Raw genomic sequence first — 46,857 nt, 5'->3', positions numbered from 1 at the left:
GTCTCACGCCCGACAAGCGCATCGACGCCCCAGCCGCCATCAAGGTATACGCCAATGCCCGCACCTGCGGAAAGGCCGATTATCCAACACGCATCATCCTTGGTGACCATAGGAGCTCCCTCGCTTTCGCCTGCTATCTAAGCAAGAAAGATTATATAGGAAAAGTCCCAGTATCCAAAGCGGTCTAACACAACGAAGGTTGAGGACAGTGGCGGCGTGAAAGGCCATGTGAGGCGCTGTTTTGGTACCTGGCTCGCCTGACGGGCGGTCAACTGTGACAATTTGTCACAGTGCCTTCCGAAGAAGCGCGCGGCGGTGATGGGCGCATCTCGTGCATGCGCGAGATCGCTTATCGCCTCGTCGTCGTGTGCGATGGCGGCTGGCTTTCCACGGATCCTGCGCCTGCTGCCTTGCGCCGAATCGGTTCGCTATCTGTTCGGTCCGCCTTGCATCGCCTTCCGGCGAAAGACGGCGTCATCCAGATCGGCCACCCTCTGCTTGCATCGACGCTTCCCGCCGTCCCATGGCCTTCATCCGCGTTCGGAGGGCCCTTGTGCGCCTTGCCTTTCCTAGGTTCGTTGGGAGACTCCTTGACTGCGATGCCCCTTATGCCGTCTGCCTTGAGCGCGCATTGCCGCACTGAACCCGCCGCAGGAGCAAGGGCACGCGATGTTTCCCGAAAACTTTTACCTGATGGGATTTCGTTCGATGCAGGCAAAACTTTCCGACAAACACCGGAGGATGAGGGATCTACGTAAGGCCTCCTTCGCTTTCCTCCCTTGCGCCCACGGCGGGACCCGCGCGCCTTTCGCGCCACAAGGCGGAAGGCCAAAGGGGCGAACCGCCTGCAACCCAAGGAGGTCATCATGTACGAACTCAAGGAGAAGGCCATCAAGGCGGCGGCAAGATTCCTCATCCAGCGCGGCTACGAGGTCCTGGAGACCGGGTGGGAATCCGAGGGCGGCAGCGCCATCGACGTGGTGGCGAGAGAGGACGACGCGATCGTGTTCGTGGATGTCTTCGCAAGGCGCGGCACCGACAAGGGCATGCCCGACGACGGAGGCGTGGCATCCCGCGAAAGGCGCGAGATCGCAGCGGCGACCTGGCTCTCCGAGCATGCGGACGACGAGGGGTTCGCCAATCTCCCGATCCGCTTCGACAGCATCGCGATGATGGTCATCGGCGAGAACCGCGCCCTCCTGAGGCACCACATCAACTGCCTCGGCTGCGACATCACCGCCGGCCAGACCGACTAGGACCTCCCGGTCCAGCCGGACACGATAAGCCGCCCCGGGCACGCGCCCGAGGCGGCATTCTTCCAACCATCCCACCGAAAGGAGGCCCGGCATGGGCACCTGGGTATACGACATCGACTGCTGCGTCCGGGACCTGCGCGTCTCGGAAGAGAAGCTCGCCCGCCTCAAGCGCGAGTGGCGCGACGTCGCCGACTGGCAGGAGCGGGCGCTCGAGGACGGAACCGTCTCCATCGACCCCGTGTACGGCGACGGATGCCGCCTGTTCACCGACGACCAGCCCTGGTCGTTCGCGGAGGATACGGCAAGTCTCGTTGCCGAGTGCGAACCCGGCAGCGTCGTCGACCTGTACGCCTCGGATGACTTCGCGTTCGTGCGCATCCGCAAGACGGAAGAGGGCGACGTTGACACCGAATGGCGCTGCGCCGTGAACCCGTTCGAGGTGCGGCCCGCCTGACAAGCGATGTGCGCGCCCGTGGCATCCGACGCTGCGGGCGCGCCGCCATCCCCGAACCAGCATTCACGAAGGCGATACGGTGGCGCATCCGCCACGGCTGGCGCAGTCCGTTCCGCCCGCCGGCACGATGTGCGGAACCCGGCGACCTCCGATGCGCCCGTCCCAGGGCATGCCTCGGCCACCGATGATCGCCGCGAACCTCGCACGAGTCAACGGCGCGGAAAACCTTTCGCGGAGACGATGGACGCTGCACGCCCGCGAAAGCTCAGGGCCCCTTGCAGGGGTTTCCGCTTCCTTCCGTTGACACGCGCAAGGACCGCGGCATCCCCGCGGCCAAGAGGCCGGCCAAAGGGGCGGGTCGCAAGATCTAGGAGGTCATCATGGGAAACCGAGCAGTCATCACCACGCCGGAGCGCAAGATCGGGCTGTACCTGCACTGGAACGGCGGACGCGACACCGTCGAGCCGCTTCTGAAGTACTGCGAGCTCAAGGGCTACCGCCCGCCGAGCGCCGACACCTACGGATGGGCGCGCCTGGCCCAGGTCGTCGGCAACTTCTTCGGAGGCACGTGCTCGGTGGGCATCGGCACCTACACCACCGACTCGCAGATGAACCCCGGCGACAACGGCATCTACGTCGTCGACGGCTGGAGCATCGTCGAGCGCATCCTGCCCTACGAGGGGTTCCAGGAGCAGGCCGCGTACGGTTTCGACGAGATGCTGCGCGCCTTCGACGAGTCCATGCCCGAAGGCGAGCGCCTGGGGGCGCTCCTGGACGCCGATGAGGTTTCGGCTGGCGAGCTCTCGCTGGGAGACGAGGTCTGGATGCGCGAGGTCGACGACAGCTACAAGCCCTACCCGGTTATCGCCTTCATGGAGGACGGCACCCCGCTCGTCGCGAGATACGACCACGACGGCGACTGGTCGTGGAACCCCAACAACCGCGTTACTGCGAAAACGGCCCGCATCGTGGCGCGCGGGTAGCGCTCAGGGAACTGGGACAAATTGTCCCAGTTCCCATTAGCCGGGCTTGAACCGCTCGTCGCGGTACGCCCGATACGTTCGCATGGCGTCTCCCATGCGCTCGAAGCCGCCTTTCGCGTCCCACGCCATCGCCCAGAGCCTCTGCGCCTCGGCGTCGGCCTCGCGCCAGCTTTTTTCGAGCTCGCGCATACGCATCTCTTCCTGCTCGCGCTCCCGCTCGGCCTGCCTTTTGGCCCTCGTTCGCGCTGCGCGGTCCTTCCGCTCGCGGCGCTCTTCAAGCGCCGTTTCGAGGCTGAGCCCCGCGATCGGCCTGTTGGGCTTGAGCCAGGTCGACAGGGTCGCGATGAACCTGCCTTCCGTGCCGGCGTCCTCCTGTTGGGAGACGTAGCGCCGGTAGCTCTTGGCGAGAAACGCCTCGTCAACTTCGTCGGACAGAAGGGACTCGCGCCAGACGCGCCAGGCTTTCTCCTTGGCGCACTGCGACGCCTTGGCGCGCGGGACCTTCTCCCATGCGCTCTCGAAGTCCTCGCTCGTTTCCGCCGTCCCGCCTTCCTCGCCGCAAGGGAAGCCGGCTGGCTGGTTGGATGGTCTTTCAGTAGTCTCTGAGTAGTCTTTGTATACGTCTGGCGATTTTTCGCCATACCTATGACGGATTTTCGCCATAGGGGCGTCGGCTTTCGCGACGGCACCGTCATAGCTATGGCGTTTTTCCGTCATAGGGTCTGGCGCGGCATCGGACTCGGGATAGGTGAGCTCGTAGACGCGCTTAGGGCTGATGGCTATGAACATCACGTTGCCCATGGTGCCGGCGCTGCTCTCGATGTTTCTGAATACGCGCCGTATGGCGCCGAGCTCTTCCAGGCGCACGACGGCGTCTTTGGCCTGCCGCTTGCTGATGCCGAAGTGATCGGCGAGCTGCTCATAGCTTCTCTGCAGGAGGTCTGCGGAGAAACGCTTCTGGTAGGCCACGACATCTCCGGTGAACTCGTCGCGGACCTCGCGAGGTCTGTACCAGTAGAGGATGTCGGAGAGGATGTTTATGGCCACCAGGTCGGCTTTGCCCGTTGGGCCCGTTATGGTCTTGTACCAGGTCGCCGGAATCACGTTGCCGGTCACCGCCATCGTGGCGATTGCGTCGACCGCAGCGTTTCCTGTGAGCTTGCGTGGACCCATCAGCTGTCCTTCTTGAATAGTCCTTTGGCCTTGACTCCCTTACGGGCCTTCTTCTGCGGCATGGGGCGCTCGCTGACGACGACGGGCTTCACCTCGTCGGGCTTCAGAGGAACCAACCTCTCGTCGGGGGCCATGGTGGCCTTCAGATCCGCAAGCTCCATCTCCTCGAAGCTCGCCTCGTCGTGCTCGTCTCCGAGCTTCATCCCGCCTGCCGCCATCTGGTTTAGGATGTCGAGGATCGCCTCGGAGATCTCGAGCTGTCTTGCGTTCGGCTGCTCGCCGGCAGAAAGGCGCTCGAGCTCGTCGGCGACGCGCCTGGCCTGCACCGCGAACGCCTTCTGCACCCGGATCGTGGCGAGCACGTTGATCTGCCTGTCCTCGAGCTTGCTCAGGATGAACGCCTGCTTGGTCATCCCGCTCAGGCCGACCAGCTGGTTGACGCGCTCGTTCTCCTCCTCCGACACCCTGAACCCGATGGTGACGTTCCTCCACCTGCCTTCCTTGTCGACGTTTTTAACGCTCATCGCCGCCGCCTTTCGCGTTCATGAGGGCGTCCAGGACGTCCGCCATGTTTCTCTGCTGGTTCGGGAACAGGTGAGCGTAGCGGTAGGTGATGTGCACGCTCTCGTGGCCCATCCGGTCGGCGATGGCGACTGCGGTGAAGCCGAGGTTTATCAGGAGCGACACGTGGCTGTGGCGCAGGTCGTGGACCCTGATCTCCTTGACCCCCGCGAGCCTCGATGCGGTCTTGAGCGTGTTGTTGAGCGCGTACTTGGTGAACGGGAAGACCCTGCCGTCCTCTCCTGGATCCCATTCCATCTCGATGTACTCCTGGAGCTCTTGGGAGAGAAATCTGGGCATGGCTATGACCCGCTCGGACTTCTTGGTCTTCGGCTTCCCGATGATGTCGCGCCCGTCCAGGCGGCTGTACGACTTCGTCACGCTGATGGTCCTGTTGGCGAAATCGAAATCATCCGGCTCCAGCGCCAGCAGCTCGCCCTCCCTCAGCCCGCACCAGTAGAGGGTTTCGAAAGCGTAGAACATCTCGGGCCTGTCGATGAGCTGCTCCGAAAACCTCAGGTACTCCTCGGTCGTCCAGAACTTCATCTCCTTGCCCTGCTTCTCGCCGACCCTGCCGGCCTTCTGGAGCGGGTTGGAGGGCAAGCCGTAGTGCCTGACGGCATGGTTGAGAATCGCCGAGAGCTGGTTCTCGACCGTCCGGATGTAGGTCTCGGAGAACTTCTTGCCGTTTTCGTCTCTTTCCTTGAGGAGCTTGTTCTGCCAGTCGATGACGTCTCTGGATGTGATGTCCACGACCCTCATTCCGCCGAAAAACGGAACAAGCTTGTCGTTGATCACGTACTCCTTGCCGCGCCAGGTGGTCTCCCTGAGCCTCGGCCGCACGTCTTCGGCGTAGACCTTGACGAACTGCTCGAAGGTCATGCTGGTCGACCTCGCCTCGTTCGCGAGGAAGTTCCGCTCCCATTCCAGGGCTTCGGATTTGCTCTTGAACCCTCGCTTCGTCGAGTCGATTGTCTTGCCGTCGCGGTTGGTGTAGTAGAGCCTGACGAGCCAAGTGCCGCGCTTGCTGTCTTTTCTGACGGTCATGGCTAGCGCCCCGCATCCGTCTCGTCCAAGTCGATCGCGTCTGCGCGACCGAAGAGCCTCTCCTCGTAGTAGGAGCGGTTCGTTTTTCCTCGGATGGTCAGGCAACCCATGTCCTCCAGCTCGGCGTTGAGTATGCGGACGATCTTGTATGCATGCTGCACGCTGCATTCCAGGTCCTCGGCCACCTCTTTGGCCGTTATGAGTCTCTTTCGCATAACCCCTTCCTTTCCATGTGATACAAAAACGTATCAGTTATGGAAATAGAATAACTGATACAATTACGTATCAAAAGAGGATGTTTTTCGGAATCGTCGAAAAACACATTCGGTATTACAAGCAAGGAGGCGCAGATGGGCATCGGAGAGAAGATCCAGCGCATCAGGAAGGAGCGCGGCTATACCGCCGAGAAGCTTGCCGGCATGCTCGGCATCTCCGTCGTTTCGCTGCGCAAGTACGAGTACGGGGAGCGTATGCCCAAGGAGCAGATGATCGACGAGATCGCGCGCTGCCTGGGGGTGAGCCCCTCGACGCTCAAGGCGGACTGGGGGAGTAACGTCGATGACGCCATCCATGTGCTTTTCGACCTGGAGGAGGAGTTCTGCCTCGAGCCTGTCAAGATCGGCCAGACGATAGTTCTCTCCCTCCCCGAGGAGCTGGACACCGAGGAGCAGGAGGCCCTTGCCAAGGCGATGCACCACTGGTACAGGAACAAGCGCGACTTCAGAGACGACGAGCTCACGCACGCCGAATACGTCGCCTGGAAAGACTCGTTCAGAGCGTAGGTGCGATGGGAGCGGGGAGAAAAGGCCTCCTCAGAGGCTTTTTACGCCGCAGCCCAGCTTTGACCCGAAAGCCGATTTTCCCTTTCGAGAGACCGATACGAAAACGTGCCAATTCTGAAGTTGTAGGCGGCTTACGGATCGATGGTCCCGCATGTGTTGTTAAAGTGTGGGAAACGGCACGAAGCCGTATCGCCATTTTCCCACTCAATAGCAACGAATCTAAAATACGTGCTGTCCTATGCCGTCTCGTTGCTTCTCTTTCAAGGAGCTCTCTGCAGGGCGAATCATTCTGCGATCAGGCGAGGAGATTGCAAAACGCGCTTTCGGCCTCTGTTCTGCCCGATTCGCGACTAATTCCCTGGCGACTAATCCCATGTTTACGAGGGGGAGTGGCTGTAGGTGGTGCTCAACGGGCGCGCACGCCGTCTCTGATACGGCAATCGGGGGATGCAAACCATGCGCCCTCGGAGGCTTTCTCCCTGACTTTTGTCAAGAGCGGAAGGCGGAAAACATTCTTTTTATGGGATAATTGAATAATGGATTATTCATAAGGCGAGGAGACCCGTCATGATGAAAAAACGATTTTTAAGCCTGCTCTGCGTGCTGACCCTCTGCCTGGGCCTGCTGCCCGCCACGGCGCTGGCGGTGGGAGAAGATGCGCCCGCTACGCTTTATGTGGGAAATACGCAGGTTATTAGTAGTACTGAAACCACCTACTGGAAAACAAATGCCAGTGGGGAGCTAGAACGGGTTGTGGGAGCCAGCGACACTTCTAATAATTGGAATGTCAAATACGATCCAAACTCCAACACTCTGACCTTAAGAGGGGCGTCCATCCAGGGAGGGTCTAATGCCGTATCAGCGCCTTATGGCTCCGGGATCTATGCTCTGAGCCATAGCGGGCAGCCGGTTTCCCTGACCATAAAGCTGATTGGTGAGAATACCATCACAGGCAGCTATGGAATTTATGTGAATTCAGAGTTGAGCGCGAACAGCTATGGTACAGACGCCTCCCTGACTATTACGGGTGAAAGCAATGGAAGCTTGAAAGTTTCTGGTTCTTCTCTCGGAATATGTGTCAAAAGCGGAACAGGCGACGCCTCCCTGACCATTAAAAACGCTTCCGTCGATGCAAAGACTACTCAAACCAATTCTGGCTACGCCGGCGTCTATGTGCAGTCCAGCCCGTACGCTACCAGCTCCCCGCAGCTCTCCCTTGCCGTCAATGGCGGCAGCCTGACCGCCAGCGGCGGCACGAGGAGCGATGGGATTCTGTTCAATGTGCAATCGTCTCAAGCCACCGGTGCCACTACTAGGCTGACAATCAGTGACAATGCCATCGTGCGGGCGGAAAACGGGATCAAAGCTTCTCGTGTCGATGAACCTACACCATCAGGCACTGGTATCGTATTCAACGACAAGAAAGGCACCGTGTACGGCGATGTGACCCTGGACGAGAGCCTCACCATTGCCCAGGGCGAGACCCTGACCATCCCGGAGGGGTCTACCCTCAACACCAATAACAAACTGACTAACAACGGTACCATTGTGAATACAGGCGGTACCCTGAATGGCGAACCGGGCGGCATCATTGTCACCGCCCCCGCCATCACCACCGAAAGCCTGCCTGACGGCACGGTGGGGCAATCTTACACTGCGACGCTGGAAGCAACTGGAAACAACATTACATGGAGTGCCAGCGATTTGCCTGCAGGGTTGACGCTGGACGCCGACACCGGCGCAATCACCGGCATCCCAACCACGGATGGGCAATTCCAGGTTACCGTTACCGCCACCAACAGCGTCGGCAGTATCGACCGAACATATACACTGAATATTAAACCGGCTACAGTTTCTGTCACCGGCTTGAAGCTGGATAAAGACAGCCTAATCTTACAGGAAAACGGCAGCTATACTCTGACTGCCACGGTAGAGCCTGCCGATGCTACTAATAAAGCTGTAACTTGGGCAAGCAGTGACACCAATATTGCTACGGTAAGCGCAGATGGAACAGTGACTGCCATAAGCGCAGGCAACGCCACGATTACCGCTACCGCTGCGGACGGCAGTGGAATTAGCGCCTCCTGCAACTTGACAGTAACGCATGGCAATATGATACAAACGCCAAAGAAAGATGCCACCTGCACAGTGGATGGAACCGAGGAATATTGGACATGCGAAATCTGCGGTAAGCATTACAAAGATGAAAGCGGCACAATTCCAACGACTCCTGAAGAAAATAAAATTCAGGCCACCGGTCACAACTACGAGAACGGCAAATGCACCGTTTGCAGTGAGGTCGACCCCGCCTTCAAGGCGATGATTATTAAAGGTGCGAATGGGGAGTGGCGGAAGGGTAGCGAGGACGGACTGTTCTTTACTTCCAATGCCGCCTTCGCTGACTTCTTAAAGGTTCAGGTAGACGGAAAAGACGTGGACTCCTCCAAATACACGGTAGAGGAGGGCAGCACCATCGTCACCCTGAATGCCTCCTATCTTGAAACCCTGTCTGCAGGCAAGCACACGCTGGCGATCGTCTCCGATACTGGCACTGCCGAGACCGAGTTCACCGTTGTCGCGGCAGAGAAGCAGGTGGTCGATGATGAATCTGCGAACGATAAGGCCGACAACGACGGTGACAAGGAATCGCTCGCCAAGACCGGCGACGACTCCATGCTGCCAATAACAGCGCTTTCTATCCTTGCCGTCGTCTCTATCGCAACAGGGGTGTTCGCTCTGAGAAGGTCTCGCATCTAGGTTTCGCAAAAGCGCTTTATGAGTCTTATTCCGCCCCGCAGGCAATCCTGCGGGCGGTTCTTTTATATGGGCGTCGAACAGGCGAGGATTCGAGAGGGCGCTCTCGATACGTCGCTTGGAGGGACTCGTCCAGGGCGCAGTCGAGCCGGACATGGAGAAAAAGGCCTCGTCAGAGGTCTTTTTTACGCCGTGACCCAGTTTTGACCCAAAAGCAATATTTTCCCTTTCGAAAAACAGATACGTAAACGTATCAATTCTGAAATTGCAGGCGGCTTGCAGGTCGATGGTCCCGCATAGGTTGGGAAAGCGCAGGAAATGATACAAAACTGTATCAAGTGATATTCTTTTGGCATCGTCATTAATTTGTAGAAAACACCTGGTAGAAAGACAAATAACAACTCGTAAACCGCCCGCAAGACGCTATCGCAGACGTTGTCATCTTGTGGGTCACGATAATACGTGACCGCATTATCAAAACATAAAAAAATACCCTCTGAGCAGGCAATACTCAGAGGGCATGATGGGTCACAAACTGATACGAAAACGTATCACCATTTATTCCCACTCAATCGTCGCTGGCGGCTTGCTCGTGATGTCGTAGGCCACCCGGTTCACGCCCGGCACCTCGGCCACGATCCTGCCGCTCACGCGCGCCAGCACCTCGTAGGGCAGCTTCGCCCAGTCGGCGGTCATCGCGTCGCTCGACTCCACGGCACGTAGGATCACGGGGTAGCCGTACGTGCGCTCGTCGCCCATCACGCCGACGCTCTTGATGTCGGGCAGCACCGCGAAGTACTGCCACACGCTGCCTTCGCCGTTGCGCTCGCCGGTCTGCTCGAACACAGCCACGTTGTACGCGTCCAGCTCCTCGCGCACGATGGCGTCCGCCTCCTTCAGGATGGCCAGCTTCTCGCGCGTCACCGTGCCGATGATGCGGATGGCCAGACCCGGCCCCGGGAATGGCTGGCGATGCACGATGTGATCGGGCAGTCCCAGCGCCGTGCCCAGCGCGCGCACTTCGTCCTTGAAGAAGTGGTCCAAAGGCTCGATCAGATCAAAATGCACGCCCTCGGGGAAGGGGATCAGGTTGTGGTGGCTCTTGATGGTGCTCGCCTTGCCGCCGGTTTTGCGCGCGCCGCTCTCGATGATGTCAGGGTAGATGGTGCCCTGCGCCAAAAACCTCACGCCGTCCAGCTTCTGCGCCTCGTCGAAGAACACCTTCCAGAACTCGGTGCCGATGATCGTGCGCTTTTCCTCGGGATCAACCACGTCGGCCAGCAGCGCCGCGTAGCGATCCTCGGCGTGCACGTGCACGAAGTCCACGTCGAACTGCTTCGTGAACACGGCCTCCACCTCTTCGGGCTCGTCCTTGCGAAGCAAGCCGTGGTTCACGAACACGCAGGTCAGCTGCTTGCCGATAGCCCGTGCGCACAGCGCGGCCACTACGGAGGAGTCCACGCCGCCCGAAAGGCCCAGGATCACGCGGGCATCGCCCACCTGCGCGCGGATGGCCTCCACCGCGTCGTCGATGATGGAGTCCATGGTCCAGTTCCGCTCCAGTTCGCAAATGCCGAACAGGAAGTTCCTCAGCAGCTCGTCGCCGTGCGGCGTGTGGCGCACCTCGGGATGGAACTGCGTCGCGTACAGCCTGCGCTCGGCGCATTCCATCGAGGCCACGGGGCACGTCTCGGTCCTCGCCGTCACCGCGAACCCTGCGGGCACGTGCGAAACCGCGTCGCGGTGGCTCATCCACACCGTTTGCTCTGCCGGGGTCTCGCCGTACAGCCGCGATGCGCCCGCGTCGCAGCGCGCAAGCTCGGCCGCGCCGTACTCGCCCTTTTCCGTATGGCCCACGGTGCCGCCCAGCGTCACGGCCATGATCTGCTGCCCGTAGCAAAAGCCCAGCACCGGAATTCCCAGCTCGAAGATCTCAGGGTCGATGGACGGTGCGTCCTCGGCGTACACGCTGGCCGGGCCGCCCGACAAAATGATGGCCGCCGGCTTCATTTCGCGCACTTCGGCGGCGGCGATGTCGCACGGGACGATTTCCGAGTACACGCCCAGATCGCGCACGCGGCGGGCGATCAGCTGCCCGTATTGCGCGCCGAAATCGACGACGATAACCTTCTGGTCGGATGATGCTGTGGTCATGTTCGCTCCTTTTTGCACGGGCGGCGCGGGACCGGGCGCGCCCGCCTTGCCTTCGTTCGCCGCCAATCTTACACGAAACCCCTCCCGCGCTGCGTTTCCAGTATGTTTCCGCCGGGGATTCCCCACGTAGTTTGCACGAAGCCCGCTCCCTCCCAGGTTTGGACCGTGCGTCGGCGGGGCGGTCGCCGATCGTGTCCTCCCTCTGTTTTCTTCGACCCCGACGCTCATCCTCGGGTACAATCCCTGCCATGGAGAACGTGCGAGACGACATATCGACGCTCGACGAGCCAGCGTCCGCGTCTGCGTCCGCGTCCGCGCTTGCGCCTGCGTCCGCATCTGCGGAAGCGGAGGCCGCGTCGAGCGCGACGGGAGCGCCCGAACCCCTGGCGGCCTCGCCGCAAGCAGGGGAGCGTCCCGACGCCGACCGGCATCGTCGCGATCTGCATGCCTCGTTCAACGATCGCATCTCCTACCTGTGCAAGCTCGCCGCGCTCGTCATAGCGCTCGTCGCGCTTGCCACCATGGCGCTCGGTCAGGAGCTTCCCCAGTTCGTTCTCATGGGGTTGTGCCTGTCGGTCGCGCTGCTGGCCATCGCGGCGTTGCAGGATCACCACCAACGCCGGCGCTAGCAACCAGGCGCGGCCAACGCCCGCGCGCATCTATTCGACCCGAAAGCAATCAGAGGTACTGCACGCATGATCATCGAAGCATTGAAATCCCTGCTCATCGGCATTGTCGAGGGCATCACCGAATGGCTGCCCATCTCGTCTACCGGCCACATGATCCTGGTGGACGAATTCGTGAAGCTGCAAGTGTCCGATGCGTTCCTGGCGCTGTTTCTGGTGGTCATCCAGCTGGGCGCCATCCTGGCGGTGCTCATCCTGTACTTCCACAAGCTGAACCCCTTCTCGCCGAAGAAAACCTCGGTCGAGAAGAAAAGCACGTGGCGCCTGTGGGGCATGGTCGCCATCGGCTGCATCCCCGCGGCCATCATCGGCATCCTGTTCGACGACTGGGTGAACGAGCACTTCTACAACAAAGTGACCGTCGCCGCCATGCTCATCCTGTACGGCATCGTGTTCATCGTGCTCGAGCGCCGCAACCGCCGCCGCTTGCGCGAGGCCGAAGCCGCGCTGGAGGCGCCGCGCGGCCGCCATGCGCGCGCTTCGCAGACCGACCTCGCCGAAGAGGCCGAGGCTTCTGTGTTCAAGATCACCAACGTCGACGACATTGACTGGAAGACCGCGCTCAAGATCGGCTGCTTCCAGGTTCTGGCCATCATCCCGGGCACCAGCCGCTCCGGCGCCACCATCATCGGCGGCATGCTGTCGGGCTGCTCGCGCACCGCGGCTGCCGAGTTCACGTTCTTCCTGGCCATTCCCATCATGTTCGGATGGGGCTTGGTGAAAGCCCTCAAGTTCTTCGTGGCCGGCTTGGTTATGACGCAGGTGGAAATCGTGGTCCTGATCGTGGGCATCGTGTCCGCGTTCGTGATGTCGGTCGTTTCCATCAAGTTCCTCATGGGCTACATCAAGAAAAACGACTTCACGGTGTTCGGCTGGTACCGCATCGTCGTGGGCGTGCTGGTGCTGGGCTACTTCGCCTTCGAGTCCATGGGGATGCTGCCGTAAGGCGACGTCCGTCGGCCGCGCTGGCCATTCACCCAGGAACTTCCTAGCAAATATTGACGCGGCGGGCCGTTCTGGCCCGTCGCTTTTGCTATCATACTGAACCACACGAGGGCCGGCCGCCCGCCGGGCGCCAAGGGCCATGCTCGTTACCGCATAAGAGTTATGAGAGGAAAGCCGATGTCTGAAGAGAACAGCTCCTTCGCGGAGATCCAAGAACATCGTGCCAAGATCGACGAGATTGATCGTCAGATCGTCGCGCTGCTCAACAAGCGCGCCGGTCATTCGCTGGTCATTCGCGGTCTCAAGCCCGGTGCTCATCTGGGCCTGTACGATCCGCGGCGCGAAGAGGAGATCTTTGCGAAACTGAACAGCTATAACGAGGGTCCCCTGTACAACGAGAACCTGCGTGAGATCTATGCCAGCATTCTTAAGGTGATGAAGGAGACCCCGTCGGTATGAGCGAACAGATAGCAACCAAACTGCCGGATTACGGCACTCGATCCGACGAGATCACCATCTTTGCCGGACCGTGCTCCGTCGAGAGCAAAGAACAGTTCGAAGAAGTGGCTGAATGCATCGCCGATCTGGGCCTCACCTGGATTCGCGGCGGCGCGTTCAAGCCGCGCACGAACCCGCATTCGTTTCAGGGCCTGGGCGAGGAAGCCCTCAAGATCATGCAGGATGCCGGGCAAAAGTACGGCCTGAAAACCCTGACCGAGGTCATGGACTCCGCGCACTGCGAGATGGTTCACTCCTACGTGGACGGCCTGCAGGTGGGCGCGCGCAACTTCCAGAACTTCAGCCTGCTGAAGAACATCGGCCAGGTGACGAAGGACTCTCACAAGATGGTGCTGTTCAAGCGCGGCTTCGCGGGCACCATTTCCGAGTGGCTGTCGGCAACCGACTACATCACCATGGAAGGCAACGACAACGTGGTGCTGTGCGAGCGCGGCCTGCGCACGTTCGAGACGGCCACGCGCTTCACGCTGGACATCTCGGCCGTGCCGGTCGTGCACAAGCAGAGCCTGTATCCGGTGTGCGTGGACGTTTCGCATCCGGCGGGCGTGCGCGACCTGGTGCCGCCGCTGGCGAAGGCCGCCGTGGCCGTGGGCTGCGACTCCATCATGATAGAGGTGCACCCCAATCCGCCGGCGGCTCTGTCCGACGGCCCGCAGCAGCTGACCCCGTCCCAGTTCAGGGACCTTATCGCCGAACTGCGCGAGATCGCGGCCGTGTTCGGGAAGAAGATCGTGTAGCGCTTCGCCGTCAGAAAACGGCAAAGCGCCTTGACGCCGGACCCGGGCCCTTCGACGCTCCTGCCGAAGGGCCCGTTCGCTTCCGCCGAAGGGGCCGCTCGCTTCCGCGCTGTTCGGGCGAATGGGCAGGGGGTCGAGTGGGTGCGTTACCCTCTTCGTGCACAGTTTTGTCCCCAATGTTGCGCTCGAGGGGCAAACCGAGAAGCTGACCTCAATATGACCGTGCGTTTTGCCTGGTCGCGAATGCCCGTTGCCGGCGAACGGGTCTCGCCATGCGCTCGAGCGCAACATTGCGGCAAGAATTGTGCACCAAGCAAGCCGCCCTCTGCCGCCCCGCCGCCCCGCCGCCGACCCGTCCTGCCGTCGGCGCGCCCCTTGCTCGCCGAGCCATGCTCCTTGCGGCATGGCACCCGCCCCCTTCGCCCGCCCAATTGTAAAAACTTTACCTGAACTTTACATTCCCTTGACAATGGCCTTACCGTTCGCCCGGTATCCTTTCGCTTCGCGTGCATTGACGCTTGTAACCGATGATGCGAAGGGGAGTCCCGCGTGAACGCTCCGATGGAAACCGTGTTCGGCCTGCTGGGCGGACTGGCCGTGTTCCTGTTCGGCATGAACATGATGTCCGAGGGCCTGCAAAAAGCCGCAGGCGCCAAAATGAAGTCCATCCTTTCCCTGCTCACCTCGAATCCCGTGCTCGGCGTGCTGGCCGGCGCGGTAGCCACCGCCGTGCTGCAAAGCTCCAGCGCCACCACGGTCATGGCCATCGGATTCGTGAGCGCCCGCCTTATGACCATGCGCCAAGCCATCGCCGTCATCTTCGGCGCCAACATCGGCACCACGATGACCGCGCAGCTCATGGCCTTCAAGCTGAGCGACTACATTTGGCTCATCGTGTTCGTGGGCTTCATCGTGTGGTTCATCGCGAAAGACGAGCGCATCAAGAACATCGGCCAGACCGTGTTCGCGTTCGGCTTGCTGTTCGTGGGCATCGACACCATGGGCGCCGTCATGAAGCCGCTTGCGCAAAGCGAAGTGTTTCTGGCCATGATCGAGCAGGTGAAGGACATCCCCGCGCTCGGCGTGGTGGTTGGCACGGTGATGACGCTTGTGGTGCAAAGCTCCAGCGCCACCATCGCCGTGCTGCAAAGCTTCGCCTCGCAGGCCGGTCCCGACGGCGTGACCAGCGTGTTGGGCCTTGCGGGCTCCATTCCCATCCTGCTGGGCGACAACATCGGCACCACCATTACCGCGTTGTTGGCTTCGATCGGGCAATCGCGCGACGCGAAGCGCACGGCGGTGGCGCACAGCGTGTTCAATATTTCAGGCGCGCTGGTGTTCATCTGGTTCGTTCCCGTGATCGTGCAGTTCGTGCAGTTCCTGACGCCCGGTCCCGAGCTGGACGTCATCGCGCGCCAAATCGCGAACGCGCACACCACGTTCAACGTCGTGTGCACGCTGCTGTGGTTGCCGTTCATCGGGGTGATGGTGAAGATCGTCACGTTTTTGGTGCCCGGCAAGGCCGGTGCCCACGACCAGGGCGCCCTCGTGAACCTGGACGACAAGATCGTCGGTCAGCCGGTGTTCGCCATCAGGATGTTCGGTGAAGAGCTGCAGAAGTATTGTGAGAAAGTGCGCGACATGCTGACGGCGTTGCCCGAGGCCATCGCGAACAAGGATGCAGCCGCGCTCAAGGCGCTCAAGGCCGATTGCGCAACGGTGGAGGCTGCGGAAACCGAGCTTGCGAACTACGCGGTGGAGCTTTTGTCGGCTGGCGCGACCAGTGAAAAGCAAGCGGCCGAGATTTCCGACCTCATGTTCATCGTGGACGCGGTGGGGCGCATCGGTGCGCGCTGCGGGGAAGTGTCCGCGCTTTACAGCGAGCGCTTGTCGTCCAAGAAGCAATTCTCGGACGAGGCGCGCCAAGAGCTGGGCGAGAGCGCGGCCATGGTGGCCGAGATGTACGGCGCGGTCCTGCAGTTCCTGAGCGATCAGGACGTGGCGTCGGAGCGCGTGCTCGACGAACGTCGTCGCCAGATCATCAAGCGCCAGAGCAAAGCGCGCAAGGACCACTTCCGCCGGGTCAGCAGCCAGCAGTGCGCCCCTGAGAACAAGGCGGTGTACAACCAGCTGCTGCTGTGCCTTGAGCGCGCGGGCAACGAATGCTCCAACCTGGTAGAGCATGGGGCCGAGCTGTCCATGTGGGGTGACTCGCTGGGAGCCGATCGCACGGATTCGCGCGGCGGCGGATCCGGCGAGCTCGTGGAGGCGCTCGCCTAGAGCGCGCGCCTGCGGCGAGGCGGCCGAGGCATCGACGGCGCGACCCTCGATGCCTCGACCCTCGACGGCTCCCGCCAACCCTCGGCAACCCCCGGCAGCTCGCCCCGTCCTCCTTGCGCAGATTGCGCGCGTTTGCTTGGGCGCCTTAGGGAAAAGGGGTAGAATACGAAGGCTCATTTCACCTCCATGCCAAGGAGACTGCTCACATGCCAATCGATATCGAAACCCTGAACGGACCGCAGCGCGAAGCGGTCGTGACCACCGACGGGCCGCTTTTGGTGCTGGCCGGCGCCGGGTCCGGCAAGACGCGCGTGCTGACGTACCGCATCGCGAACCTGATCGAGAACCTCGGCGTTGCCCCCTGGGAGATCCTGGCCATCACGTTCACGAACAAGGCGGCCGCCGAGATGCGCGAACGCCTGACCGGCCTGGTAGGCCCGCGCAGCCGCGGCATGTGGGTGGCCACGTTCCACAGCATGTGCGTGCGCATCCTGCGCGCGGACGCGGAAAAGCTGGGCTTCACCAAGAACTTCACCATCTACGATGTGGACGATCAGAAGCGCCTGTACAAAGAGATCATGGCCGAGCTCGACATCGACCCGAAGCGCTTCCCGATCAACGCGCTCATGAACCGCATCTCCACGGCTAAAAACGAGCTGGTGGTGCCCGCCGAGTTCGAGAAGCAGGCCAGCGACCCGGTGGGGAAGGTGGCGGCGCGCGTCTACACGAAGCTGCAGGAGCGCCTCAAAGCCGCGAACGCGTTCGACTTCGACGACCTGCTGCTGTACGCGTTCCTGCTGCTGAAGAACCACGCGGACGTGCTGGACGCCTACCAGGATCGATTCCGTTACATCATGGTGGACGAGTATCAGGACACGAACCACGCCCAGTACGCCATCACGGGGCTTTTGGCCGCGAAGCACAAGAACATCATGGTGGTGGGCGACGACGACCAGTCCATTTACAGCTGGCGCGGCGCCGACATCCGCAACATCCTTGAGTTCGAGCAGGACTACCCGAACGCGCACACGGTGAAGTTGGAGCAGAACTACCGCAGCGTCGGTAACGTTTTGGCGGCTGCGAACGCCGTTATCGCCAACAACCAGCACCGCAAGGCGAAAAAGCTGTTCACGGATGCCGAAGAGGGCGACAAGATCCAGGTGTACATGGCGTCCGACGAACGCGACGAGGGCCGCTGGGTGGCCGGCGAAATCGAGAAGCAGCGCGCACGCGGCTTGACGTACAACCAGATGGCCGTGTTCTACCGCACCAACGCCCAGTCCCGTATGCTGGAAGATATGCTGCTGCGCGCCGGCGTGCCGTACCGCATCGTCGGCGGCACGCGCTTCTTCGATCGCGCGGAGATCCGCGACGTCATGGCCTACCTCACGCTCATCGTGAACCCGGCCGACGACATCGCGGCCAAGCGCGTGATCAACGTGCCGCGCCGCGGCGTGGGCAAGGCCAGCATCGAGCGCATCGAGCAGTTCGCGCGCGAGATGGACATGACGTTCATAGACGCGGCCGAGCTTGCCATCGTGGATCCGGAGCTGCGCGCGGCCACGCGCCAGGCCATCGGCGGGTTCGTGGGCCTTATCAAGGAGGCGCAATCGTACGGCGGCGACCTGCGCAAGGTCATCGAGGCCGTCATCGACAAGAGCGGCCTCATCGCTGCCCTTCAGGCCGAAGGCACCGACGAGGCTATCGGCCGCATCGAGAACATCAAGGAATTCTTGGGCGTTGTGGACGAGTTCGTGGACACGCACGACGAAGAGGATGCCGAATACGCCGCCCCCACCGCCGGCGAGGACGCTGAAGCGGCTCCCGTGCGCGTGCTGCGCGGCGACTCGTTGGCCGACTTCATCGAGTGGGTGCGCCTGCGCACGGATTTGGACACCGTGGCCGAAGACGGCATGGCGGTCACGCTCATGACGGTGCACTCGTCGAAGGGCCTGGAGTTCGACTGCGTGTTCGTGGCGGGCATGGAGGAAACGCTGTTCCCGCACATGAACAGCGTGAACGACGCCGCCGGCATCGAGGAGGAGCGCCGCCTTGCCTACGTTGCCATCACGCGCGCCCGCAAGAAGCTGTTCCTCACCTGCGCCTACGCGCGTCAGATCTTCGGCCAGACCTCGTCGAACCCCGTTTCGCGCTTCATCCAGGAGATCCCTATGGAGCTACGCCAGACCACGGGCGTGGGCTCGGCCGGCTTCAGCGGAACGGGCTGGGAGAAGCGCGGCAGCCGCAAGGGCATCGCCGGGTCGGGGACCGAGGCGGGCGGCGGTCGCGTGTTCGGTCGCTCGAGCGCGTCGGGCTCGGCGGGTCGCTCGGATGCGCGCACGAGCCGCGTAGCCTCCTCGTACGTGCGCCCCGGTGCCGAGAAGAAGTCTGCGGCCAAAATGACGTTTGCGGTCGGCGACACCGTGGACCACAAGACGTTCGGCCGCGGCAAGGTGACGAAGGTGGACGGCGACACGCTCTACATCAAGTTCGCCAAAACGGGTCAGACGAAGAAGCTCCTGAAGGACTACGCGCCTATCGTCAAATTGAACGGGTAGCGAGCGGCCTTCCGGAAAAGCCCGTGCATGCAGCGCCCGCCGAGCAACGCGGCGGGCGCTGCGCATTAAGCGCGTGCAGATGATGCGTCTGATGTGCGAGTTTCGGTGTAGCTGTGCATAATTCACATTTTTACTTGCCATCGGTTTCCTTGCCCGTCATTATGAAAATACTCCTGTAGCGCTAAGTGAATTCCTCAGTGCAGGCAGGGTTGATATACGAGAGAAGGGGACCCCCATGAGGATCGTAGCCGATTCCTCCGTCATGTACTCTATCGAGCAGGGTGCAGCGCGCGGTATGAAGATTCTGCCGCTTGCAGTGACCATCGACAACGAGACGTGGCTTGAATACGAGGAGATCACAACCGAGGACTTCCTCGCGCGCGTGCGTGCCGGCGCGATGCCGCAAAGCTCCTGTCCTCCGCCGCATTTGACGCTCGAAGCATACGACACCGAAGAAGAGGTGCTGCACATCACCATGGCCGACGGTCTGTCCGGCGCGTACGGCGTGGCGCACGGATTGGCGAAGCAGGCTCCGCACCCCGAGCGCGTGCACGTGGTGAATTCGGCAACGCTGTGCGCGCCCCATCGTGCGCTGGCGCTGGCCGCCGTGGAGCTGGCGAAGCGGTGCGAGCATGCAGCTGACGTGATCGAGCGCCTGCGCCCCATGATCGCGAGCGCCCACTCGTTTCTTTTGCCGGAGGATTTCGAGTACCTGCGTCGTGGGGGTCGCTTGACGCCGCTGGCTGCGAAGTTCGCGCATCTGGTGAAAGCGGCTCCGGTCATGTGCCAAACCGATGATGGCACCCGCTTGGAGCGCTTGGCTATTGCCCGCAGCTTCAAGAAGGGCGTTGAGGCGGTAGTTGCCGAGCTTGAAAAGCGCGGAGTCGGCGAAGGCCATTTTATCAGCGTGAGCCATGCGGACAATCCCGAAGGTGCTGGTTGGGCCATGGATCGCTTGAAGGCCGCGTTCTCCGGTTGCCGTTTCGGCGTCTACGATTTGGGTCCGGCGTTCATCACGCAGGGCGGTCCGGCGTGCATCGCCATTCAATCCATCGATCTGAAGGCGTTCCCCGACCTCGCAATGGGCTAGGGTTCGACGATGCGAACGAGATAAAGGGGCGGGGCCGGCGAGATAGCGGCCCCGCCCTTCGTTTAGTGCCGTTCGCCTTTGCGCTGGCGCGTTGTCAGGCTCCGCACTGTGCGCACCAGGCGCAAGCGGCCGGCGCCGCGGCTATGCCGCCAAGGGCGCTCTCTCGCAGTTCGAAGGGCAGGGAACGCCCCACTTTGTCCATGACGGCCACGGTTTGGTCGAAATCGACCAGGTTGCCAATGCCGGCCAGCGCGATCTGCGCGCTGACGAGCGCCGTGGCGGCTCCGGATGCGTTGCGCTTCTGGCAGGGTACTTCCACCAGGCCCGCAACCGGGTCGCACACAAGCCCCATCATGTTCGTGAGCGCGTTGCCCGCTGCGTTCAGGCACTGGGCGGGCGTGCCTCCTGCAAGCTCCACTGCAGCTGCGGCTGCCATTGCCGCCGCCGACCCGATCTCCGCCTGGCAGCCTCCCTCTGCGCCCGATACCGTTGCGTTGCGCGTGATCAGGTATCCGATGGCCGCCGCGGTCGCTATGCCGCGCGCCAGGTCTTCATCGGCGAAGCCCTTGGAATCCTGCAGGGCAAGCAGCACGCCGGGCAGCACGCCCGCCGAGCCCGCCGTGGGGGCTGCTACGATGCGGCCCATGGACGCGTTCGTTTCCAGTACGGCCATAGCGTAGGTCATGGCGGCGGAAAGCTGGTCGTCGCAGAGCGCTTCGCCGCGGGCGCGCAGATCGGTCAGCTTGCGCGCTTCGCCGCCAAGGAGACCTCCCATCGAGGGCAGCGTTTCGCGAACGGGCTGCGTTGCAGCGCGCTTCATAACGGAGAGCGCCAGGTCAAGATAGCATTTTGATGTATCGGCCTGCCCTAAGCTGGCTGCTAGAGCTGCCTCGCGAGCCAAAAAGGCTTCCGAAAGCGATGCGCCGTTCGTTTCGCACCAGGTAAGCAGATCCGAGCCCGATGCGAAGTCGAGATCCGCGAATCGCTGAAGTGCGCGATCGAGCGCTTCAGCGCTCTGCTGCGCGCTGCATCCTTCGTCGCCGGCGCCGGCACATGGAGCCGCGCTGCCCGCGTCGCCGGGAATGATGCGCACATCGTAGATGGCCGGGTTGCTTTCTATGGCCGCTTTTGCCGCAACGTCCACGTCTTGGTCGGTTTCGAGAACGGTGTAGGCTGTGTCTCCGCGCCGCTCGCGATACATGCGCGTGGTGGCGATGTTCACGCCGCGTTCGCTCAGGCTTTGTGCGATATGCGCCAGCACGCCGGCCACGTCGCGTTGGCGCACGACGATGCTCGTGCTTTCGCCGGTCACGTACACGTCGATGCCGTCGATGCGACGGATGACCGCCGCCCCGCCGCCCACGCTTTCGCCGCGCACGCTCATCTTGTTGCCGGCGGCGTCCTGTATGAGAATGTCGATGGTGTTGGGGTGCTCGTAGTCGTCGGCGTCGGGCAGGGTCGTGAAGCGAAACGAGAGTCCCGCCTGTTCGGCCAGCTCGAACGAATCGCGTATGCGCAGGTCGTCGGTTGCCAGGCCCAGCATGCCCGCCACGAGCGCCTTGTCGGTGCCGTGCCCGGTCAGAGTGTGCGCGAACGATCCCAGCAGACGAAACTCGACGCTTCTCGGTTCGGCAAGGCAGAGCCGGCGCGCCATGAACGCGATGCGCAAAGCTCCCGCCGTATGGGAGCTCGAGGGTCCTACCATGATGGGGCCGATGATGTCGGTTAAGCCGAGCGTCGCCATGCTCGTCCTCCTTCGCGTTGCGTTCGTCGCCGCCATGGTAGCGCATAGGGCATCGTTTTACCCGCACTTTCGTGAGTTTTAACGACGAAAAGCCCGTAGGGGCTTGCGCTTCAAGCTTCAACGCTATACTGAACTGGTCATAATCGGGCGTTTTGATCCCGAGCACATCACTGGGCGGAGAGCAGAGGTCCCGCACGCGCGGAAGGGCCTCACGGTAAAGGAGCGAACAATGCCGGCACCCATCATCGTCGTGGGCCATAAGAATCCTGACAACGATTCCATCAGCGCGGCCGTCGGGTACGCGTATCTCAAGAACGAATTGGAGAAGCGCGCTTCGGGCGATGCCGATCCGAAGCGCGTGTACGTCCCCGCCCGTTTGGGCCCCATGCCGCCTGAGAGCGCCTGGATCCTGGAGCGCAACGGCCTGCAGGCCCCCGAGGTGGTTGCCCACGTGCATGCGCGCGTGGCCGACGTCATGACGCCGAACCCTATTTCCATCGGCCATGATGCAACCTTGCTTGAGGCTGGTCGCCTGCTGCGCCAGCACAACGTGCGCGCGCTGGTGGTCACCAACGACGACGGCACGTACCGCGGTCTCATCACCACGCGCATGATCGCCGAGCGCTACATCGCCGCTACCGACGCCCTGGAGGAGGGCGGCGCGAACGAAATGGCCGTTGCCGGCGACCTTATCGCGTCGCTCGGCCAGAAGGTGGCCGACATGACCGAAACCGACGTGCTGGTTCTGGACAAGGAAGGGCTTCTCAAGGAGGCCATCGAAGACCTCATGTCCAGCGCTTTGCGCGAAGCCGTCGTGCTCGACGACAACGACGTGGCCATCGGCATCGTCACGCGCTCCGACGTGGCCGTGCGTCCCCGTCGCAAGGTGGTGCTCGTGGACCATAACGAGACGCGCCAGGCGGCGAACGGCATCGAGGAGGCCGACGTGGTGGAGATCATCGACCACCATCGCATTGCCGACGTCATGACGGTCAACCCCATCCAGTTCCTCAACCTGCCCGTGGGATCGACCGCCACCATCGTCACCCTGGAATTCCGTCGCCACGGCGTGGAGATACCCGCGTCCATCGCAAGCGTGCTGCTGTCCGCCGTCATGACCGACACGGTCATTCTCAAGTCGCCTACGACCACCGACGTGGATCGCGAGCAGGTGAAGTACCTGGCCGACATCGCGGGCGTCGATCCGACCGAGTTCGGACTGGCCGTGTTCAAGTGCCGCGGCGGCGAGGACGACATGCCGGTCGACAAGCTGGTGGGCGCCGATGCCAAGGAATTCCAGATCGGCGACGCCACGGTTCTCATCGCCCAGCACGAGACCGTCGACCTGCCGGCCGTTATGAAGCGCGAGCAGGAAATTCGCGATCACATGCGCCAGCTGCGCGACGATCACGGCTACGAGTTCGTGCTGCTGCTGGTCACCGACATCGTGGCGGAGGGCAGCCAGTTCATGTGCGAGGGCAACCGCCGCATCGTGAACCGCGTGTTCGGCATCAACTGCACGGGCGAAGGCGGCACGTGGATGCCCGGCGTGCTCAGCCGCAAAAAGCAGGTGGCCGCCAAGATCCTCGGCGCCTAGCCGTCAAGCGGGGAAGCTTCCCGCCAACGCTCATCGAAATACGTTGCCAAGAAGCCGTGGAATGCCGCGGCTTCTTCTCGAAGGGGGTGCGCCGTCTCCAGCTTGATGGTGCGCACGAAGCGATCGTCGGAAAGCGGCTCCAGGCGCGCGTTGCCGTCCCCGAGCGCTCCCCAGCTGCGCTCGGGCCAAAACCCCACGCCCAGTCCCAGGCCGATCATGTTCCTGACCACTTCCGGGCCGTCGCTTTCGAACGCCACGCTGGGGCGGAATCCCGCTTCGGCGCATAGACGGTCGCATGCCTCCCGAAACGCCCGGCTGCCCGCCAGGCAGATGAAAGGATCTTCGGCCAGATCGGCCAGGTCGATGGGCCCTTGTCCCGCCCGCTCGATGGGAACTGCTATTCCAATGCGCTCGCGGTACAGGCGCGGCGGCTCCACGTGCAAGGAGGTCGATCCATGTGGTCGATTCACTCCTTCGGTGCTCAGTCGTATGTCCCAATGCTCCTGAGCTTCTTGCTGGGTGATCACGAATCGCGTGTCGGGATGCTGGGACCGCCATGCTGCTATCGCGTCCACCACCAGGCCCGAGGCCGACAAGATCGACAGTCGCACCGTGGCGTTCTCGCGACCGGACACCTCGGCGAGTTCGTCGGGAATGGCGTCGAGGGCGGCCAGCACCGGCCTGATGCGCTCGTCGAGCGCGCGTCCGCACGCGGTCAGGCGCACGCCTCGTCCTGCTCGTTCGAGCAGGTCGACGCCCAGTTCTTGCTCCAGCCGGTGGATGGTTTGCGTGAGCGCCGGCTGCGCGATGTGGAGCTTCTTGGCGCTGTTGGTCACGTGCTCGCTGCGCGCTACTTCGTGAAAGTAGCGCAGTTGCTGTAGCTCCATGAGGGTTCCCGCCTTCATTCATACGTTCAACGTTATAGGTTCAGTATAATCAATATATTGGACGCAGAAGGGGCGCGGGTATACCGTTACCGTTGGAATGCAAGCGCGAACGCGGCCGGAAGGGCCGCGCGTAGGAGATGGTCTGCGGATGGCGGAAATACTGGAGGCCGCGATGCTCATATGCTTTGGGCTGTCGTGGCCGCTCAACGCGTACAAGAGCTTCAAGGCTGAAACCGCAGCGGGTACAAGTTGGCAGTTCATCGGGTTGATTACGGCCGGCTACCTGGCGGGCATCGCCGCGAAGTTCGTTTCGGGCTCGGTGAACTGGGTGCTGGCCGTGTACTTTATCAACCTCGTGTGCATTGGGGTGAACTGGATCGTGTACGTGCGCAACCGTCGGCTGGATGCCGCGCGGGAAGAGGAACTGCTCGTCTTGTAGCCTGCTCGCGCGGGCGGAGGCTTGCGTCCCGCGTACGCGGCGGCTCCCGCTCGTGCAGGCGGCGACCATCGTTCCCACGCGACAGCCAATGTCCCGCAGGCGACGGCCTGCGTCCGCACGGGCAGCGGTCCCCGCCCGCGCAGGCCGACCTTTGCCCCCGCGCGACAGCCCTTACAAAAGCACGTCGGAAAGAGGGCGCTTCGGGACGTGATGGACGCTCGCCTCGTCACGCCAGTATTCCGTCGCTCCATTGGCGGAAATGGTGGAAACGACCACTTTTTCGGCGGGCTTTCCCAGGGCGAGCACCAAATCGGGCTTGAAGCGATCCCCGTCGATTCCCAGCGCCTGCGTCAGGCTGCGTCGCTTGAAAGATCCCAGGATGCAGCCGCCGTAGCCGGCTTCGACGGCTTGCAGCATGATGGTTTGCGCGGCAATGCCCTCGTCCCAGGCGGTGAATACGTCGGCGAGCGTGCGGTCGCAGTCGCTCAGGATCACAATGTAGGCGCTCGGCCTTTCTCCCGGCTCCGGCCCCGGCCAGTCGGGGAGGGCCTTCGCCCATGCGCAGCAAGAGAAGACTTTCTCGCAGGCGTGCTCGTCGGTTACCAGAGCGTAGCGCAGCGGCTGGGCGTTTCCGCTTGAAGCTACCAAGCGGGCAGCATCGATCCAGGAAACGAGCGTCGATCGCTCGATGCGGGCGGCTTCGTCGAATCGGCGGTAGCTTCGGCAAGCTTTGACAAGGTCGTGCAGCATGGTGCCTCCTTGTTGTTCGGGCGGCGGTTGCGCTCCCGTTGCCGGGTTTTCGCGCATCGGGTTACCCCGATGATTATAATGAAGTTCGCTGCGATTGGGTGCCCCGGTGCCTCCGTTGCGGCTAAATCGAAACGTAGCCGTCCGCACGTCCCGAAGGAAAGCTCATGAATCCGAACCGTTTGCTCGACCTGTTCCTGGAGATCGTTCGCATAGAAAGCCCCTCGCGCAAAGAGGGCCTTATGGCGAAGCGCTGTCAGCAAGAGCTTCTTGACCTGGGATTCAAGGTGCGTTTCGACGATTCTGCAAGCGAAACGGGTTCGGAAACGGGCAACCTCATCGCCTATCGCGAGGGTCGGTCGAAGGGCCAGATCGTGCTTTCCGCGCACATGGACACGGTGCAGCCGTGCGCGGGAATTTCCCCGGTGGTCCAAGACGGCGTCGTGCGGTCTGCCGGAGACACCATTCTGTCCGCCGACGACAAGGCGGGCGTCGCGGGCATCTTCGAGGCATTGCGCTCGCTTATCGAAGCCGACGAGGACATGCCTTCGGTGACGGTGCTGCTTACCACTTGCGAGGAGTTGAGCCTGCTTGGCTCGGGCGCGTTGTCCGAAGACGAGCTGCCTGCGGGTGCGCCGTGCTACGTGTTCGACGCCGACGGCGCTCCGGGCACCGTGATCCTGGGCGCACCGTGCCACTACACGTTGCGCGCGGCGTTCTCGGGCCGCGCGGCGCATGCCGGTGTGGAGCCCGAGGCGGGCGTTTCCGCTATCCAGATGGCTGCGGAGGCTGTTTCGGCCATGCGTCTGGGGCGCCTTGACGATGCGACCACGGCGAACGTCGGGCTCATCGAAGGCGGGCGCGAGGTGAACGTGGTGGCCGACTCGTGCACGCTGGCGGGGGAGTGCCGTTCGCTGTACCGCGACCGAGCCGATGCGCAGCGCCAGGCCATGACCGTCGCGCTCGAGGAGGCTGCCGCGCGTTTCGGGGGTTCGGTGGACGTGAGCTGGCGCGAGGATTACGGCCCCGTGCTGTACCAGGAGTCCGATCCGCTGGTGCAGGGCGTTGCCGCGGCCGCTCGTGCGGCAGGGCTTGAACCGGCGTTTCGCTACTCGGGCGGCGGCGCGGACGCGAACATCCTGTCTGCGCGTGGCGTACGTGCCGTGACCTTGGGCATCGGCATGACGAACTTCCATTCCGTTGACGAGTTCATTATCGTGCAGGATCTGGAAGGCACCGCGCGCCTGGCCGAAGAGCTCGTGCGGCAGGCCGCCCGCTCGTAGGCGCTGGCGGGGCTTGGCGGCTCGAGCGGCCGTTGCCGCGCGCGCGGTCGGCGATTCGAGCGTCGCGCTGCTGCCGCGTGGCCGGCGACCCACGCCGCGCGCTGCTGCCGCGTGGCACGGGTTGCTACCGTGTGGCCGATGGCTCGAGCGTCGCGCTGCCGCGCGCATTGCGTCTGCGCGCTGCCGTTACGTGCGCGTTTCGCCCATCAGCGCCGCCCGGGATGGGACCTTGCGCACGAAAAACCGCTCCCGCTGGTAGTTTCTGACGGTTTGGGGTCGTTTGACTCCCGCTGCAAGCCGGCTATTTTCAACTAGGATTCGCCACGTACTCTTGACCAGGTACGATGCGAAGTGTCCTTCAGCCGAAAGGGCGGCGAAGGCGAATCGACGACCCCTAACCGTCAAAACCTGCCAGCGAAGGCGGTTTTTCGCGCGCAAGCGGGGCAGGGTGCGGTTCCGATGCCCGCCCCGCCCGCGACCCTCGGTCCCGTCCAGGCACCTCACCCGCTCCGCCAGGCGCCCCGCCCGGACGCCCCGGCGCCTCCCGCCCCGTTCGCGCTCCCGGTCTTGCCCAGCGTGCCCGCATGCTTGTCAAGAATTCTTCGCGATTATTTGGAAAACAATGGACATTTTGTAGTTCGTTTGCCTTCGATATTTGTTTTACCTGCGCAAACGTATGTCAATACCTATGGATACTCCCGGATGCGTGGCGTTTGACAACCCTGATAGCGGGTGGTAGAGTTCTCGTTCGCGTCTTAATGACGTGCGTTTTCCTGTGTGAATCAGCTGAGCACACAGGAAGGCGATGCGACAAGCGATTCCTTATTTCAGTATAAAGGCAATCGGACAAGTAAGAGGTAAAAGGAGAGAAGCTTTGCCTACTATCAACCAGTTGGTCCGCAAGGGCCGCAAGCAGTCGGTCGACAAGAAGAAGACACCGGCTCTGAAGGGCAACCCGCAGAAGCGCGGCGTGTGCACCCGTGTGTACACGACCACGCCGAAGAAGCCGAACTCGGCTCTGCGTAAGGTCTGCCGCGTGCGCCTGGTGAACGGCATGGAGGTTACGGCCTACATCCCGGGCATCGGCCACAACCTGCAGGAGCACTCGATGGTGCTCATCCGCGGTGGTCGTGTTAAGGACCTCCCCGGTGTGCGCTACAAGGTCATCCGCGCAGCGCTCGACTGCTCTGCGGTGGACAACCGCAAGCAGGCTCGCAGCCGCTATGGTGCCAAGCGCCCGAAGTAAGTAACCATTAAGTCGCGCGGGCCGCGAAACCGCAGCTTCCCAAAGGGGGAGGCGACGGGGGCCTAATGGACGGAAAGAATGCCGTCTCGAAGCGCGCAGGAACAAGAAGGAGAACACATGCCGCGTCGTGCAGCAGCAGTCCGCCGTGAAGTACAGCCGGACGCCCAGTACAACAACCGCCTTGTCACGCAGTTGATCAACAAGATCCTGCTTGACGGCAAGAAGGCCACCGCCGAAGGCATCGTCTACGGCGCTTTCGCCATCATCGAGGAGAAGACCGGCGGCGACCCGCTGGCCGTCTTCAAGAAGGCTATGGACAACGTCCGCCCCACGCTCGAGGTCAAGCCGAAGCGTGTCGGTGGCGCTACCTACCAGGTGCCGATGGAGGTCAACTCCCGCCGCGCCACTACGCTTGCGATCCGCTGGATCGTCGACTTCTCTCGTAAGCGCAAGGAGCACACCATGAAGGCCCGCCTGGCCGCCGAGATCATGGACGCCGCCGAGAACACCGGCGCGTCGGTGAAGAAGCGCGAGGATCTGTACAAAATGGCCGAGTCCAACCGTGCGTTCTCGCACTACCGCTTCTAAGGGGGCACGCGCTCATGGCTAAATCCCCTCTGAACCAAACGCGCAACTTCGGCATCATGGCCCACATCGACGCGGGCAAGACGACGACGACCGAGCGCATCCTGTACTACACCGGCAAGACCCACAAGATCGGCGAGGTGCATGACGGCGCCGCGACGATGGACTGGATGGTGCAGGAGCAGGAGCGCGGCGTGACCATCACCGCCGCCGCTACCACCTGCTTCTGGGAGAAGGACGGTGCTGAGTACCGCTTCCAGATCATCGACACCCCGGGCCACGTTGACTTCACCGCCGAGGTCGAGCGCTCCCTGCGCGTTCTCGACGGCACCGTTGCGGTGTTCGACGCCGTTGCCGGCGTGCAGCCGCAGTCCGAGACCGTGTGGCGTCAGGCCGAGCGTTACGGCGTGCCCCGCATCGCGTTCATCAACAAGTACGACCGCGTGGGCGCCGACTTCTTCCACGCCATCGAAACCATGAAGGACCGTCTGGGCGCTGCCGCTATCGCCGCTCAGATGCCCATGGGCGCCGAGGACAACTTCTGGGGCGTCATCGACCTGGTCACCATGACCGCATGGGACTTCAAGGCCGACGACAAGGGCATGACCTACCCCGAGCCCATGGACGCCATTCCGGCCGAGTTCGCCGAGGAGGCTGAGCTGCGCCGTCAGGAGCTGATGGAGGCCGCCGCCGACTGCGACGACGCTCTTATGGAAAAGGTGCTCATGGAGGAAGAGGTGACGGTCGAGGAACTGAAGACCGCCATCCGCAAGGGCGTCATCAACTGCCAGATGAACCCCGTGTTCGTGGGCTCCGCCTACAAGAACAAGGGCGTTCAGGAACTGCTCGATGCCGTGGTGGACTACCTGCCGAGCCCGCTCGACATCCCCGCCATCAAGGGCACGAACCCCGATACGGGTGCCGAGGAAGAGCGTCCCGCCGACCTGAAGGCGCCGTTCAGCGCGCTGGCCTTCAAGATCATGACGGACCCGTTCGTGGGCAAGCTCACCTACCTGCGCGTGTACTCGGGCAAGCTGGATTCCGGCTCCTACGTGATCAACGCGTCCAAGGACAAGAAAGAGCGCATCGGCCGTCTGCTGCAGATGCACTCCAACCAGCGTGTTGACATCGACTCCTGCGGCGCAGGCGACATCGTTGCCGTCGTGGGTCTGAAGGCTACGTCCACGGGCGACACCCTGTGCGACGACAGCGCTCCGGTCATCCTCGAGTCCATGGAATTCGCCGAGCCGGTTATCGACATCGCCGTCGAGCCGAAGACGAAGGCCGAGCAGGACAAGATGGGCGTCGCGCTGCAGAAGCTGGCTGAAGAGGATCCGACGTTCCGCGTGTCCACCAACCAGGAGACCGGCCAGACCATCATCGCCGGCATGGGCGAGCTGCACCTCGAGATCATCGTCGACCGCTTGCTGCGCGAGTTCAAGGTCGAGGCGAACGTCGGCAAGCCGCAGGTTGCTTACCGTGAGACGGCTACCAAGCCGGTCATGGGCGCCGAGGGCAAGTTCGTTCGCCAGTCCGGCGGTCGCGGCCAGTACGGCCATGCGGTTATCAACATGTATCCGCAGGAAGAGGTCGGCAAGGGCTACGAGTTCGAGAACAAGATCGTGGGCGGCGTCGTGCCGAAGGAGTACATCACCCCGATCGACAAGGGCATCCAGGAAGCGCTGAACTCCGGCGTGCTGGCGGGCTACCCCGTCGTGGACATCCGCGTCGAGCTGGTTGACGGTTCCTACCACGATGTCGACTCCTCCGAAGCTGCGTTTAAGGTGGCCGGCTCCATGGCTATCAAGGACGCGCTGCGCAAGGGCGGCTCGGTCATCCTCGAGCCGATGATGGCCGTCGAGGTCGAGACCCCCGAGGAGTACATGGGCGACGTTATGGGCAACCTGTCCAGCCGTCGTGGCCAGATCCAGGGCATGGGCGACCGCGGTAACGCCAAGACCATCAAGGCGAAGGTTCCGCTGTCCGAGATGTTCGGTTACGCCACCGACCTGCGTTCTGCGACGCAGGGCCGCGCTTCGTACACGATGCAGTTTGATTCGTACGATCCGGTGCCGAAGAACGTGGCGGAAGAAATTATCAGCAAGGCCGGCGGCAACGCCTAGGGCGTGCGCGCGAGCATAACGGAGGTAAAGTAAGTGGCTAATCAGAAGATTCGCATCCGCTTGAAGGGGTACGATCATGAGATCGTGGATCAGTCCACGAAGCTCATCGTCGATACCGCGCAGAAGACGGGTGCCAAAGTATCCGGTCCCATTCCGCTGCCGACGGAGCGCAACCTGTACTGCGTCGTCAAGGGCCCGCACGTCGACAAAGATTCGCGCGAGCAGTTCGAGATGCGCACGCACAAGCGCCTGATCGACATCCTGGAGCCGACCCCCAACACGGTCGATTCCCTGATGCGTCTCGATCTCCCCGCCGGCGTCGACATCGAGATCAAGCTGTAAAGGGGGATGTGCGATATGATCAACGCCATCTATGGTAAAAAAATCGGCATGACCCAGATCTTCGGCGAGGACGACCGCGTCATCCCCGTGACCGTGATCCAGGCTGAGCCGAACAAGGTGTGCCAGGTGAAGACGAAGGACAGCGACGGCTACGAAGCTGTGCAGCTGGGCTTCGGCACCATCAAGGAGAAGAAGGTCAACAAGCCTATGGCTGGCCACTTCGCCAAGCAGGGCACGGAGCCCACGCGCTACCTGCGCGAGGTTCGCGTCGAGAACGCCGGCGAGTACAAGGTGGGCGACGAGCAGACGGTTGCCGCTTTCGCCGAGACGAAGAAGGTCGACGTCACGGGTACGTCCAAGGGTAAGGGCTTCGCCGGCGTTATGAAGCGCTGGGGCTTCCGCGGCGGTCCGGGCGGCCATGGTGCGCACTTCCATCGCGCTCCGGGTTCGGTCGGCCAGTGCGCTACGCCGTCCCGCGTGTTCAAGGGGCTCAAGCTCCCGGGTCACATGGGCGTCGACACCGTCACCGTGCGGAACCTCGAAGTGGTGCGCATCGACGAGGAGCAGAACCTGATCCTCGTGAAGGGTGCCATCCCCGGCAGCAAGAACGGCATCGTTCGCGTCCGCATGGCGTAGAGCGCGAATTGAAATAAGGAGCTTGAACAACATGACGACTATCGACATCAAAGACGCGAAGGGGAACAAGGCCGGTTCTGCCGACCTGGCCCCCTCCGTGTTCGGCATCGAGCCGAACGTGCCCGTCATGCACCAGGTTGTGCGCGCTCAGCGTGCGTCCTGGCGCCAGGGTACGCATGACACGAAGACCCGTGGCGAGGTCCGCGGCGGCGGCAAGAAGCCGTGGCGCCAGAAGGGCACCGGTCGCGCCCGTCAGGGTACCATCCGCGCTCCTCAGTGGGCTGGCGGCGGTACCGTGTTCGGTCCGCATCCCCGCAGCTACGCCTTCCGCGTGAACAACAAGGAGGTCAAGCTGGCGATGCGTTCCGCGCTGTCCGCCAAGCTGGCCGACGGCGAGCTGCACGTGATCGACGGCTTCAACTTCGAGAAGCCCTGCACCAAGGACGCCGTTGCCATCCTGAAGGCCTTCGGGCTTGAGGGTCGCACGACCATCGTGATCTCCGATGACGACGTGAACGCCTACCTGTCGTTCCGCAACATCCCCACGGTGAACATCCTGCCTGTTGGCGCTGCTAACACGTACGAGATCATCGACAACAAGGCGATCGTGTTCACGGCTGCCGCTCTGAAGCGCATCGAGGAGGTGCTTGCATAATGAAGGATCCCCGCGAGGTTATCATCCGCCCCGTTATCACGGAGCACAGCTACGACCAGATGGAGAAGAACACCTACACGTTCGAGGTGGCCAAGGACTCCAACAAGGTCGAGATCCGTCAGGCCATCGAGGCTATCTTCGACGTGACGGTGGTCAAGGTGAACACCTTGAACGTGAAGTCGAAGCCGAAGCGCGTGCGTTACCAGCTTGGTAAGACCCGCACGTGGAAGAAGGCCATGGTTACGCTCAAGGAAGGCGACACCATCGAGCTGTTCGCTTCCTAAGTCGTTTCACCATACGGTTTGCCGAAAGCGCCCCGCACACGCGGGGCGCTTTTTTAGATGCGAGAGACAGGGCGGCCGCCGCCTTGGCGATCCCGGTCGGGCGGCACGAGCGAAAGATACGGCAGCCTGGATCTTTTCGATCCCGGCCGGGCGGCGCGCTTCGCGCTCGCATCGTGAGTTGCTTTCGGGCGACGCCCGGCGCCGACGATGCCCGACGTTGATATCGGCGGTTCGGCTTCCTGCTTCCTGAGCGCTCTACGGTTCCCTTGTTCGGGGCGTTCGTCTGCTCGAGGGGAGGCGGCCCTGACGGCAGGACGTGCGCTGTTGGCTTGCCGATCGGGTTGCCTGCGCCGCTACGCGCCTGCCCCTCCCTTCCCGCATTTCGCCTGCGCCCGTCCTGCCGCCTGGACAGCGTCGCTAGCGCCCGTCCGCACCTTGCGCCTCGACATGCCACCTGCTCCGGCTCTTCTACTTGCCCGCCCGCGCTGCGCGCAGGGCGCGCAGGGTGCCGTGTGGTTGTCGAATTGGTTCGGAAGCGCGCCCGCAGCTGGTACGGGCAGGGTCGTTGGTGTATCGTGAGGGTCCGGAACAATCGCAAGGGAAGGGGCCGCCGTGGCATTCGTTGAGTTTCGCGATGTGCGCAAGGTGTACCGCATGGGCGAGGTCGAAGTGGCTGCCGTCGACGGCATGACCTTCGACATCGAACGCGGTGAGCTTGTGGTGGTGGTCGGTCCTTCCGGCGCCGGTAAGACGACGCTTTTGAACATGCTCGGTGGCATGGACGGGTGCTCGTCGGGCACCATCATGCTGGACGGCCGCGAGATCAGCGCCTTCTCCGAAAAGGAACTCACGTACTATCGGCGTTACGACATCGGCTTCGTGTTCCAATTCTACAACCTGGTGCAAAACCTGACGGCACTTGAAAACGTGGAGCTTGCTAGCCAGATTTGCAAGGATCCGCTTGACGCGGCTACGGTGCTTGCGCAGGTGGGGCTGGGGCATCGATTGGACAACTTTCCGGCGCAGCTTTCCGGTGGCGAACAGCAGCGCGTGGCCATCGCGCGCGCCCTGGCGAAGAACCCGAAGCTGCTTTTGTGCGACGAGCCCACGGGGGCGCTCGACTATCAAACGGGCAAGGCTATTCTGAGGCTGCTGCAGGACACGTGCTACAACACCGGCAAAACCGTCGTGCTCATCACACATAACTCGGCGTTCACCAGCATCGCTGATCGCGTCATCCATATCCGCGAGGGTCGCGTAGCCAGCGCGCAGGTGAACGAATCGCCCGTATCCGCCGAATGCCTCGAGTGGTAGTCGGTTCGTTATGAAAAGCGCGTTCGCTAAAGAAACGGTTCGCTCGATCACCCATTCGCTCGGGCGCTTTTTGGCCATTGCGGCAATCGTGGCCTTAGGGACGGGGTTCTACGCCGGCCTTCGCATGACGGCTCCGGACATGAAGCTGGCTGCCGACGAGTTCTTCGACGGCACGACGTTGATGGACGTGCGCGTTCTCTCGACGCTGGGCCTCACCGATGCCGACATCGCCGCGTTGCGCCAGGTGGACGGCGTGGAGTCCGTCATGCCCGCGCACGAAACCGACGTCATGGTTCGCGTTGGCGACGAGCAATACGCTACGCGCGTGCATTCGCTGCCTGCGTCCGCGTCCGAAAGCGACACGTCCGACGGCGTGCATGCGCGCTCTGACGATCCCGACTACCTCAACCGTCCCATCCTGGTGGAGGGCTCGTGGCCGGAACGCGCGGGCGAGTGCGTGCTGTCGGCAAACCTTGTGGTGAACTCGGGCGTGCGCGTCGGCGATACCGTTACCGTTGTCGAGGGCGTTCAAAACGTGGACGAGACTTTGGCAACGCGTACGTACAAAGTGGTCGGACTCGTGAACGCTCCGTACTACGCCACGTCGTCGAGCATGGGCTCGACCACGCTGGGAACCGGCTCCATTCAGCAGTTCATGTACGTTCCGGAAAGCGATTTCTCGGCGGACCTCCCCTTTACGGAAGCGTTCGTCACCGTAAAGGGCGCCGCGGACGAGCGTGCCTCGAGCAAGGCGTACGACGCGCGCGTGGCCGCGGTGGAGGATCGCATCAAGGAGATAGCCCCTGAGCGCGAGCAGGCGCGCGTGGACGGCCTGAAGGAGGAAGCTCAGAAGCAGCTCGATCAGAAGCGCGCGGAATACGGATCGCAGAAGACGGAAGCGCAATCGCAGCTTGACCAGGCGAAGCAGCAGCTCGACGACGCGGCTGCGACCATCGCCCAAAGCGAGCAGCAGCTTTCCGACGGTCAGGTCGAGTACGATCGCGGCGCGGCGCAGCTTGCCGAACAGCAAGAGCACGCGCGGCAGCAGCTTTCGAGCGCCGAGCAGCAGATAGCCGACGGCCAAGCGCAGGTTGACGAAGCTCGCCCGCGCATCGAGGCGGCGTCTGCGCAGCTGCAGGATGCGTGGGCCCAGTGGCAGCAGGGCGCGGATGCGCTGGCTGACGCACGGGCTCGGTGGCAGCAGCAGTCCGACGCGCTCGATGCGGGCGTGCATCAGGCCGAGCAGTCGATCGCCGACCTGAACGCCCGCATCGCCTTCCTGGAGGAACAGCTGCAGACCGCAACCGATCCGGTCGAAATCGAGAAGCTTCAGGCTGAAAAGGCAGCCGCCCAGACGGCGCTTGCAAGCGCCCAGGCCACGCTCGACGCCTTGAACGCGCAGAAGCCCGCGCTCGATCAGGCGCGCGAGCAGCTTGAGGCGCAGCAGCGCCAGGTCGACGCCGCGCAATCGGTTCTTGCGGGGCAGCAAGCCTCTTTCGACCAGCAAAAAGCGCAGTTCGACGCAAGCGTGCAGCAGCTCGATCAGGCGCGATCGGAGCTGTCAGCCGCTCGCGTGCAGGCGGATGCCCAGATAGCCGCTGCGCAGCGGCAGCTTGAGGCGGCTGCCGCCCAGCTGAAAAGCGGTCGCAGCCAGCTTGAGCAGGGCAAAGCTGATTACCAGAGCGGCCTTGCCGAGTACGAACGACAGAAAACCGAGGTGAGCGACAAGCTGGCCGATGCCGAGAGCCAGCTGAACAAGGCCCAAAAGCAGATCGACGACCTGGCTGCTCCCGAGTGGATGGTCATGGATCGCGACGCGAACTACGGCGTTGCCAGCTTCGAAGCCGACGCGAACCGCGTGGACAGCATCGCGCAGGTGTTCCCCTTCATCTTCTTCTTGGTGGCTGCGCTGGTGGCCCTTACCACCATGACGCGCATGGTGGAGGAGGAGCGCGCGCTGATCGGCACGTTCAAGGCGCTGGGGTACCGGCGAACGCGAATCGCGGGGAAGTACCTGGTCTATGCGGCGGTGGCCAGCGGCGCGGGCAGCCTCGTGGGCATCGCGGTGCTGTCGCAGGTGCTGCCGGCGGTCATCATGAGGGCTTACGGCATCATCTACTTCGTGCCCAACCTGCCGTTCCCGCTTCCGATCGACCCCTTCTTCGCGCTGCTGTCCGCCGGCATGGGCGTTGGAGTCACGCTGCTGGCTACGCTGGCGGCTGCGGCCGCGACGCTGCGCGAGCGCCCTGCTTTGCTCATGTTGCCGCGCGCTCCGAAGGCCGGCAAGCGCATCCTGCTCGAACGGGCGACTCCGCTGTGGAAGCGCCTTTCGTTTACGTGGAAGGTGACGTTCCGCAACCTTTTTCGCTACAAGAAACGCTTCATCATGACGGTGATCGGTATTGCGGGATGCACGGCGCTCCTGTTGACGGGCCTGGGCTTGTCCGATGCCATCAACGACATCATCGACAAGCAGTTCCGCGATCTGACCAAGTACAACGTGACCATCACGCTCGATGACGACGCGTCGAAGGAAAGCCGCCAGACCGTAGACACCGTGCTGGACGATTCGCGCTTGGCAAGCGGGCACACTGCGGTGAACCGCCAAAACCTGTTGGCAAGCGGGCCCGGTAAGTCCGACGCGCACATAGAGCTGGTAGTCCCTCAAGATCCGGGCTCGTTCCGGCAGTTCTTCGATCTGCGCACGCGCGTGGGCCATCATCCGGTCGAGCTTGCCGACGACGGCTTGCTGCTGGCCGAGAAGCTGGCGGGCGAACTGGGGGTTTCGGTGGGCGATACGGTCACGCTGACCGAGCAGGACGCCATCGGCAACGCTACCAACACGTCGTACGAGGCTACGGTTACCGGCGTGGTGGAAAACTACGTGTACAACTACGCGTTCATGGGCCCGAAGCTCTACGAGCGCCTGACGGGGGAGGCCCCTGCGTTCTCGACGGTTCTGACCATCGCGTCCACGGATTCTTCGGCGCGCGCGGACCTGGTTGAAACGCTGCAAGCGACCGACGGCGTGAAGACGGTGGCCAGCAACGACGAGACCATCGACGCGTACCACGACATGCTCTCGAGCGTGAACATGATCGTCGTGGTGCTGGTGGTGGCCGCCGCCGCGTTGGCGTTCATCGTGCTGTACAACCTCACGAACATCAACATCACCGAGCGCATGCGAGAGATCGCCACGCTCAAAGTGCTCGGATTCACCCCGCGCGAAATGAACGCCTACATCTTCCGCGAGACGTTTTTGCTGGCCGCCATCGGCTGCGCGGTCGGCTTGGTGCTCGGCGTGTGGATGGAGGGCTTCGTCGTGGTGACGGCCGAGGTGGACCAGGTGATGTTCGGGCGCACCATCCATGCGCTGAGCTTCTTGTGGGCGTTTTTGCTCACCATGCTGTTCACGTTGCTGGTCATGCTGGCTATGCGCGGCAAACTAGCTCGCATCGACATGGTCGAAAGCCTCAAGTCCAACGAGTAATGCGCTACAATAACCCATTGACGATCGCTACAGAAGGGGACCCCTTATGAAGGTAACTGAGAAGAAGCTCGAAGACGGGCTTATCCTGCTCGACGCCGTTGTTTCCACGGCGGAAGTGAGCCATGCGCTTACCATGGCCCAGTACGGTTTCGCCCAGCAGATGGGGATTCAGGCTCAGCCGGGCAAGCCGGTGGCGCAGGCCGTCGAGGAGCAGATGGGCATCAAGGATCTTGACGCTATCGTGCAGCAGCAGGCTATCGAGTATCTGGTGCCGTTCGCGATCGACAAGCGCAACATCATGCCGGCGTATCCGCCTCAGCCGAAAGCAAAAGAGCCGCTCAAGCGGGGCCAGACGTTCTCGTTCGAGCTGCGCGTTGCTCCTAAGCCGGAGTACGAGCTGACCTCGTACGATCAGGTGACCATCACCGTTCCGCCGCTGGAAGTTCCCGAATCCGAAGTTGACGCGCAGATTGCGCAGATGGCCGAGAGCTACGCGGAGTTCGTGACCGACGAGCCCCATCCCGTAGGCGCCGGCGACAGCATGATGCTGGCGCTCGAGGCGTTCCAGGGCGGCGAGCGCATAGAGAACCTGTCGACCGACGGCCGTACGTACCTGATGGGGATGGGCTTGATGCCCGAGGCGTTCGAGAGCAACCTCATGGGCATGGAGGTGGGGGAGACCAAGTCGTTCTCGTTCGAATTCCCCACCGGCGTAGGCGAGCAGGTCGAGACGATGGACTGCACGGTGACGATCAAAGAGATCCAGAAAAAGATCGTGCCGGAGATCGACGACGCATGGGTGGAGAAGAACATGCCCATGTACCGCAACGCTGCAGCTTTGCGCGGGGGCATCGCTGATCGCATTCACGCCGATTACATGGCGCAGTACGAAGGGTTCAAGATGCAGATGGCCGCGGCAGAGCTGGGCAAGCGCTTCCAGGGCCGCATTGCCGACGAAGTGTACGAGTCCATGCGCTCCACGCTCATGTCCAACCTGCGCGGCCAGCTTCAGCAGCAGGGCATTCCGCTTGACCAGTTCGTGGAAAGCCAGGGCGGCGAGCAGCAGTTCGGCATGATGACCATGATGCAGACGCGCGAAATGCTCGTGCAGGGCTACGCTCTTGACGCTTTGTTCCGCCATGAAAAGATGACGCTGACCGACGAGGACATCGAGGCGGCTTGTCGTCAGATGAACCCGCAGAATCCGAAGGCCGCCCGTCGCGAAATGGAGGAGAGCGGTCGCGGCTTCGCTCTGCGTGAAGCTGCCGAGCGCATGAAGGCCAATCGCTGGCTTCTCGAGCACGCTATCGTGAACGTGGAGCAGCCGGCCGCCGCACAGCCGGCCCCTGCAGCCGACGCGGAATAGCGGCTGCGTCCGGCAGGCTCCCATCCAAGCGGTTTCGAGGCCCCCGATCTCCGAAGGGAAATCGGGGGCCTCTTGCTGCCGGCGTGCCTGTTGCTTCGTCGCCTTGCCGTTCTGCCGTCTTGCGGCTCTGCGGATTGCTGCTTTGCCGTCAGGCGCCCTTGTCGTGCTTTGCGATGATGGCTGCAGCTTCGCTTGGCGGCAGCGGCTTTGAAAGCAGGTAGCCCTGCATGAGCGTGCAGCCGCATTGCCGGAGCATGCTGCGTTGCTCGGCGGTTTCGACGCCTTCGCACAGCACGTACGATCCCGTAGACGTGAAGCAGGCAATAAGATGCTCCAGGAACAAGTGGCCCCGGTCGTCTTCTGCAATGGACTTCAGGATGCTCTTGTCAAGCTTCACCACGTCGAACGGAAGCTCCAGCATCAGCGCGACGTTCGAGTATCCGGTACCGAAATCGTCCAGGTAAAACTTCACTCCCTGCTCGTTCATGGTGTTCATGAACGAGCGTACGGTATCCGGGTTCGCAGCGATGGCGCTCTCGGTTATCTCGATGCGCAGAAACGAGGGAGGTATGCCATGCTTTCGCACGATGGCGAGCACGGTTTCCGCCAGGTCGTTTTGGATGAACTGCACGGCCGAGAAATTGACCGAAACGCCTCGCATCGACGTGTTCGGATGGGCGGCGCGATACGATGCGGCGAACGCGCATGCTTCTTCAAGCACGATTTCCGTCAAACTTGCGATGAGCCCGGTTTGCTCGGCAATGGAGATGAACTCGTTGGGCGGAATGGCCCCCAGCTTCTCGTCGTTGAGCCGGCATAGCACTTCGGCCATGACGAACTCTTCCGTACGCTCGAACCAAATGGGCTGGATCTGCGTTGACAGGCTTCTTTCGGCGATAGCCTTGCGCAAGGCGTCCGCAATGGCGCTGCGGCGATGTATCTCGTTGATCATCTCGGGGGTGCACATGCAGGGCGTTCCCGGCTCGAGCGCTTTGGCGCGGGCTACGGCGTATTCGAGCGCTGCGCTTACATCCTGCGGATTGTCGGCGATATCGGGGTGGGAAACGACTCCCATGACGAACCCGATCGAATACGACTGAGCCCCTATGCTCCAGGTTCTGCAAAGGCTTTGACGCAGCTGCTCGACAACGTCCGACGCCGCCTCGGATGCATCGCGATCCTTGCAGGCGCGTTCGTCGAACACGAAAGCGAACTGGTCGCCGCTGTATCGGTACAGGCTGGCGCATCCTTTGATGGCGGACAAAAAGCTCGCGAATTCCTGCAGGAAGCGATCTCCGTTCTCGTTGCCGAATCGGTCGTTGATGAACTTGAAGTTCGAGATCGACACCAGTACGACCGTGAATCCCTGGCCTCGGTCGTGGAGAAACGACACCATGGACAAGAACTCTTGACGGTTCGGTATGCCGGTGAGCAGGTCCACCGAAAGCCGTTTGTTCTGCAGGTACAGGTAGATGATCAAAAGCGCGCAGGCCGCTGCCGCGCCGGACAGTAGGTGCTGCGGAAACATCTGCTGCGCGAACACCACGGCGAATGCCAAGAGGGGAAACGTCGCCAGGATTCGTCGCGCATCCCGACGTATGGAATCGCGCGAAAGGGCTACGACGAACAGGCACGCGGCGCAGTAAAAGTATGCAACCAGGTACGCCACGTAATAGAAGGGCCCTCGATGGTAGGCGCCCGTCGCGTCGATCGAGAACAGCCAGCCGGTTGCCGCGCTTGCCGCTACGCAGATCAGATATGCCAGACAAGGCGCGGCGCACAGGGCCAGCGAAGTGCGGTTGAGGGGTCGGGTTTCGTCTATGACGGCCGAAGTGTAGTAGAAGTAGGTGGCAGCCAGAAGGGGCGTGAGTGCGAAATGGGCTGCGGTTGCAAGCCAGGTGACAGCGGCCAGCTCCAAAGGGGCGAACATAATGAGATACGACGAGCACAGGCTGGCAATGCTCGCCGCCATGGTCATCGTCAGGCATGCGTGGAACAAGCGGTTCTTAGGGGATGGGACGCCGTGGCTTCTTCGGGAGTACACCGATATGATGGATACGATGATGAGCGCAACGATCTCGGGCAGGGTGTTCCACGTCATGGGTGGCCGACTTTCTTCGCGGTGGTGCCGGTCGAACGGTAAAGCTCGCTTCAGTCTTCGCAGCGTTGTACCCCTTCGCACGGCGAAGAGCGGACGCCTTTGCCGCATGGCGCGGCAAAGGACCCAATGCGCTGCTCGCGGGCTTTTGTGCGCGAATTGCCATAGGTGCCCATTCGCCGTTTGCCGCTGTCCGCTGGTTGTCGCGCTTCGTTGCCCGCCCCTGCCGCTCGCTGGCCGCCACACCTCGCCACCTGCTACCCGCTGGTCGCCGCCTGCCACCCGCTGGTCGCCGCACCTCGCCCCCGTCGCATCTCGCCGCTCGCCACCTGCCGACGCTTCGTCGTGTCAAAACGAGCGAGTTTTGCGGCGGTTTTTCGCTTCCGAGCCACCGAACTCGGAGAGGTGTTTTACAAATCACCAGTTCACAGTCTTGCATCCCTCCTTTATCCTCATTTGAGGACCAGCAAAACTCGCCCGTTTTGACAGCGGGCCCGACAAAGCCTCGGCAGGGGCCCAACAAAGACCCCGCGGCACCTCCGCCAGAGCCCCAGCGCAAGCCGCCGCAACTCGCAACCCCGCCGCTCCCGGCAAATCCCACGCTCCGCGAATCGCGCGCCATGCCCCGCTTGCTCGCCTTGTGTTCAGGTTGTGTGCGAGGGGGACCTCGAATGGCCATCAGGAAATACTTCTTGAAACTCTTTTCGATTCTGCGTATAATTCTCGGTTGCGTCTGGTCTTTGATGGATACACCCGGGCGCGTGGCATACCGGAGTCACGGGGCCCAGCCTCCCCAAGGTTCCCGGAGGCAATCGGAGCCACGAAGAGACAAAGGGTTTTCGGTGTACGGAGAGGCGTGCGAGCGATAACCCGCAGAAAGGAAAGAAATGGGAGTCAAACAGTACAAGCCGACCAGCCCCGGCCGACGCTTCCAGACGGTCTCGGATTTTGCCGAGATCACGACGGACAAGCCGGAGAAGTCCCTGCTTGCGCCTCTGTCTAACAAGGCAGGTCGCAACAACTACGGCCGCATCACCACCCGTCACCAGGGTGGCGGCAACAAGCGCCGTTACCGCATCATCGACTTCAAGCGCAACAAGGACGGCGTGCCCGCGAAGGTCGCTACCATCGAGTACGACCCGAACCGCTCGGCCCGCATCGCTTTGCTGCACTACGTCGACGGCGAGAAGCGCTACATCCTGCACCCGAAGGGGCTGCGCGTGGGCGATATGGTCATGAGCGGCGTTGAGGCTGACATCAAGCCGGGCAACGCTTTGCCGCTGGCCAGCATCCCCGTCGGTACGCTCATCCACGCGGTTGAGCTGCAGCCGGGCAAGGGCGCGGCTATCGCTCGTTCCGCCGGTACCAGCATCCAGCTCATGGGCAAGGAGGGCAACTACGCCATCCTGCGCATGCCTTCCTCCGAAATGCGCCGCGTGCTCATCACCTGCCGCGCAACGGTGGGCGAAGTGGGTAACGCCGAGCACTCGAACATCAAGATCGGCAAGGCCGGCCGCAACCGTTGGAAGGGCATCCGTCCCTCCGTCCGCGGTACCGTCATGAACCCGGTCGACCACCCGCACGGCGGCGGCGAGGGCAAGAACAAGTCCGCTGGTCGTCACCCGGTCACTCCGTGGGGCGTTCCCACGAAGGGCCATCGCACCCGCAATCCCAAGAAGGCTTCGAGCCGCTTGATCATCCGCCGTCGCAAGAAGTAGCGCAAAGCGTTAAGGAGTAATAGTGAGTAGAAGTTTGAAGAAGGGTCCTTTCGTTGAACCGCGCCTTCTCGGTCGTATCGAGGCAATGAACGCGGCGGGCGAGAAGAACGTCATCAAGACCTGGTCGCGCTCGAGCACCATCTTCCCGGACATGGTGGGTCACACCATCGCCGTCCATGATGGCCGCAAGCATGTGCCGGTATACGTTACGGAATCCATGGTCGGCCACAAGCTGGGCGAATTCGCCCCGACCCGCACGTTCAAGGGTCACTCCGCCGACAAGGGCAAGAAGAAATAGAAGGGGTGAACAATGGAAGCTAAAGCTACTGCACGCTACGTCCGCGTTTCGCCCCGTAAGGCGCGCATCGTTATCGATCTGATCCGCGGCAAGTCTGTGCCTGCTGCTCGCGAGATCCTGCTGTTCTCGGACCGCGCTATCGCCGAGGTCGTCGCCAAGGTGCTCGACTCCGCTGTGGCCAACGCCGAGAACCAGCATCACGTGCGTCCCGAGACGCTCGTCGTGAAGACGGCCTTCGCCGACGAAGGCCCCACGTACAAGCGCATTCGTCCGCGCGCTAAGGGTTCCGCGTCGCGCATTCGCAAGCGCACGAGCCACATCACCATCATCGTTGCACCGCGAGAGGAGGCATAAGCCGCATGGGTCAGAAAGTAAGCCCCACCGGGTTCCGCCTTGGCATCACCGAGGAATGGCGTAGCCGCTGGTACGCCGACAAGGATTACGCCAAGAACCTGGAAAACGACTTGGCCATCAGGAAGTTCCTGGACAAGCACCTCGCTCGTGCCGCCGTCTCCAAGGTTGAGATCGAGCGCGCCGGCGACAAGATCAAGATCATCATCACGACCGCTCGTCCGGGCGTTGTGATCGGCAAGAAGGGCGCCGAGATCGATTCTCTGCGCAAGAAGCTGGAGAAGGTTGCCAACGGCCCCGTCAGCATCGAGGTCATCGAGGTCAAGCGCCCCGAGCTCGACGCCGAGCTGATCGCTCAGTCCGTGGCCGAGCAGCTGGTGGGCCGCGTTGCCTTCCGTCGCGCTATGCGCAAGGCTGTTCAGTCCGCCCGCAAGAGCGGCGCCAAGGGCATCCGTATCCAGTGCTCCGGCCGTCTGGGCGGCGCTGAGATGAGCCGTCGCGAGTGGTATCGCGAGGGTCGCGTGCCGCTGCACACGCTGCGTGCCAAGATCGACTACGGTTTCGCCACCGCTGCTACCACGATGGGCTCCATCGGCGTGCAGGTGTGGGTGTACCACGGCGAAGTGATGCCTGGCCAGAAGGCGCCGCAGCCGGCGCTCGAGGGCAGCTCCCGTCCGAGCCGTCCCCGTCGCAACGATCGTAACGATAGGAGGGCGAAGTAAATGCTCGTACCTAAGCGCGTTAAGCACCGCAAGGTGCAGCGTGGCTCCATGAAGGGCCAGGCCAAGGGCGGTACCCGCCTGAATCACGGCGAATACGGCATCCAGGCGCTTGAGGCTCATTGGATCACCAACCGCCAGATCGAGGCCGCTCGTATCGCCATGACCCGTCACATGAAGCGTGGCGGTAAGGTTTGGATCACCATCTTCCCGGACAAGCCGATCACGAAGAAGCCGGCTGAAACCCGCATGGGTTCCGGCAAGGGCAACCCCGAGGCGTGGGTCGCGGTCGTTAAGCCCGGCCGCATCATGTTCGAAATCGCCGGCGTCGACGAGGAAACCGCCAAAGAGGCGCTTCGTCTGGCCATCAACAAGTTGCCCATCAAGTGCAAGATTGTTTCCAAGGAAACGGAAGGGCAGGAATAAATGAAAGCAGCAGAGATCCGTGAGCTGTCTGCCGACGATTTGCAGGCGAAACTCAAGGAAGCGCGCGCGGAGCTTTTCAACCTGCGCTTCCAGATGGCTACGAGCCAGCTTGACAACACCGCCCGCGTGAAGCAGGTCAAAAAGGACATCGCACGCATTCAGACCGAAATGCGCGCCCGCGAGCTGAACGCTTAGGCTTGTCGGTAAGGAAGGTTGGATATACATGAGCGAAGATCGCAACTCCCGTAAGGTCCGTCAGGGCGTCGTCGTAAGCGCCGTGAACGACAAGACCTGCGTGGTGCTAGTCAAGGAGCGCAAGCCGCATCCGGTGTACGGCAAGATGATGACGACGACGAAGAAGTTCCACGCCCACGACGAGAACAACGAGGCTGGCGTCGGCGATACCGTCCAGATCATGGAGACCCGTCCGCTGTCTAAGATGAAGCGCTGGCGTCTGGTGAAGATCGTCGAGAAGGCCAAGTAGTCAGGGGCGAATATTCGCTTCAGACTACCGAGATGAAAGTTAGGTTAAAGCAATGATTCAGATGCAAACCATGCTCGCAGTGGCCGACAACTCCGGCGCTCGCAAGGTGCAGTGCATCAAGGTCCTGGGCGGCTCTAAGCGCCGTTACGCAGGACTGGGCGATGTCATCATCTGCAGCGTCAAAGAAGCGGCGCCGAACACCAACGTCAAAAAGGGCGATGTGGTGCGCTGCGTGGTCGTGCGCGTGAAGAAGGAAGTGCGCCGCAACGACGGTAGCTATATCAAGTTCGACCAGAACGCCGCCGTGCTCATCGATACGAACGGTGCCCCCCGCGGCACGCGTATCTTCGGGCCCGTTGCTCGCGAGCTGCGCGACAAGAAGTACATGAAGATCGTGTCCCTGGCACCTGAGACGCTCTAAGGAGGTGTGCGCCAATGAATAGCATGAACATCAAAAAGGGCGATAAGGTGAAGGTCCTGTCCGGCAAGGACAAGGGCAAGGAATCCACGGTTCTTCACGCTCTTCCGCAGAAGCAGCGCGTGGTCGTCGAGAAGGTCGGCGTCGTCAAGAAGGCGCTGCGTCCGACGCAGCAGAACCCCCAGGGCGGTATCGCGTCCGTCGAGGCTCCCATCCACGTGTCGAACGTGATGCTGGTGTGCCCGGCCTGCAAGCAGCCCACCCGCGTGTCCAAGCGTGTCACCGACGAGGGCAAGAAAGTCCGCGTCTGCAAGAAGTGCGGCAAGGATATCGACTAGAATAAGCAACGGAGGAGCCGCGGCGGCAACGCCGGGCCCCTCCGAGGTTATGGCCCCGGCCGAATTCGGCTAGGGACGCAGGGTCGGAAATCCTGCGTTTAATTCATCGAAAGGATTGAAAGCATGACTGCTCCTCGTTTGAAGGAAAAGTACAACACCGAGATCGTTGCCAAGCTCGAGAAAGAGCTGGGCGTCGACAACATCAACAAGGTTCCGCGTCTTGAGAAGATCGTCGTGAACATGGGCGTGGGCGCCGCTGCCGGCGACCACAAGCTGCTCGACTCCGCCATGAACGACATGCGCATCATCACGGGCCAGCAGCCCTGCGTGACGCGTGCCAAGAAGTCCATCGCAGGCTTCCATGTGCGCGAGGGCCAGCCTATCGGTTGCAAGGTCACGCTGCGCGGCGACCGCATGTGGGAGTTCCTGGATCGTCTGCTGGCGACCGCTCTTCCCCGTGTGCGCGACTTCCGCGGCATTTCCCCGACCAGCTTCGACGGTCGCGGCAACTACACGATGGGCATCACCGAGCAGCTGATCTTCCCCGAGATCGACTACGACAAGGTCGACCGTACGCGCGGCATGGACATCACGTTCGTGACCACGGCGGAAGAAAACGATGCTGCCTTCGCGCTGCTCGACGCGCTGGGCTTCCCGTTCAAGGATAAGGAATAACACTCTCGTTGTCCGTCCTAAGGCCGCTGGTTCGGCGGTCTGCGTTGAAACGTGCTCTCGAGCCTTCCGATTAAGCCAGGAAGGCTGGATATAAGAAAGAAGGATTTGCATGGCTAAGAAATCGATGGTCGCCAAGGCCAAGCGCGAGCCGAAGTTCTCGACGCGCCAGCACAATCGCTGCACGCGCTGCGGACGTCCCCGCGCCTACTACCGCAAGTTCGGCCTGTGCCGTGTCTGCTTGCGCGAGCTGGCCAACAAAGGCGAACTGCCCGGCGTGACCAAAGCTTCGTGGTAAGCCACAGGTAAAGGTACGCATGGGTGTGCCACGGTTCAGGCGGAGGCGTTATGGGCGCCGACGAACCGAACCGCTCGGCTCATCACGAACCAAAGGAGAAATCAACTATGACCATGACCGACCCTATCGCAGACATGCTTACGCGCGTGCGTAACGCAAACTCTGCCGGCAAGACGACGGTTTCCATGCCGTCGAGCAAGAAGCTTGTCGAGATCGCCCGCATCATGCAGGAAGAGGGCTATGTCCAGGGCTATGACGTGATCGACGGCGAGCCGCGCGCTACGCTCGAGATCACGCTCAAGTACGGTGACAAGAAGGCC

At 62.2% G+C, this 46,857-nt stretch carries 46 protein-coding genes (1 of these 46 cut by a window edge); 37 read left to right on the top strand and 9 right to left on the bottom strand.

Annotated features, from left to right (window positions below):
* Positions 1 to 866 precede the first annotated feature (866 nt).
* The 3 genes from LQE90_RS09070 to LQE90_RS09060 all read left to right on the top strand — a co-directional run bounded on the left by LQE90_RS09070 (position 867) and on the right by LQE90_RS09060 (position 2,693).
* Positions 867 to 1,256, top strand: coding sequence for a YraN family protein (locus LQE90_RS09070; RefSeq protein ID WP_216529487.1), 390 nt, complete (start codon positions 867 to 869; stop codon positions 1,254 to 1,256).
* Between the two features lie 91 nt (positions 1,257 to 1,347).
* Complete coding sequence (locus LQE90_RS09065; RefSeq protein ID WP_216529486.1) at positions 1,348 to 1,710, top strand: hypothetical protein; 363 nt, start codon at positions 1,348 to 1,350, stop codon at positions 1,708 to 1,710.
* Positions 1,711 to 2,090: 380 nt separating this feature from the next.
* The gene (locus tag LQE90_RS09060) at positions 2,091 to 2,693 is read left to right on the top strand and encodes a hypothetical protein (RefSeq protein WP_216529485.1); all 603 of its coding nucleotides are present in this window, start codon (positions 2,091 to 2,093) and stop codon (positions 2,691 to 2,693) included.
* 36 nt (positions 2,694 to 2,729) lie between these two features.
* Here LQE90_RS09060 and LQE90_RS09055 read toward each other — a convergent pair whose 3' ends face one another.
* The 4 genes from LQE90_RS09055 to LQE90_RS09040 are packed head-to-tail and all read right to left on the bottom strand — an operon-like array spanning position 2,730 to position 5,689.
* Complete coding sequence (locus LQE90_RS09055) at positions 2,730 to 3,866, bottom strand: hypothetical protein (RefSeq protein ID WP_216529484.1); 1,137 nt, start codon at positions 3,864 to 3,866, stop codon at positions 2,730 to 2,732.
* The gene (locus LQE90_RS09050; RefSeq protein WP_216529483.1) at positions 3,866 to 4,390 is read right to left on the bottom strand and encodes a plasmid mobilization protein; all 525 of its coding nucleotides are present in this window, start codon (positions 4,388 to 4,390) and stop codon (positions 3,866 to 3,868) included. The genes LQE90_RS09055 and LQE90_RS09050 overlap by 1 nt, the downstream gene beginning before the upstream one ends.
* Positions 4,380 to 5,474, bottom strand: coding sequence for a site-specific integrase (locus tag LQE90_RS09045; protein WP_216529482.1), 1,095 nt, complete (start codon positions 5,472 to 5,474; stop codon positions 4,380 to 4,382). Before LQE90_RS09045 ends, LQE90_RS09050 begins: the two co-directional genes overlap by 11 nt.
* A 2-nt stretch (positions 5,475 to 5,476) precedes the next feature.
* Positions 5,477 to 5,689 carry a DNA-binding protein gene (locus LQE90_RS09040; RefSeq protein WP_216529481.1) on the bottom strand — a complete coding sequence of 71 codons (213 nt, stop codon included), beginning with the start codon at positions 5,687 to 5,689 and terminating at the stop codon, positions 5,477 to 5,479.
* A 135-nt stretch (positions 5,690 to 5,824) separates the two neighbouring features.
* Here LQE90_RS09040 and LQE90_RS09035 point away from each other — a divergent pair, with 135 nt between their 5' ends.
* Together LQE90_RS09035 and LQE90_RS09030 are read left to right on the top strand one after the other, a co-directional pair.
* Positions 5,825 to 6,256: a helix-turn-helix domain-containing protein gene (locus LQE90_RS09035; RefSeq protein WP_216529480.1), complete on the top strand. Its 432-nt coding sequence runs from the start codon at positions 5,825 to 5,827 to the stop codon at positions 6,254 to 6,256.
* A gap of 567 nt (positions 6,257 to 6,823) precedes the next feature.
* Entirely contained in the window at positions 6,824 to 9,013 is a 2,190-nt protein-coding gene (locus tag LQE90_RS09030) for an Ig-like domain-containing protein (RefSeq protein ID WP_216529479.1), read from the top strand.
* Positions 9,014 to 9,568: 555 nt separating this feature from the next.
* Here LQE90_RS09030 and guaA read toward each other — a convergent pair.
* Positions 9,569 to 11,164, bottom strand: coding sequence for a glutamine-hydrolyzing GMP synthase (gene guaA / locus LQE90_RS09025; protein WP_216529478.1), 1,596 nt, complete (start codon positions 11,162 to 11,164; stop codon positions 9,569 to 9,571).
* Between the two features lie 248 nt (positions 11,165 to 11,412).
* On the opposite strand from guaA, the gene LQE90_RS09020 reads away from it, so the two are divergent.
* From LQE90_RS09020 to LQE90_RS08990, 7 genes are all read left to right on the top strand, one after another.
* Positions 11,413 to 11,793 (top strand): propionyl-CoA carboxylase subunit beta, encoded by a 381-nt coding sequence (locus LQE90_RS09020; protein WP_216529477.1) that lies wholly within the window; start codon positions 11,413 to 11,415, stop codon positions 11,791 to 11,793.
* Positions 11,794 to 11,859: 66 nt separating this feature from the next.
* Entirely contained in the window at positions 11,860 to 12,795 is a 936-nt protein-coding gene (locus tag LQE90_RS09015; protein ID WP_216529476.1) for an undecaprenyl-diphosphate phosphatase, read from the top strand.
* Positions 12,796 to 12,972: 177 nt separating this feature from the next.
* Positions 12,973 to 13,254, top strand: coding sequence for a chorismate mutase (locus LQE90_RS09010; protein ID WP_114568017.1), 282 nt, complete (start codon positions 12,973 to 12,975; stop codon positions 13,252 to 13,254).
* Positions 13,251 to 14,051: a 3-deoxy-7-phosphoheptulonate synthase gene (gene aroF / locus LQE90_RS09005; protein ID WP_123191870.1), complete on the top strand. Its 801-nt coding sequence runs from the start codon at positions 13,251 to 13,253 to the stop codon at positions 14,049 to 14,051. The genes LQE90_RS09010 and aroF overlap by 4 nt, the downstream gene beginning before the upstream one ends.
* Before the next feature lie 549 nt (positions 14,052 to 14,600).
* Positions 14,601 to 16,331, top strand: coding sequence for a Na/Pi cotransporter family protein (locus LQE90_RS09000; protein WP_216529475.1), 1,731 nt, complete (start codon positions 14,601 to 14,603; stop codon positions 16,329 to 16,331).
* Positions 16,332 to 16,537: 206 nt separating this feature from the next.
* On the top strand, positions 16,538 to 18,889 hold the full coding sequence (locus LQE90_RS08995; protein WP_216529474.1) for an ATP-dependent helicase: 2,352 nt from the start codon (positions 16,538 to 16,540) through the stop codon (positions 18,887 to 18,889).
* A 235-nt stretch (positions 18,890 to 19,124) separates the two neighbouring features.
* The gene (locus LQE90_RS08990; protein WP_216529473.1) at positions 19,125 to 19,979 is read left to right on the top strand and encodes a DegV family protein; all 855 of its coding nucleotides are present in this window, start codon (positions 19,125 to 19,127) and stop codon (positions 19,977 to 19,979) included.
* Between the two features lie 94 nt (positions 19,980 to 20,073).
* On the opposite strand, the gene sdaAA is transcribed toward LQE90_RS08990, so the two are convergent.
* Positions 20,074 to 21,723 carry an L-serine ammonia-lyase, iron-sulfur-dependent, subunit alpha gene (gene sdaAA, locus LQE90_RS08985; protein ID WP_216529472.1) on the bottom strand — a complete coding sequence of 550 codons (1,650 nt, stop codon included), beginning with the start codon at positions 21,721 to 21,723 and terminating at the stop codon, positions 20,074 to 20,076.
* 229 nt (positions 21,724 to 21,952) lie between these two features.
* Between sdaAA and LQE90_RS08980 the strand changes: the two genes are divergently transcribed.
* Complete coding sequence (locus LQE90_RS08980; protein WP_216529471.1) at positions 21,953 to 23,320, top strand: putative manganese-dependent inorganic diphosphatase; 1,368 nt, start codon at positions 21,953 to 21,955, stop codon at positions 23,318 to 23,320.
* On the opposite strand, the gene LQE90_RS08975 is transcribed toward LQE90_RS08980, so the two are convergent.
* Complete coding sequence (locus LQE90_RS08975) at positions 23,317 to 24,207, bottom strand: LysR family transcriptional regulator (RefSeq protein ID WP_216529470.1); 891 nt, start codon at positions 24,205 to 24,207, stop codon at positions 23,317 to 23,319. The two genes, LQE90_RS08980 and LQE90_RS08975, sit on opposite strands and share 4 nt — an antisense overlap.
* 148 nt (positions 24,208 to 24,355) lie before the next feature.
* On the opposite strand from LQE90_RS08975, the gene LQE90_RS08970 reads away from it, so the two are divergent.
* Positions 24,356 to 24,646: a hypothetical protein gene (locus tag LQE90_RS08970; RefSeq protein WP_216529469.1), complete on the top strand. Its 291-nt coding sequence runs from the start codon at positions 24,356 to 24,358 to the stop codon at positions 24,644 to 24,646.
* A gap of 171 nt (positions 24,647 to 24,817) precedes the next feature.
* Here LQE90_RS08970 and LQE90_RS08965 read toward each other — a convergent pair whose 3' ends face one another.
* Positions 24,818 to 25,396, bottom strand: a complete 579-nt coding sequence (locus tag LQE90_RS08965) for a nitroreductase family protein (protein WP_181792634.1) — start codon at positions 25,394 to 25,396, stop codon at positions 24,818 to 24,820.
* A 164-nt stretch (positions 25,397 to 25,560) separates the two neighbouring features.
* On the opposite strand from LQE90_RS08965, the gene LQE90_RS08960 reads away from it, so the two are divergent.
* From LQE90_RS08960 to LQE90_RS08910, 11 genes are all read left to right on the top strand, one after another.
* Positions 25,561 to 26,676, top strand: a complete 1,116-nt coding sequence (locus LQE90_RS08960) for a M20/M25/M40 family metallo-hydrolase (protein WP_216529468.1) — start codon at positions 25,561 to 25,563, stop codon at positions 26,674 to 26,676.
* Between the two features lie 874 nt (positions 26,677 to 27,550).
* Positions 27,551 to 27,922, top strand: coding sequence for a 30S ribosomal protein S12 (rpsL, locus tag LQE90_RS08955; protein ID WP_114567123.1), 372 nt, complete (start codon positions 27,551 to 27,553; stop codon positions 27,920 to 27,922).
* Between the two features lie 117 nt (positions 27,923 to 28,039).
* Positions 28,040 to 28,510: a 30S ribosomal protein S7 gene (gene rpsG / locus LQE90_RS08950; RefSeq protein ID WP_114567124.1), complete on the top strand. Its 471-nt coding sequence runs from the start codon at positions 28,040 to 28,042 to the stop codon at positions 28,508 to 28,510.
* Between the two features lie 14 nt (positions 28,511 to 28,524).
* Positions 28,525 to 30,630: an elongation factor G gene (gene fusA / locus LQE90_RS08945; RefSeq protein WP_114567125.1), complete on the top strand. Its 2,106-nt coding sequence runs from the start codon at positions 28,525 to 28,527 to the stop codon at positions 30,628 to 30,630.
* Positions 30,631 to 30,663: 33 nt separating this feature from the next.
* Entirely contained in the window at positions 30,664 to 30,972 is a 309-nt protein-coding gene (rpsJ, locus tag LQE90_RS08940) for a 30S ribosomal protein S10 (RefSeq protein ID WP_009304899.1), read from the top strand.
* A gap of 15 nt (positions 30,973 to 30,987) precedes the next feature.
* Complete coding sequence (gene rplC, locus LQE90_RS08935) at positions 30,988 to 31,608, top strand: 50S ribosomal protein L3 (RefSeq protein ID WP_114567126.1); 621 nt, start codon at positions 30,988 to 30,990, stop codon at positions 31,606 to 31,608.
* 31 nt (positions 31,609 to 31,639) lie between these two features.
* Positions 31,640 to 32,263, top strand: a complete 624-nt coding sequence (gene rplD / locus LQE90_RS08930) for a 50S ribosomal protein L4 (protein ID WP_114567127.1) — start codon at positions 31,640 to 31,642, stop codon at positions 32,261 to 32,263.
* Positions 32,263 to 32,547 (top strand): 50S ribosomal protein L23, encoded by a 285-nt coding sequence (rplW, locus tag LQE90_RS08925; protein WP_114567128.1) that lies wholly within the window; start codon positions 32,263 to 32,265, stop codon positions 32,545 to 32,547. The genes rplD and rplW overlap by 1 nt, the downstream gene beginning before the upstream one ends.
* Before the next feature lie 612 nt (positions 32,548 to 33,159).
* Positions 33,160 to 33,861, top strand: a complete 702-nt coding sequence (locus LQE90_RS08920) for an ABC transporter ATP-binding protein (RefSeq protein ID WP_216529467.1) — start codon at positions 33,160 to 33,162, stop codon at positions 33,859 to 33,861.
* A gap of 10 nt (positions 33,862 to 33,871) precedes the next feature.
* Positions 33,872 to 37,351: an FtsX-like permease family protein gene (locus tag LQE90_RS08915; RefSeq protein ID WP_216529466.1), complete on the top strand. Its 3,480-nt coding sequence runs from the start codon at positions 33,872 to 33,874 to the stop codon at positions 37,349 to 37,351.
* 46 nt (positions 37,352 to 37,397) lie between these two features.
* The gene (locus LQE90_RS08910) at positions 37,398 to 38,717 is read left to right on the top strand and encodes a trigger factor (protein WP_216529465.1); all 1,320 of its coding nucleotides are present in this window, start codon (positions 37,398 to 37,400) and stop codon (positions 38,715 to 38,717) included.
* Between the two features lie 148 nt (positions 38,718 to 38,865).
* Here the strand turns inward: LQE90_RS08910 and LQE90_RS08905 are convergent, their stop codons facing one another.
* Positions 38,866 to 40,818 (bottom strand): GGDEF domain-containing phosphodiesterase, encoded by a 1,953-nt coding sequence (locus tag LQE90_RS08905; protein ID WP_216529464.1) that lies wholly within the window; start codon positions 40,816 to 40,818, stop codon positions 38,866 to 38,868.
* Between the two features lie 884 nt (positions 40,819 to 41,702).
* Here LQE90_RS08905 and rplB point away from each other — a divergent pair.
* The 12 genes from rplB to rpsH all read left to right on the top strand — a co-directional run.
* The gene (gene rplB, locus LQE90_RS08900; RefSeq protein ID WP_216529463.1) at positions 41,703 to 42,533 is read left to right on the top strand and encodes a 50S ribosomal protein L2; all 831 of its coding nucleotides are present in this window, start codon (positions 41,703 to 41,705) and stop codon (positions 42,531 to 42,533) included.
* Between the two features lie 22 nt (positions 42,534 to 42,555).
* Positions 42,556 to 42,831 carry a 30S ribosomal protein S19 gene (gene rpsS / locus LQE90_RS08895; RefSeq protein WP_114567134.1) on the top strand — a complete coding sequence of 92 codons (276 nt, stop codon included), beginning with the start codon at positions 42,556 to 42,558 and terminating at the stop codon, positions 42,829 to 42,831.
* A 12-nt stretch (positions 42,832 to 42,843) separates the two neighbouring features.
* Entirely contained in the window at positions 42,844 to 43,185 is a 342-nt protein-coding gene (gene rplV, locus LQE90_RS08890) for a 50S ribosomal protein L22 (protein WP_114567135.1), read from the top strand.
* Between the two features lie 5 nt (positions 43,186 to 43,190).
* A complete protein-coding gene (rpsC, locus tag LQE90_RS08885; RefSeq protein WP_114567136.1) occupies positions 43,191 to 43,904 on the top strand; it encodes a 30S ribosomal protein S3 in 714 nt (237 codons plus the stop codon).
* Positions 43,905 to 44,327 carry a 50S ribosomal protein L16 gene (rplP, locus tag LQE90_RS08880; RefSeq protein WP_114567137.1) on the top strand — a complete coding sequence of 141 codons (423 nt, stop codon included), beginning with the start codon at positions 43,905 to 43,907 and terminating at the stop codon, positions 44,325 to 44,327.
* Positions 44,328 to 44,522 (top strand): 50S ribosomal protein L29, encoded by a 195-nt coding sequence (gene rpmC, locus LQE90_RS08875; RefSeq protein WP_080803034.1) that lies wholly within the window; start codon positions 44,328 to 44,330, stop codon positions 44,520 to 44,522.
* Positions 44,523 to 44,550: 28 nt separating this feature from the next.
* Complete coding sequence (gene rpsQ / locus LQE90_RS08870) at positions 44,551 to 44,811, top strand: 30S ribosomal protein S17 (protein WP_114567138.1); 261 nt, start codon at positions 44,551 to 44,553, stop codon at positions 44,809 to 44,811.
* Positions 44,812 to 44,863: 52 nt separating this feature from the next.
* Positions 44,864 to 45,232 carry a 50S ribosomal protein L14 gene (gene rplN, locus LQE90_RS08865; protein ID WP_114567139.1) on the top strand — a complete coding sequence of 123 codons (369 nt, stop codon included), beginning with the start codon at positions 44,864 to 44,866 and terminating at the stop codon, positions 45,230 to 45,232.
* A 14-nt stretch (positions 45,233 to 45,246) separates the two neighbouring features.
* The gene (gene rplX / locus LQE90_RS08860) at positions 45,247 to 45,567 is read left to right on the top strand and encodes a 50S ribosomal protein L24 (protein ID WP_114567140.1); all 321 of its coding nucleotides are present in this window, start codon (positions 45,247 to 45,249) and stop codon (positions 45,565 to 45,567) included.
* Between the two features lie 123 nt (positions 45,568 to 45,690).
* Entirely contained in the window at positions 45,691 to 46,242 is a 552-nt protein-coding gene (gene rplE / locus LQE90_RS08855; RefSeq protein WP_114567141.1) for a 50S ribosomal protein L5, read from the top strand.
* A 109-nt stretch (positions 46,243 to 46,351) separates the two neighbouring features.
* On the top strand, positions 46,352 to 46,537 hold the full coding sequence (locus LQE90_RS08850) for a type Z 30S ribosomal protein S14 (RefSeq protein ID WP_009306343.1): 186 nt from the start codon (positions 46,352 to 46,354) through the stop codon (positions 46,535 to 46,537).
* A 107-nt stretch (positions 46,538 to 46,644) separates the two neighbouring features.
* Positions 46,645 to 46,857 carry the 5' portion of a 30S ribosomal protein S8 gene (gene rpsH, locus LQE90_RS08845; protein ID WP_114567142.1) on the top strand. It continues 186 nt past the right edge of the window, so 213 of the gene's 399 nt are visible here — the first part of the coding sequence; it begins with the start codon at positions 46,645 to 46,647; the stop codon falls past the right edge of the window.

Origin of the sequence: Paraeggerthella hominis, assembly GCF_021044775.1 — a bacterium.
GTDB lineage: Bacteria > Actinomycetota > Coriobacteriia > Coriobacteriales > Eggerthellaceae > Paraeggerthella > Paraeggerthella hominis.
This window is presented reverse-complemented; position numbering and strand designations above follow the sequence as displayed.

Coding starts and splice junctions, on each gene's coding strand:
- LQE90_RS09070 (WP_216529487.1), top strand. CDS start 867: ATGTACGAACTCAAGGAGAAGGCCATCAAGGCGGCGGCAAGATTCCTC.
- sdaAA (WP_216529472.1), bottom strand. CDS start 21,723: ATGGCGACGCTCGGCTTAACCGACATCATCGGCCCCATCATGGTAGGA.
- LQE90_RS09035 (WP_216529480.1), top strand. CDS start 5,825: ATGGGCATCGGAGAGAAGATCCAGCGCATCAGGAAGGAGCGCGGCTAT.
- LQE90_RS08970 (WP_216529469.1), top strand. CDS start 24,356: ATGGCGGAAATACTGGAGGCCGCGATGCTCATATGCTTTGGGCTGTCG.
- LQE90_RS08910 (WP_216529465.1), top strand. CDS start 37,398: ATGAAGGTAACTGAGAAGAAGCTCGAAGACGGGCTTATCCTGCTCGAC.
- LQE90_RS08915 (WP_216529466.1), top strand. CDS start 33,872: ATGAAAAGCGCGTTCGCTAAAGAAACGGTTCGCTCGATCACCCATTCG.
- LQE90_RS08965 (WP_181792634.1), bottom strand. CDS start 25,396: ATGCTGCACGACCTTGTCAAAGCTTGCCGAAGCTACCGCCGATTCGAC.
- guaA (WP_216529478.1), bottom strand. CDS start 11,164: ATGACCACAGCATCATCCGACCAGAAGGTTATCGTCGTCGATTTCGGC.
- rpmC (WP_080803034.1), top strand. CDS start 44,328: ATGAAAGCAGCAGAGATCCGTGAGCTGTCTGCCGACGATTTGCAGGCG.
- fusA (WP_114567125.1), top strand. CDS start 28,525: ATGGCTAAATCCCCTCTGAACCAAACGCGCAACTTCGGCATCATGGCC.
- LQE90_RS08975 (WP_216529470.1), bottom strand. CDS start 24,207: ATGGAGCTACAGCAACTGCGCTACTTTCACGAAGTAGCGCGCAGCGAG.
- LQE90_RS09040 (WP_216529481.1), bottom strand. CDS start 5,689: ATGCGAAAGAGACTCATAACGGCCAAAGAGGTGGCCGAGGACCTGGAA.
- LQE90_RS08850 (WP_009306343.1), top strand. CDS start 46,352: ATGGCTAAGAAATCGATGGTCGCCAAGGCCAAGCGCGAGCCGAAGTTC.
- LQE90_RS08980 (WP_216529471.1), top strand. CDS start 21,953: ATGCCGGCACCCATCATCGTCGTGGGCCATAAGAATCCTGACAACGAT.
- LQE90_RS09020 (WP_216529477.1), top strand. CDS start 11,413: ATGGAGAACGTGCGAGACGACATATCGACGCTCGACGAGCCAGCGTCC.
- LQE90_RS08960 (WP_216529468.1), top strand. CDS start 25,561: ATGAATCCGAACCGTTTGCTCGACCTGTTCCTGGAGATCGTTCGCATA.
- rplN (WP_114567139.1), top strand. CDS start 44,864: ATGATTCAGATGCAAACCATGCTCGCAGTGGCCGACAACTCCGGCGCT.
- LQE90_RS09055 (WP_216529484.1), bottom strand. CDS start 3,866: ATGGGTCCACGCAAGCTCACAGGAAACGCTGCGGTCGACGCAATCGCC.
- LQE90_RS09045 (WP_216529482.1), bottom strand. CDS start 5,474: ATGACCGTCAGAAAAGACAGCAAGCGCGGCACTTGGCTCGTCAGGCTC.
- rpsQ (WP_114567138.1), top strand. CDS start 44,551: ATGAGCGAAGATCGCAACTCCCGTAAGGTCCGTCAGGGCGTCGTCGTA.
- LQE90_RS08990 (WP_216529473.1), top strand. CDS start 19,125: ATGAGGATCGTAGCCGATTCCTCCGTCATGTACTCTATCGAGCAGGGT.
- LQE90_RS09030 (WP_216529479.1), top strand. CDS start 6,824: ATGATGAAAAAACGATTTTTAAGCCTGCTCTGCGTGCTGACCCTCTGC.
- rplC (WP_114567126.1), top strand. CDS start 30,988: ATGATCAACGCCATCTATGGTAAAAAAATCGGCATGACCCAGATCTTC.
- rplP (WP_114567137.1), top strand. CDS start 43,905: ATGCTCGTACCTAAGCGCGTTAAGCACCGCAAGGTGCAGCGTGGCTCC.
- LQE90_RS09050 (WP_216529483.1), bottom strand. CDS start 4,390: ATGAGCGTTAAAAACGTCGACAAGGAAGGCAGGTGGAGGAACGTCACC.
- rplE (WP_114567141.1), top strand. CDS start 45,691: ATGACTGCTCCTCGTTTGAAGGAAAAGTACAACACCGAGATCGTTGCC.
- LQE90_RS09010 (WP_114568017.1), top strand. CDS start 12,973: ATGTCTGAAGAGAACAGCTCCTTCGCGGAGATCCAAGAACATCGTGCC.
- LQE90_RS08995 (WP_216529474.1), top strand. CDS start 16,538: ATGCCAATCGATATCGAAACCCTGAACGGACCGCAGCGCGAAGCGGTC.
- LQE90_RS09015 (WP_216529476.1), top strand. CDS start 11,860: ATGATCATCGAAGCATTGAAATCCCTGCTCATCGGCATTGTCGAGGGC.
- rplX (WP_114567140.1), top strand. CDS start 45,247: ATGAATAGCATGAACATCAAAAAGGGCGATAAGGTGAAGGTCCTGTCC.
- rplB (WP_216529463.1), top strand. CDS start 41,703: ATGGGAGTCAAACAGTACAAGCCGACCAGCCCCGGCCGACGCTTCCAG.
- rplV (WP_114567135.1), top strand. CDS start 42,844: ATGGAAGCTAAAGCTACTGCACGCTACGTCCGCGTTTCGCCCCGTAAG.
- rplW (WP_114567128.1), top strand. CDS start 32,263: ATGAAGGATCCCCGCGAGGTTATCATCCGCCCCGTTATCACGGAGCAC.
- rplD (WP_114567127.1), top strand. CDS start 31,640: ATGACGACTATCGACATCAAAGACGCGAAGGGGAACAAGGCCGGTTCT.
- LQE90_RS09060 (WP_216529485.1), top strand. CDS start 2,091: ATGGGAAACCGAGCAGTCATCACCACGCCGGAGCGCAAGATCGGGCTG.
- LQE90_RS08905 (WP_216529464.1), bottom strand. CDS start 40,818: ATGACGTGGAACACCCTGCCCGAGATCGTTGCGCTCATCATCGTATCC.
- LQE90_RS09065 (WP_216529486.1), top strand. CDS start 1,348: ATGGGCACCTGGGTATACGACATCGACTGCTGCGTCCGGGACCTGCGC.
- rpsC (WP_114567136.1), top strand. CDS start 43,191: ATGGGTCAGAAAGTAAGCCCCACCGGGTTCCGCCTTGGCATCACCGAG.
- aroF (WP_123191870.1), top strand. CDS start 13,251: ATGAGCGAACAGATAGCAACCAAACTGCCGGATTACGGCACTCGATCC.
- rpsG (WP_114567124.1), top strand. CDS start 28,040: ATGCCGCGTCGTGCAGCAGCAGTCCGCCGTGAAGTACAGCCGGACGCC.